Genomic DNA, 54,748 nt, shown 5'->3' with positions numbered 1-54,748 from the left:
GCGCGATCTCGCTCGCGGTCTACGAGGTCGTGACGCACTTCGACGAGCTAAAGAAGATCGTAACGGGCCTTCCCGCGTTCTTTAGCGGCTTGCCGGCGCGCTTGCGTAGCTGGCTCGGTATGGGCGGACCGACCGCGCCTGCCGCGCCTGCTCAAGCGCCCGCGCCTGCGGCGGGAACGACCGCGACGCCTGCGGGGGCAGTCGCCGCCGTACCTCTCGCGGCGGGTGCGCCCGGCGCTGCCGGCGCTCCTCCTGCTGGCGCGATGACGGCAAGCGTTGCGGAGTGGTCGAAGAAACTCGGCTTCGCGAACCTTGAGAAGCAGAACGGCTTGCCTGCCGGAACGCTTGCGGCGGTCGCGCAGGTCGAGTCGGGGGGCAACGCGGCAGCGGTCAGCCCGAAGGGCGCAATGGGGCTCTTTCAGTTCATGCCGGCGACCGCGCGTGAGTACGGTATCAACGCGATGGACCCGGCGCAGGCAGCGGGCGCGGCGGCGCGGAAGCTCGGCGGGCTGCTACAGCACTATCACGGCGACTTGCGGATGGCGCTCGCCGCGTACAACTGGGGCGAAGGCAACCTCGACCGCAAGGGAATGGGCGCGGCCTCCGCCGAGACGCGCGCGTACGGTCCGAAGGTTCTCGCGGCAATGGGCGGCGGCTCGCAGGTCGCGCCGCTTCCCTCGCTGAACGTCGCGCCTCCGCAGAACGTAGTCGTGCCCGCGCCGGTCGTCACCGTCTCGAATCAATTCCACTACACGAGCAACGGGCAGGCGAGCGTCAGGACCGAGACGCCCTCCGGTCTGAAGATCGAACGCTCGATGCCGTCGATGGCAGGCTAAAGACCATGATCGCCGCTCCTTCCTCCGCGCCGTACTTCGGCGAGCTTCAGCGCGCCTCGTGGCGAGGGATTCCGTTCGCCACAAAGAGCGGGACGCTCAAGGTAGGCCGGCGCGTTGCGGTCCACGAGTATCCGTTCCGCGATGACGTATGGGTCGAGGACCTGGGACGCGCTGGCCGGCGTATCTCGATCTCGGGCTTTCTCGTTCAGGACGCGGCGTACGGTGGCGGCGACGTAATCGCGCAACGCGCGGCAATGATCGCCGCGTGCGAGACGCAGGACAACGGCGACGGCGAACTCGTTCACCCATCGCTCGGGCGGCTGACCGTCTCTCTGCTCGACTTCGAGTGCGAGGAGAACGCCGAGCAGGGGCGCGTATTCGAGGTTCACTTCACGTTCATCACGGCGGGTAAGCAGCAGTTTCCGACGCTCGCGATTGCGACGCAGGCGCAGACCGGCCTCTCGGTCGTCGCCGCGTTCGCCGCCGTCGCGCAGGACTTCGCGAACCAGTTGTCGTCGCTCCTCACGACGCCGCAAGTCGTCGCCGAGCTTGAGCGGACCGCGCAGGCGTTCGTCAATAACGCGATATCGATCACGCAACGCGCGACGAACCTCGTCTCGATGGTTGCGTCGCTTCCCGGCGAGTTCGGGCGCTACGTGGGGCGGTTCACCGCGAACGTAAAGAACCCGCTCACGACGATGGCGCAACTCTCGGGACAGGTCGCGCAGGCGCATCAAGCGGTCGCGATCTCAGGCGGCGCGTTGACGAGTGCCGCAGCGGTCGCGAACTACTCGGGCATGAGTAGCGCGGCGCACTCGCTCGTCGGAGCCGTCCAGAGCGCGAACCCCGATCCGCATCAGGCGGTGCAATCGCTCCTCGACCTTCAACGGGCGACGAACGCCGAGCCCCGCGCGAGTACGCACCTTACCGAAGCGAACGAGGCGAGCGTCGCGCTTTACCGGCGTAGCGCCGTCATTGCGCTTGTAGGGAGTACCGCCGATTACGCGCTGACCTCCTACGACGACGCGCAAGCGTTGCGCTCGACCGTTTGCGCGGCGCTCGATACGGAGATCGTTAGCGCCGCCGATAGCGGGTGCGACGCGACGTATCAGGCGCTTCAGATATTGCAGACGGCGCTCGTTCAGGACCTGACGACGCGTAGCGATTCGCTCGCGACCTTGCAGGAGGTCCGCACCGCGCAATCGATGCCGCTCCTTGTGATGGCGTACCGGCTTTATCAGGACGTATCGAAGTACGACGCGCTCGTACAACAGGTGAACCCGATCAATCCGGCCTTTGCTCCCGCGACGTTTTACGCCGCGCTTCCTTCGGCCTGACCCGGACTCTCGAAGATGGACGACGTTTCGCTCACCGTAGGCGGCGCGACCGTCTCGGGGTGGACCTCCGTGCGCGTTACGCGCGGGATGGAGCGTATCCCCGCCGACTTCGATATCGCGATGACCGAGCGCTTTCCCGGTGCGACTGACGTACTCGTCAACGAGGGTGACCCGTGCGTGCTCTCTATCGGCGGCGATACCGTCATAACCGGCTACGTGGATCGGGTAGGCGACCAGTTCGACGCGCACAATCACGCGCTCTCGATCTCGGGTCGCGGCAAGTGCGAGGACCTGATCGACTGCGCGGCGCAGTACCAGGGGTATCAGTTCGAGAAAATGACCGCCGCGCAGATCGCGACGGCGCTCGCGAAGCCGTTCGGCATCAACGTCAAGGCCGCCGAGGGCGGGCTCGTCGTCCCGCAGTACATCTTCAATGTTGGCGATACCGCCTGGTGCGTCATCGATACCGTCTGTAAGTTCTCGCAATTGCTCTGCTACGAGGACGCGGACGGCGATCTCGTCATCGGGCCGATAGGGACGCTCGAAGCGGAGGGCGGATTCGCGCTCGGCGTCAACTGCGAGCGCGCCGGCTACCTGCGCGATATCTCTCAGCGCTTTAGCGAGTACCGGGTCTTTGGCGTAGGGTCTGCCGCGTTACAGGACGCGGGCGTACAGCCCTATATCGAGCAGACGTACCTCGACGATACGATGCCGCGCTTTCGCCCGAAGGCGTTCATCGCGGAGACGAACGACGCGGGCGCTCAGGTCTCGAAGCAGCACGCGCTATGGGAGTGCAACCGGCGAATCGGGCGCGGCAATATCGTCACCGTGACTACCTCGTCGTGGCGCGATAGCGCGGGACAACTCTACGCGCCGAATACGCTCGCCGCGCTCTCGTTGCCGCAACTCAAGCTCATAGACGGGCAGAAGTTTGTAATCGGCGAGGTGACCTACCGGCGCGCGATGAACGGTACGGCTTGCGACCTCGTTCTGATGCCTCCGCAAGCATTTATGCCCGAGCCGATTAATAACCTGCCGATGGCGCAAGACGCTGCCGCAGCCCTCGGAAAGCGCTAATCGTCGTGGATTCCCTTTTCTGGAGCATCGTGCGCTCGCTCTCGCGCGGACGGCTCACGCGCGTTGACGATAAAGGCTCGGTCCAGCTCGTACAGATGCAACTCTCGGAGAACGAGACGCGCGACGCGACGCCTCGCCTCGCCGAGTACGGGTTCCAGTCGAACCCGCCAGCAGGTAGCGACGCCGTTGCTGTGTTCCTCGCCGGCAAGCGTTCGAACGGCGTCGTGATTGCTTGCGGGCACCAGCAATACCGTATGCGCGGTCTCGCCTCGGGCGAGGTGGCGATCAGTGACAACAAGGGGCAATCCGTCTACTTGAGCGCGGCGGGCATCGTGGTCAACGGCGGCGGCTTGCCGATGAAGATCACCAACACGCCACAGGTGACCGTCGATACGCCGACCGCGCACTTTACGGGCGATATCAACGCGGACGGAAATATCACGAGCGGTAAGAGCATCACCGCGAAGAACGATATCTCCGATCAGGGCGGCTCGAAAAGCATGTCGGGGATGCGCGCGACGTACAACTCGCACACCCACGCCGTTACGAACGTTCAGGGCGGTAGCAGCACCGTTACGACGAACGTGCCGAACCAGTTGCAGCGCGACGCCGCGAACGATCCGGGGACCTAAAGAAAATGGCTGACGTTACGACCATCTGGGATATCCCGGACATGCGCGGTGATTGGGCGATGGCCGGCCCGTCCCTCCAATCCGGCGACGACCTTCAGACGGCGGTACTGATCTCGCTCTTTACTGACCGTCTCGCGTTGCCGTCTGACGCGACGCCTGACGGCGACCGGCGCGGCTGGTGGGGCGACGATCCGCTCTATCCCATCGGCTCGCGCCTCTGGCTCCTCGGACGCGTAAAGGGGCCGCTCGACGTACCGCAACGCGCTCAGGACTACGCGCAGGAAGCGCTGCAATGGATGATCGATGACGGGGTAGTCGCCTCCTTCGATATCTCGGCGCAGTGGATCAACCCGAGCCGCCTCGACCTCACCGTTATCGCGAATCGCGCGGACGGGACGAGCGTCGCCATGAAGTTCCCGCAGGTCTGGAAAGGGTAGCCGCTTCCTTATCGGCCTTAACGGCCTTATCGGCCATATCGGCCACTCGACAATCGGCGCAAACCTGCTATGCCATTCTCGCGACCAACGCTCACGCAGTTGCGCAACGCGAGCGCGCAGCAACTCAACGCGGAACTGCCGGGGGCAGACGCGCTGCTGCGCTTCTCAAACTTGCGCGTCATTGCCGACATCGATGCGGGCCTCGCCTGCATGCTGTACGGCTACCTCGACTGGATCGCCCTACAGGCGACGCCGTTCACCGCGACGGATGAATATCTCGAAGCGTGGGGCGCGCTCAAGGGCGTAACGAAAAAGCCCTGCGCGCAAGCCTCGGGCTCGATCACCTTCACCGGCACGAACGGGACGACGCTCCCCGCCGGCTGGACGATCACCCGTAGCGATAACGTCGCCTATACGACGACGAGCGCGGCGCAAGTCGCCAACGGCACCGTGACGGTCACGGCGAGCGCGAACCCCGATCCGCAAGGATTGACCGGCGCGAACGGGAACTGTCAGGCCGGGACGCAGTTCTCGCTTGCGAACGCGATCCCCGGTATCGACTCGACCGGAACGGCAGCAACGGCGTTCACTGGCGGCGCGGATATCGAGAGCGACGACGACTATCGCGAGCGCGTCCTCTACGAGTACCAGCACCCGCCGCAGGGCGGCTCCGCTTCCGATTACGTCGAGTGGGCGCTCGCCGTTCCCGGCGTTACTCGCGCGTGGTGTACGCCGAACGGTTACGGCGCGGGGACGGTCGTCGTGTACGTGATGCTCGACGAGGCCAACGCCGCAGAAGGCGGCTTCCCGCAAGGCACGAACGGCTGCGCGTCGAGCGAGACGCGTGGGACGCACGCGACCGGCGACCAGTTGACGGTAGCGAACGCGATCTATCCGCAGCAGCCGGTGACAGCACTCGTGTATGCCGTCGCGCCGACCGCGCAGGCGATCCCGATGAGCGTCAAGGGCGTAGCCGTCCAGTATCAGGCGGCGGTCACTGCTGCGCTACAGGCTCAACTCCTCGCGGACGGTCAGCCGGGCGGCGTTATTCCCGTCTCGCATCTATGGAGTGCGGTCTCGTCCGTTCCCGGCGTGAATGACTTCGTGATTCTTTCGCCGACTGCGGACGTGCAACTCGCGACCGGCGCTCTGCCGACGCTCGGCACGATTACGTGGAGCTAGAGCGATATGACCGCACCGCGTAACAGCGCCGCCGACTATTCGGACGTGCTGCGCAAGCTCCTGCCTCGGGGGCGCGTATGGACGCGCGAGGACGACGGGACACAGGCGGCGGTACTCGACGCCCTCGGCGTGACCGCAGAGGCGCTAGACAGCGCGGCGCTGACGCTCATTGCCGCCGCTTTTCCGGGGACCGTCACGGACTTTTTACCCGAGTGGGAAGCAACGCTCGGACTGCCCGACCCATGTACGGGCGCGGACCCCTCGACGCAGCAACGTCGCGCGCAGGTCGTCGCGCGCCTGACAAACGCGGGCGGCCAGAACTCCGCCTTTTATATCGAGTACGCCGCCGCGCTTGGCTACGAAGTCACGACGACCAATTACGCGCCGTTTCGCGCGGGACAAAGCCGCTGCGGACAGGCACTCGGAACGCAGGACTGGTTTTTTACGTGGTCAATCAACGCGCCGACGAACTCCGTTACTCACTTCGCGGCGGGAGAGTCGGCGGCGGGCGATCCGCTCGCGACGTGGGGTAACGCGGTGCTTGAGTGCGAGATGAACGCGCTCAAGCCGGCGCACACCATCTTGCAATTCCACTATTCATAGGGGACTGGCGTCATGTTCCAGATCGACAACTCGACCGCTGCCGGTACGCAGCCGCCCTCGACGCCGGCAGGCACGGCGGGGTTCTTTACCGATGGCAATCCGGCCTCAAATCAACCGGCGACTATTGTCCCCGCCGAGTGGCTGAACTCGATGATGATGGAACTCGTCAACGCGGTGACGGGCTCGGGGCAGACCTTGAATAAGGCCGCTTTTAACCAGCTCTGGACCGCGATGCAGACCATCGCGAAGAACCCCGGTGTCACGCCGCCACAATTCGACAACACCACGAAAACGGCCACCACGGCATTTGTGAAAACGGCGCTCGGGAGCTTTTCTGATGCGCCGATATTGAATGCGGCAACGGTACTGACAGCCGCCAATATCGGGAAACTTCACATTTGCGCGGCAGGTAGCGGAGCCGTAACGATGACGCTCCCGCCCTCGGCGGGTATCCCTACGGGGTCGTTTATCGGCTTCACGAACGGAAACGCGGGCGTGGTGACGCTCGCGCCGCAAGGGAGTGATTCGCTGTGGTTTTCGGGCGGTGCTTCTGGCAATCAGAAACTCGCTCAAGGTGACAGCGCGTTTCTCGTTTATCAGGGCGGCGGTGTTTGGCAAACTTACGGCGGCTCGACACAACTTGGGTCGTCGACGGGTGTTTTCGGCGCTTCCATCGCCAATAACGGCTTTCAGAGATTGCCAGGCGGCATGCTTCTGCAATGGGGCTTAACTGGAGCCTCAGTCGTCGGCGGCAGCAGCGTTTATTTCCCCGTGGCTTTCCCCCATGCACTATTGGCGGTGGTGCTTGGTGGGCCAACATCGGGGCCAGCCTTTGCCACGGTGGGGAATACCAGCCAGAACGCTTCAGGGTTTCCCTATGCGGTATGGAATAACACTAACGCGGCTGTCGCCGGGATCGGATCAAGCTATGTAGCAATGGGGTATTGAACATGGGCCAAAAATACGCACACCTCGACGCCGACCGTATCGTGATCGGCTTCTACGACTCGGACATTCACGGCGAGAACGTTCCCGCCGACGCCGTAGAGATCGCCGACGAAACATGGGCGACGCTGCTCGACGGACAAAGCGCCGGCAAGCGTATGAGCGTCGATGAAAACGGCGGGCCGGTGCTGCTCGATTACCCGCCGCCTACTGACGAGCAGATCGCCGTGATAAACGGCGCGGAGCGTTCGGCGCGCTTGAGCGTAGCGTCGAGCGTAGCCGGCGCGCTAGAGGATGCAGTCGAGTTCGGGACGGCAACCGAGGCGCAGGCGGCACTCCTCCAACCGTGGCGCAAGTACCGCGCTCAACTCCTCGCCGTAGACCTGACCGCGTATCCCGCGCAATGGCCCGACAAGCCCGCGATGCCGTGACTAAGTTCCTCGTCGCGCTCGCCGTCGCGCTCGTGCTGCTCGCCGCTTGTACGATCATCTATATCGAGGGCAGCAGCAACAGCGTGACCGATACGGGCGGCCATACGGGAACGCTCCCCGCACCCGCGCAGAAATAGCCGCGCCCCCGCGCAAGTCAGAGGGGCCGGCACCACCACGATTGACCGTAGGCAACCTCGCCGATGAACTCGATACCGGTCAGCACGAAGCCGTTCGGGCCCATCCAGCTAAGTTCAACGTCATGCAGGGGCGGCAACGGTTGCTCGTCTGCCGCGCCCGATTGCTGGAAGGCCGCGATCTTCGTCATCCGTCCGTATTGCACGGATTGACCTTGCGTAATGGTCAGATCGCCGGTAACGGGCTCGGCGCTTTCGATCTTTCGCTTATCGCGCTGCTTGCCGCGCTCGCGCATTGGTGTGGCGTGGACTTTCATCTCTTTCGTACTCGCTACGTGAAGGACGTAGCGTAGCAGCAAGCGCGGGACCTCCTCGAAAAGCCCGAGGTCAGAAAAAGAAAAAGCCCGCAGGAGGGGCGGGCTGAAAAGCGAAGGTTCTCGCGCATTCGCGAGGCGAAGGAGGGGGCCTCGCGGACAAGATCGATTCTAGGTGCGTAGAGCGCCTGTCACAAGCCGCACGTAGGGTAGCCCTGCCTACAGTGCGCGCGCCCCATACGGGCGATATTCGCCCGTTTCCCTGCTGCGTTCTCGCAGCGCCTTTGCTGTTGTTCTCCTCGTCGTTCCTTCTCGGAGGCAAATATGGTCACGGTCTCTCTCGTCCTGCTTGTCGTCGCGCTCGTCCTTTTCGCGCTCGCGGCGCTCTCGGTCCCGGTGCCTCGCGTCAACCTGATTGGTGCGGGCCTCGCGGCCTGGGTACTCGTCGAGCTAGTCGGGCACTTTGCGCGCTGACCTCGCCCGCTACAGACGAAAAAAAGCCCGCGCAAGGCGGGCTTGTTCGAATGGCGGGCATCGGAGCCAGTCTCTAGTCCTCCTGCGCAAAGCTAAGGTCTTCAGCGACCCAGAGACGCAACGCGTTCCCGCGCGCCGCGAATTCGACCATCGGCTTATTCGTTGCGATGTTCGTCCCGGTACGGCTGAAGTGGTAGTGGTCCCCGGCGTATTCGAGGCTCATCATCTCGCCGCTCGCGTCGCGCTCGACGCTGATGGGGCGCAAACCCTTTGCGCGGTCATTCGTATCTCTAACCAGAATTTGAAGCGTTTCCATATTCGAATCTCTGTTCCGTGCGGCGGGCCAGTCCCGCCGCCACGGGAAACCGAATATCTGGTGGACTCCTGATGGAGTGCCAGAACTTTTCAGGGAAGTTACAGTGATGGTCGGTGCGGGCGAGGTCGCGCTCGCGGCCCCCGAGCGTTCCTAGACTGCTACTGCGGCCCCGTACGTGTACGCCCGAAGCCGAGCGCCTCGGGCCGGCTATACCCCTCGTACTTGATTTTCAGCCACTCCCTCGACCGGCCTCGCCGGTACGGCGCGTCGAGCCGCTTCCCGACCATCCCCTCAAGGTCGAGCGCCCGTACCTGCTCGAATACCCATTCCCCCGCCGCGACGATTCCGCTCACGTAGACGAGCGAGCCCCTATCCTGAAAGCTCTCCCGCAGTACCACCTTGCGCTCGACGAGCGGCAACTGCCGCAGATCGGTCTCGTCTCTCGCGAGGGCGTCGAACACGTAGAGCCGCGCGGGGTGCTCGCGCATCGCCGCACGTACCCGCAACGCGACGGAGGTCCGTGCGCGCTTCTGCAAGCGCTCGAAGGACGGGCGACCGTTGTCCTCATCGACCGTTAGCTCGGCATCCCATACGAAGTCACCACGCACGGCGGCGACCGCCGCCGCGATCTCGGGAAAGGAGGGGTTTAGGAGATTGCCTTGTCGCGAGATCAACGCAACGGTGCCGGCGCGCTTGCGAACGAGGCAACGGTAGCCGTCATACTTGAGTTCGAACAGCCAGCCCTCGCGCGAGAACGGTCGGGCGTACCGCGTCGCGAGCATCAGGTCCGCCGCTTCTATCAGAGGAAAGGCGCTCACAGCGAGGTCGTCGTCTTTGCGTCGATATAGGCAAGTTTTACCCAGGCGAAAGCCTGCGCGCCGATAAGCTCCTCGGAGCAGCCGGTATAGGCGCAGAAGTGCTCGAAGTCGTCCAACGCGGTATGGCCGCGCTCGTTCTTCTCAAGCGGTACGGCGTCGAGCAGGTTCTCCAGAAGCTCGACGGGTTTCTGATAGCACATGGGGACCTCCGGGGACGAAGAACCTCTATGGAGCAAGGCGGATTCCCGCTATAGCCACTCCCACGCGTATCCGGCCCGTACAAGCCGCTCGCGGGCCTCGTCAGGGGCGAGGCCCTGCATCCATCTGATGATCGGTGCGGCGCGTGTGCAACGCCAGCCGGTATCGGTCCGCTTCCAGACCGCGCCAGCAACAAAGCGCGGCGCGACTACGCGAAGGAGTCGCGTCACTATTCCTTGACGACTTCGAAAAGCGTCCCGGCTGGGACCTTCAGTACGGTTACATTCCGGTCGGGCTTTCCTTGCTGCCGGCTAAAAACCTCGATGACAGTGCCGAGGTGGCCGACTGGCGTCACGGAGACAACCTCCTGACGCACCATCCCCGCGTGCAGGTATACGTCGCCCGCCTGCAAATCCTTCGCTTCCTTCCTTGCCATGATGGTTCCTCCTTCTTTTGGGTTGTCAATCGTCGGAGATTTTACGCTGCGCCCGCATCCTCTCGATCACGTCGCGCGCGGCGTCAATATGCCCGATCCGCTCTGACCAGTCCGCTATCTGCTGCGCGAGCGTCGCGCACTCGTGCCTGACGTACTCGACCGTCCGATAGACGCCGTGCTCGCGCAGAAACGAAGCGTCACGCCCCATACCTTCGAGCGCTTCGGCGAGGCCCGGCGTAAAGTCGCCCGCGTGCCCGCAATCGAAGCCGAACCACCAGCCCGTATGGTCGTAGAAGCGGTCGCTAAACGTCAGCCCGCCGTGAACGCCGATCAGCATATTGAGCGGCGCGAAGCCCTCGGGTATCTCGCCTTGATGGTCCTGTAGCAAGGTGAAAAAAATATCGACCGCGCCGTGCTCGTCTACGTTGCGGCCAAGGTTCGCGCGCCAGTCACCGACAACCGGCACGAGGTCTGTCCGCTCGACCTCGAATAGCGGGTGCGAGCGGCCCACGCCAACGTAGCCGCAGAGGTGCTTTAGCTCGGGCACGCGTCGTATTACGCACCGAAGGCCCGCCGCCTCAAAGCTCAGATAGTCGGGCTCGCTGCGCCACGGTGCGCGCGCGTTGACGTGCTCGCCGGTTATCGGGTCGAGAGGATCGACTCTCATGCGTCGCTCCGCTGCGCGCGTATCTCGCGCGCCATCTGTTCTAGCATCTCGGGCAAGGCGTGAATAACGTCAAGCTCGCCCGTCACGCTAAAGCCCGCTCCTCTGTCGCCGTCGATGACGAGCAACACGACGCCGCGCGCGCTCGTCTCGTCAAAGACTTTCTGACACTCGGGGTCGTACTTTCCCGCGCCGTTAAAGTTCGGCATACATGCTCCCCATCGATTAAGCGCGGCCCGTCAGCCGGCAGTGATCGACAAACGCCTGAATCAGGCTATTCAGCAGACGGCGGTCGCGAGGTCGAAGCTCGGGGAAGCTGTTCGCGTCGGGCAACGCTCCCGCAAGGCGTCGATACTCGTCGCTGTCCTCTCCGAACACGAGCAGGGCCGGGTGAGCACCCAACTCGGCGGCGATCTTTAGTAGATGGTCCGCGCGAAGCATCTGGGTTTCGCCCGATTCCAGTTTGCTGATAGCGGTGGCGGAAACGCCTATTGCGCGAGCGAGCGCGCTCTGCGACATACCGCATTGCGTTCGTAGCGCGGCGATCCTCTCGCCCATGCTTGGAGTACTTTTCGGCTTAGTCATTTCACGTTGTATCCCTTCTCGATCCAGCCGCCGTTCTTCGCGCCGACGATCATCGAATTGATCCAGATGTTTCCGCTCGCGAGCCGGCGCACGTGGCCTCGTCGTAGATGCGCGCGAGGTCCACTGCGCTCGCCGCTCGTGCCTTTGCGCTCGACCTCGATCCCCTCGCCAGTAGGGACCTCGATCATTAGCGTTTTGATCTCGTACAGTGGTAGCTTCCCGTTACGTTCCCGGCGCGAGTTGACCTGCTGCGGCGCGGCCTCCCGTAGCGTTCCGATTGACACATTGCGGCAGGTAAGCGCCTCGCAGAACGTGAGCAGCGCATATCCTGCCGGGCCCAGAACCTCGATTAGCGATTCGAAGAACGGCTCGCCGCGACTAGGGTCCTTTAGCCCGTACTCGACTGTCGCTGGTTGCACACAGAACGGCAGGTACTTTAGTGCCCAGCCTCCCACCTGCTGGCGTTGCGCTATTGACTCCCAGGTGCGCGGGATGAATAGCGCGTATGGATTCAACATCCACATCCGCTCGTCCTCGCCGAACAGGAAAAGCAGCGCTATACCCGCCTCGCCGTCTGGACGCTTGGCGAACCTCTCTGGATTCGTACGATACGGATAGCGCGCAGCAAGCTCATCGGTCGTAGTCTCATATGCGAGGAGCAGGTTCGACGGCACGGCACGGCTCTTTGCTTCCGGCGCGCTGTAATCTTGTGACCGGAATTCGAGGGTGATATAGGGATACGGTAGCCGCGCTTCGTGGCCCTCCAGTCCGCGCAGATCGTTCTCAAGGGTTACGCCGCCATCTGGAACCGCGAAGTGGGTCGCCCCTTCGATCATGTCGATAGTTGAGCGGATCGCCGGCAAGTCTGATTCCAGATCGTTGCCGGCCCCATGCCGCTCGACGAAGGCCCGGAGCGAGTTCGCCGCCTTCGCCGCGTAGTTTCGTGGGGTGATTGTTTTCAATTCGTTTCCTGCGCTCCGAGCGTTGCGTCGAGTTCGCGCAACCGTTCGATCATCTGCTCAACTTCGCCCGCCGATTCCGCGTCGAACTGTTCGATACGCCGCGCGTAATACTCGGGCGCGGGCGCAAAGTGGGCCGCCAGCCGACTAAGTGCGATGATCTGTCCCATCACGACCTGCTGCTCGGGCGAGCGCGTTAGCTCGTCCTCGGCTTCGGCGAGCGCCTTGTCGATCTCCTTGCAGACATCGGCGTACGCGGCGCGCGTCACTTCGAGTTGTCCGCGCTCGCGCGCCATCTCAACGATGCGCAGTAGCGTCCCGGCCTTCAGGCGCGCCTCACGTCGCTCACTCGTGCTTTCGGTCATACCGCGCTCCCTTGGTCGGTCCTACGCCAGTTGATCGGCGGGCATTGCACCGAGCCGCCAGCGAAGCCGGCGCAGAAGGCGAGCATCGTCGCGGCGCGCGTAAGAAGCTCGTACGGGATCGCTACGGCCTCGCCGGGAGACGACGCGCGATAGAGGTCCGTGAGTTGTTCCGCGAGGTCGTACGCCTTCAGGAACGTGGTCTGCATCGCGAGGTCGCGAGCCTCGCGGGCCGCGTTCGGGTCGAGCGTATCAGTCTGCATGTTCGTATCTCCTGACGAGGGGTTCGTGGTCTACGGGTTCGAATATCCGGTAAGCGTCGCAAATGATCGCGCCGCGCGTGGCCGGTACGATTGAGTAGCCGCGCCGAGCGAGCGCGTCGCGCACTATCGGATTGAGGACGAGTTCAACGAATACGCCGTCGCGCCCGAGGTAACGCGCGGCCTCCTCGACGACTTGCACCGACCGCGCGAACAGACCGCGTAGTCGATAGGCTGAAAGCACCTCGACGTTTGCGATATCGATGACGGTACGCGGTAGCCCGTCGATCCCTCGCGAGGTCAGGCGCAGGTAGAGCGAGCCGCAGCCGTCGAGATCGATCCACGCGCGCGAGCTTCGGGAGAGCGGACCTACGATGCTCTCGACGTTCATAGCATTGCACCTCGCAAGGCTGGCGGCGCGAAGTCGCTATCCGGCAGGATCACTACGTCGCCGCGTATCTCGTGCGTCGTACCGGCCAGGCAGCGCATCAGGTATAGCTCGGTCGCGAGCTTGTTCACCGGCTTGCCTTTGGGGTGCCCGAGGTCGTCTACGACCATGACGTGCGCGGCGTCGAGCAGGATCGTGTCGAATATCGAGGCGTCGATCAGTGCCTCGATCTCCGCGAGGGTATGCGCGCGCAGCAGCGCTTCCTTCGTACCGTCCGCGCGCAGTACGAGCCGGGTCGGGTAGTCGAGCTTCATATCTTGTTCTCCTCGTTGCCCTGTACTCCGGGTGGAACGGCGGTGACGCTAAGAACGCGGGCCGCTTCGGCAACAATCGCGGCGTGCGTACGGGCGATATGTGTCATGCACTGGTCGAGGCCGACGACGACCCATAGCGCTACGAATACGGTCCCCGCGACAACGCCGTATGGATCGCCGACGCCGAGAATCATCGCGGGCGGACCGAAGGCGCTGATACACGAGACCAACGCGTCAGCAAGGCGCGCCATCTGCCGGGCGTGCGTACAACGTTCGACGTAGCGCTCGATTGCGTCAGGCGGGCACCAGCGCGCGATAGCCGCCGCCGAACTCTCGATCCCGCGCATCGCCGCGCGTATCCGTACGCGCTGCTCGACGTGCCACAGAAAGGGCGTCGTCATTGCGTCGTGTCGGGCGCGTCGTGCATGCTCCCCTCGCTGACCGCGATGAACTCGCGCATCGCCGCGAGCATGTCTCGGCGGTCCGCGTTCGATATCCAGTTCATCGTGCCGTTCGGTCCGAAGTCGAAAACGAGCAACGCGTAGCCGCGCCCGTCGAACGTCTTAGCGAGGATCGATCCGACGCGCTGCATCGCGTCGATAAGTCCCGGCGAGATTTCAGGCCGTACATAGTGCTTCGTCATAGCTGCGTCCCTTTAGCGGATAGCGCAAACCCGGTTAGTTATTGATCAGAAAGTCGTCGCGGTCCTCATCCCTTATCCACGCCGGCGCTTTGCCGCGTCCGCTCCACGTCGCACCCGTCGCCGGGTCGCGGTACTTCGGCGGGACCGTTGCGCGCGGGAGCTTCGCGCGGAACGTACGCGAGCCCCTGTTCGCCGGAATATGCTGCGTTTTGACGAACCCGAGGTCGTACGCGCTCAGGCCGTAGAGGTCGATTAGCTCGCGGCACGCCGCGATAGCCTGATCTGATTCGGCGGCGCGCGCCGCTTCAATCTGCGCATTGAGGTCCGCGAGTTGCGCGGTCAGTTCACGTAGTTTCAAGTGCGTTTGCCTCGTGGTGATTGTCGTACGGGATGCCGTTGTGATAGCGGGTGCCTTGCGTACAGGCGCGCGCTCCCCAGCCGCCGCCTTCGCGGCAGTCGTTTTCGCCTTCATGGATAGCCCTCGGTTTAGCGTTTGCCGTTCGGAAAGAAATCGCGGATATCGCCCACGTTCGGCGGGGTGTACCGTTCTTCGACGACCGGCAGACCCGTAAGCGGATCGCGCTCGATACGAGACTCGCGTCTCGCCGTCATCATCGCGAGGACGGTCGTGTAATCAAACATATTGAGATACGGCACTTTCGGCGGCGCGCCGTCCTCGACGAGTTCGCAGAGCAGAGCGTCGCTGTCCATATTGAATTGCTGCCGGCAAGCGAGCGGACGCGAGGCGTAGATCGAGCACGCGCCGCCCTTGAGAAAAGGACACGGATTGTCGTAGCGGGCGAGGCTTTCGTCGCCGCGCTTCACGCCCTTGACCTTCGCAGGCTTGACGCCGATACGCTTACCGATCAACGCGGCTTCCTGCTCGGGGACAAGTACAGGGACGTGGCAGCAATGCGAGCAGCCGCGACGACACGCCGAGTGCGGCGCGGCAAGCGCGCCGATCTCATCGACCGCTTCCCACAGCGCGTAGATTTTCGCGTCGAGCTTGATATCGGCGTTCAGGATGCGGTTTAGCCGCTCCTGATGCCGCGCCTTGACCGGTAGCGCGCGCTCGTTCACGAGATCGATCACGCGGATGATTTTCCCGGCGTCGATCTCGCGCCAGCGCGCGGCCACGTTCGCTCGATGCTGTCCGTCGAGGGAAGGAGTAAGCGTAGTCATGGCCGCGCCCGGATCATTGCTTGTCGTCCTCGCGCTCGTCGCCGCGCGCGGGGTCATCAGACAATGGATAGGTGCTCATAAGGCATTCGACGCCCTCGACGAGAAGCGAGTCGAGCGTCACGCCGCGTTGGCGCGCGTATTCCAGGTAGCGCGCGTGACGCGTACGGGTAAGCGTCAGTGCGACTTTTTTAGCGCCGTGCTCGGGTGTCTTACGCATAGTGCGCTCCCATCGACCGGTACGGACGAGTCAGGATACGCCCGCGCGTAAACGGGAGCGACGACTCGCGACGCGTTGCGCGTCGCGCAAGGATCAGTGCTGCTTGAGCGGGTGCTCGTCGATAAACCAGTCCGCCGCGAGCGCGAATAGCGCCGAGCGATTGAGTCCGCCGCGCCGTCTGCGGTACGCGTCGATCCGGTCGAGCACTTCCTGGGGCACCGTGATGCTTATCTTGATACGCGGCCCTTCGTCCTCCTCGACCGAGGGCTGATTTGTTGTCCCGTTTTCCCGAGACTCGGCCGATTTCTTTGTGGTCATACATGCCTCGTTCCGTTAGCGACTCGGAACTATAGCAATGTCCGCTAGCACTGTGCATCAAAAAATACTCCATTGTCGGTATCGGGTATGCCTTACGGTATTCGCCCTGCATCATTAAGGTTAAAAAACGTCAACGCCCGGATAGCTCGCGCTGCATTCTCGCGAGACGTTCGCGCTGACCTTTCGCGATGCGGTTACGGTGGCTGCTGATAGGGGCAGTGTTCGTATCGGCCATCGCCTGCTGGAACGCGGCGGCGATAACCGACTGCGGCTGCGAGTTCGGCTCGGCGCGACGCTCGCGCGGTGCGCTCTCGGGTGCCGGTGCGGCGACGGATGGAGTAGACGTAGCGCCGTCTGTGGTATCGGGGAGCCGTTTCGGATCGCGCTGCGCGTCGAGGTCTGCGGGGCGTAGCAACTGCTCGGGCTTGCAGTGGAAGATCGGGCAGAGCTTCGCGATGGTCGAGGGGCGCAGGTACGCCTGCTCCTCCATCATCTTGAGATTGCCGGCCTGCCCGCCGTATTGCTCGGCGAGTTCCTTCAGCGACATGCCGCGATACAGACGCCACGAAAGAATCGGCGATTTACCGGCCTTCAGGGAAGTCAGGACGCCCTCGGGGTACTCGGTGCCGGCAGGCGAGAACGGCTCCGCAGGAGACGCGCGCTTTTGTCCTGCCGGGACGACCTTCCCCTCGACCTTCGCCTCGGGCTTTTTCGTCGCCTCGGTTTTCTTGCGGCGCGCTTTCGGGGCGAACGGCGTGTCGTCGGTGCCCGGTCGCGGTACGAGCTGGAGGAGCGGCACATCGTAGATTTGCGCGAACTTCTCAAGTACCGCCTGCGTCGGCACATGACGCCCGCCCTCGTGATAAAGGATCGTCGTCGTGTCGCGCCCGAACAGTTCCGCCGCGTCCTTAACCGTCAACTCGCGATGCTCGCGCCAAGCGCGCAGAAAGTACGTGCCCTTCGCGATCTTCGCCGCGACCTCGGCGGGCGGCTTCGCCATGAATTCGCGGTAGAACAGGTGGCCGGGCTTGCCTTTGGCGGGACGCTCGACGGCTGCGGGTGCCGGCTCCGTTGACTCGACTGCCTCGACGACAGGTTCGACGAGAGGTTCGGCAATCGGCGCGGCAACGGGAACGGCTGCGGGTGCGGGGATCGGCTCGGGCGGCATCTGCGCCATCAGCTTTTCCCAGTTCCGGTCGCGCGTGTTGCGGGGAATCGGGCGGGGCGGCGGAGCCGGCGTGCTAGGCGCGGGTGCCTCGGGTTCGTCACTTGCGGACGGTGTCGCGGGCAGCGAGCCCTTGTATTGACCGGGGCGTGTCGTCGCCTCGATCCTCGCCGTCTGCGCCTTGCGGGCCGCGATCCAGAACTCGGTAAGCGAGGTGAACATCGTGTAGGGAATCGTCGCCTTCAGTCGATTGCCTTCGTGGTCCGTCTCGTACCGCACGTCGTCGTAGTTCAGTCCGTATGGCATTGGGGGATTCTCTCGGTCGGTTGTATTCAAGCCAGCGACTTGCCGCTCGGGTCGAGTATTCCGGATAGTGTCTTTTATCCGTAAAACGGTACTTGTGAGAACCTGTACCGATCACGAGAAACGTACGGTAAGGATTACTGAGACCTAACGCAAGTCCTCGCAGTACGCGAACTGGCAAACGTTTTATTAAAAAAGTGCTGAACGCCTCATCACGTAAGCGTTCCCGCCAATTTATAGGTGTATACCCGAGCGCCAGCAAACGTTTGCTGATTCAGAAACAGTTGTAAGAGAGTGTGTCTAGAGGCATACGAAGGGCTTACGAAAATGACACTTTACGTCTGACGATTAAATGACGGTCGCGATCCAAAAGGGGCGTGAAGTACTCCGAATGGAGGATTGAGAGAGATCGCGCGGCAACAAAAAAGCCCGCACTCAGCGGGCTTGTTCTCGCTTGTGTACCGTTCGGTCCAAATTATAAGCGCGGGAAACTTTAGCCAGTCTTAATTCTGTGACGCGGCGCGGATTTCCTTGCTCGTACGTCGCATCTCGTCGGCGATCCGCTTCGCTTCGTCGGCGAGTCGTTTCATCTCATCGGCTTGCCGCTCTATCTCGTCGTGGACTTCCTGGAATCGAGCCAGAAGGGTTTCGTATTGTTCGTCGTCGGTCATATCGGCTTCGCGCGTTTTGCGGCGCGCTCGGTTAGCTTGCAGTAGCGGAATTGTCGCGGCGCACGCTCGGCGAACAGGGGCCAACGCTCGCGCGTAAAGGTACGGTGCGGCGGCCAGAACTGCCGCTCGATTGACTTGTACCGAGACAGTCGTACGCGCCGGCTATACGGGCGGCTGCGTAGCTTGCGCGGCTTGCGACCGATATAGCGGCGCGCTCGGATCGGGACGTACTTCGTCGAGGTCAAGGGACGCTCCTCCGGTTAGCGCAGCCACTTGAGGGCGCACAGTACGACGAGGACGAACGCGGCGACCTCGAAGCGTAGCTCGACGCGCAGGGCGCGTAGCTCGGCGAATAGCCCGGCTATTTCCTCGGTCATCAGCGAAGCTCCTTCAATAACGGGACGGTCAAGCCGACGACTAGCGCAACGGTCGCGACCGTCTGTACGACCAAGGCGAGATAGAAGCGGGAGAGGAGCGAACGCGACGCCGACGCGATATCGAGGCGCGAGCCCCGACAGTCCGCTCGGAGGTCCGCGCTCAACGCGTCGAACTCCCCGCGCAAGTCCGCGCGCAACTCCGCGAGTCGCCGCTCAAGTCCGCACGCAACGCGGCGAAGTCCGCGCGCATCTCGGCGCGTAGCTCGGCTATATCGGCGCTCGTAGCTACTTCCGGCATCTCCTCCTCCGCGACTTTTGTCCTAGACGGCTAGATAGTACGCTGCGCGCGACTCAAGGCGGGAGCGCCGCCGAAGTCGTACCGGATCAACGGGTTAACCCTTTCCTAGAACTCGGCGGGGCGGATCGGGCGGCGGTTTCGCCAACACGGTAAAATTCCGGCAAACCCTTATCTAGTAAGGGTTTGAGGGGTGGGTTGCAAAACTATACATCGAGCAAGCCCGAGCATTACCAGTACAGCTTCCAGCAACTCGCGCGCAATACGCATGCGCTGCTCGAGTCGCTCGGCATCAGCGACGTGACGGTGGCCGGCCATTCGACGGGCGGCATGCTCGCGGTTCGCTATGCGCTGATGTATCCGCGCGAAACGCAGCAACTGGTGCTGGTGAACCCGATCGGACTCGAGGACTGGAAGGCGAAGGGCGTGCCGTCGCTTTCGGTCGACCAGTGGTATCAGCGGGAACTGAAGACCAGCGCCGACGGTATCCGCCGTTACGAACAGGCGACCTACTACGCGGGGCAATGGCGCGCGGACTATGAGCCATGGGTGCAGATGCTCGCGGGCATGTATCGCGGGCCGGGCAAGCAGATCGTCGCGTGGAATTCCGCGCTGCTGTACGACATGATTTACACGCAGCCGATTTTTTATGAGCTAGGGCAGCTCAGCATGCCGACGCTGCTGTTGATTGGTCAGAAGGACACCACCGCGATCGGTAAGGATGCGGCGCCGCCCGAGGTGCGCGCAAAGCTCGGCCATTATCCGGAACTGGGTCGCGCGGCCGCGAAGGCGATTCCTCATGCGACGCTCGTGGAGTTTGCGACGCTTGGTCACGCGCCGCAGATGCAGGACCCGGATGCGTTTCATAAGGCGCTGCTGGACGGGTTGGCGGCGGTGCCGACGAACCGCTGAGGGCTCGGACGGATTTTGTCGCGTATCCGACGAACCTCCCAAAAAGGAAACAGCCCGATCAGCGTAAGCCGATCGGGCTGTTCCGGTCAGGCTGACCGCCCAGACCGAGGGACGTCAGCGCACGCCCATAGCGCTGCGGCTACGGGAGCCGCGGTATCACTTCCGCTTCGAAGTTCACGCGACGCTGATGGGCGCGCGGGCGCGCATCAATAGCCGCCGCTGTTGGTGGCGCCGCTGCTGCTGCTGCCCGACGAGCCCATGTCGCCGCCCGTGGATTGGCACGCGGCCAACGACAACGATGCGACGCCTAGCGCGATGATCACGGATACGGCGGATAACAGTTTTGATACTTTCATGTAGAACTCTCCTGCGCGGCCAACGCGACTGACTCGTCGCGCGGCCACGCGTTGAGCCGGCGAGTCGCGGATCGCTGGCGGCAAATGCCGCGACGCCGACGACGGTTACAAAAAGAACAGACAAACCTTGTGCAAAACGAACCAGCAACCGCCATGCGCGGCCGACGATTCCGTTTCGCGGTCCCACGGCTCCGCGCGCTTGCACGCGACGCCTAATCTACGAACGCCGACGGCGCGCCTTTATTCCAACGCAATAGTTATTTGTGACACGTATCGCGACGGGACGATGGAGTTCGATGCCGCACGGACTTTGCGCGAGCCCCCGCGACCGTTTGGCGACGCTAACACTGATAGGTGCAAGAAATACGGATGCAGACGCTATCCATGCAAACCTCACCGATCCTGGAATCCGCGTTGACCTGTCTGCACTGCGGGGGCGTGTCAGTCGTGACGATGCCCACCGACGCCTGCGACTACTTCTATGAATGCCCGCGGTGCAAAAGCTTGCTTTCTCCAAAGTCGGGCGACTGCTGTGTCTTCTGTTCGTATGGCACGGTCAAGTGCCCGTCCGTGCAAGAGGCAGGTGCGTGCTGCGCGAAATCTGTCACTCGAGCCGGACCTTCGAACAACGCTTAGCCTGAAAATTGGCTAAGCGTCGACCGAAGTGGCGGGACGCATGTCGAGCCTCGCGTTGGCGTCCCTTTTAGATGGCACCGCCGCCAGCACCGATGCAAGCACCATCAGACCTCCGCCAAACCATGCCGAGGCCGAAAGGTGCTCCCCGAGCCATACGTAGGCGAATAGCGCACCGAACGCGGGCTCGCTGCCCATCAGCAAAGCGACGCGCGTCGGGTTGCTGCGCTTGACGGCAAAGTTCTGTGCGAAAAATGCGAACAACGTACAGGCGAGCACGAGGTAAGCGATGCTCGCCCAGAAGTCACCGTGCCCACTGAGCGACGGCAGCGCCTGCCAATGTTGTGACGGCAACACGAACGCCACCAGCACACTGCCCAGTGCAACGACGCCTGCCTGGACCGCCGTTACCGACAGCGGCGCAAGTTTCGACTCGCGCATCACGCGCTTGGTCACACACACCATCAGCGCGCGCAGCAATGCCGCAAGAAGAATCAGCGCATCGCCTGCGGTCGGAATGATCGCGCCTCCGCTGACGAACGCGGCGCCCGTCAGCGACAAGCCCACGGCGATCCATTCGCCACGCGATGGCTTTCGTCGCAGCAACACCCATTCGACCAGCGGCGTCAGCGCGACACACAGACTGATAAGGAACGCCGCATTCGACGCGCGTGTGTGCGCGATCCCGAATGTCTCGGCCAAAAAGATGCTGAGCAGGATTGCGCTGGAACCGAACGCCCCCAGCAAGGCGGACGCTTTGACGTGTCGAAGCGAGCGCAACGCCGGCGACAACACGACGAACGTCAGCCCGAAGCGCAACGCCAGCAGACCGAGCACCGGATAGATCGCGAGCGCGCCTTTCACGACCCCATAACTCGTGCCCCACACCATCGCGACCGCAAGCAGCATCAGGTCGGATACCCATAAAGCACTCTGTTGCTTCGACATGACGGACCTTCTGTTTTCATTCGGACGGTCCAAATTGTCGGGTATTGCGCTGAAAACTATAATCCCCGGCGTCAGCACATCTTTTATGTCTGAATTGCACAAATGTCCGACCAGGTGCGAGGATCGCGATGAATCCGAACGAGCTTTTTGCGTTGCTACCCGACATGGCGATGTTTGCGAGGGTCGTCGACGCCGGCAACTTCTCCATTGCCGCGCGGCAGTTGGGCAGTACACCGTCGACTGTCAGTCGGCAAATCAAACGCCTTGAGGATGCGCTGGGCACGCGCCTGCTCGAGCGCTCGACCCGTAGCATCCGGTTGACTGATTCGGGCGCGCAGATTTACCGGTATTGCCGGGATATGGTCGGCGCGGCGTCGGGCGCTGTCGACGTCGCGGGACAAGGGGCGGGTGATCCGCGAGGCAAGGTCAGCATCAGTGCGCCGATTTCATTTGCGCGTTCCGTCATCCATCCGCTGGTTCCCGAATTTCTGCGCATGTGGCCCGACGTGGATGTCCATCTGGTGTTCGCCGACCACGACGTCGATCCGCTGCGTGACGATGTCGATCTGGTGATCCGGCTCACGCGTTCGCCTCCGCCGGGTCTTGCTGCGCGGCGACTCGGAGCGGTCAAATGGGTTCTCTGCGCGTCGCCTGCTTATCTGCAGGAGCGGGGGACGCCGGCCGAGCCGCGCGACCTTGCGCGGCATGCATGCATGTATCTGGGAGAGACGGTCGACGACAATCGATGGCATTTCCGCCGCGACGCCGAGACACAGACGGTCGAAGTGAAGGGGCGCTACATCGCCAACGACACGAGTGCGCGCTTGGATGCCGCGCTGCATGGCCTGGGCATTGCGAGCTTGCCCGATTTTGTCGCGGCGCAGGCGGTTTCCGCGGGTGACATCGTCCGGGTGCTGAGCGACTGGGAGTTCGAGGCGCGTCCCTATATGGGCCCGGTCTGGCTGCTGTATCCGCCGAATCGATTTTTACCGTCTCGAGCACGTGCGTTGATCGATTACCTGGTGAGCCGCCTTGACGACAGGTGACGAGCGCTTCTCAAGCACGCACGGGCCAAACCTGCGGCATCGGGGCGCGCAGGGCTGCGCGCCGCCTTGCTGTCAGCCGTGGTAGAAGCCGTCGGTAACTGAATTTTGCAGCACGCCGTCGACATAGACGCCGACAGGGTCGCCATCCGCGGTCGTGAGGATTGACCCGACGTGCTGGCCGGGTAGCTTCATCCGGCCACCTTGAATGGTGGTCATCTCCTGATGATCGAGCTCTGCACAGTTCTCGATGTCGTCGATGGTCAGTGTGTTCATGGGCGCTCCTTGAACAAGAGGGTTGTAGAAACATTCAAGCGGCCGGCTGCTTGCAGCACAGTACGCACATGTCATGCCATTTGCGCGTGGTCTGTGCAGAGCGCGTCTCAAGGGGAATCTCTATGATGCGAGTTTGGGCGCGACCATCACTTAGCCAGACGAAGTCGGAAAATCGCTGACATGGCCTCGCTTTCCTGCTCCCGGGCATCTGCGTCAGATCATCTAGTCTTTTTGCTGTTCGAAAGCGAGGCTGTACCCCAACGTTGCGATTATTAATTCATCCATTGAAAGGAAATCACCCATGGACCTGAACCTGACAGGCAAACTCGCACTGGTGAGCGGCAGTACAGCGGGCATCGGTCTCGCTATCGCCAGCACGTTGGCGCAGGAGGGCGCTCGTGTAATCGTGAACGGCCGCCTGCAGTCATCCGTGGATGACGTGGTCGCGCAGCTGAAAGCGCAGACGGGCGGCGACGTGCTGGGATTTGCCGGCGATCTCGGAACCGCCGCTTCAGCAGAAGAACTCGCGCGACGCTATCCGGGCGTGGAAATTCTTGTCAACAACCTGGGCATCTTCGAGCCCAAGCCATTTGAAGAGATCCCCGACGCGGACTGGCAGCGATTCTTCGATGTCAACGTGTTGAGCGGGGTACGCCTCGCTCGCCTGTATCTGCCTGCGATGAGGCAGGCCGACTGGGGGCGCATCATTTTCATTTCGAGCGAAAGCGCGGTGCAGATCCCAGCTGAAATGATCCACTACGGAATGACGAAAACCGCGCAGCTGGCGGTCGCGCGCGGACTCGCCGAAGCCGTCGCCGGCACCGGCATTACCGTCAATAGCGTGTTGCCGGGGCCCACGAAATCGCGGGGAGTCGGTGAATTCGTGGAGACCCTTGCCAAGGCCGACGGCAAATCGTTCGAAGCGTTCGAAAAAGAGTTCTTCGAGAAGGTCCGTCCCACCTCGCTGATCAAGCGATTTGGTTCGCCGCAGGAAGTCGCGTCGCTGGTGGCCTATATCGCCAGTCCGCTTTCGTCGGCCACCACGGGAGCTGCATTGCGCGCCGACGGGGGCGTTATAAAGAGCGCCTTCTAGGGCCATGCCGGCGCCGGGGCCGGCTTCTCATGCGACTGGTCCAACTCAGTGCAAAAGACGAGGGCGGCTCGCCATGAGCCGCCCTCTTTTCGTGCGTGGCCGTGTCGGACGATCGGTTCGCGAAGCGCTTATTCGACCGCCATCAATTCGTCGCGCACCTCGGCGCCGATCTCGAACGAGCGCAGCCGCGCTTCATGATCGTAAATCTGCGCGGTCAGCATCAACTCGTTCGCGCCGGTCTGCTCGATGATCGATTGCAGACCTTCGCGGATCGCGTCGCGATCGCCGAGCACCGTGCACGCGAGCGCACGCGCGACGTTGTTCAGCTCCATCTCCGATGCCTCGAGCCGCTCGACCGGTGGCTGCAATTGCCCCGGCGTGCCGCGCCGCAAATTGATGAACTGCTGTTGCAGCGACGTAAAGAGGCGCGCGGCTTCGTCGTTCGTGTCGGCGGCGAACAGATTGGCGCCGACCATCGCATACGGTTTCGCGAGCGTCGCGGACGGCCGGAACTGCGAGCGATACACCTGTAGCGCGCTCATCATGTAATCGGGCGCGAAGTGCGACGCGAACGCGAACGGCAGCCCGAGCGCCGCGGCCAGTTGCGCGCTGTACAGCGACGAGCCGAGCAGCCACAGCGGCACGTTCAGGCCCGCGCCCGGCACTGCGCGAATGCGCTGGCCCGCGACCGGTTCGGCGAAGTAGCGTAGCAATTCGACGACATCGTCGGGGAAAGTTTCGGCGCTCGCCTGCAGATCGCGGCGCAGCGCGCGGGCGGTGGTCTGATCGGTGCCGGGCGCGCGGCCGAGGCCGAGATCGATCCGGCCCGGATACAGCGACGCGAGCGTGCCGAACTGTTCGGCGATCACGAGCGGCGCATGGTTCGGCAGCATGATGCCGCCGGAGCCGACGCGAATCGTCTTCGTGCCGCCGGCCACGTAGCCGATCACGACCGAGGTCGCTGCGCTCGCGATGCCGGTCATGTTGTGATGCTCGGCGAGCCAGTAACGCTTGTAATTCAGTTTTTCCGCGTGCTGCGCGAGTGACAGTGTGTTCCTGAATGCGTCAGCGGGCGTGGCACCCGCGGTGACCGGCGAAAGATCGAGAACCGAGAAGGGGATCATTGTCTATTGATTGCGATGGGCGGCGCTTTCGCGCGATGGGGCATTGTGGCAAAGCGGCGGCTTTTCTGCTGGCGGCGCGGCGATGCCCCTGACGGCGGAAGGGTCGCCGGCGCTGAGGACCGACGAACCGCGACGACGGCCGTCGTGTGGCGCGGAAATTGCGCTCGCCTAGCGTGTTCGCGCGGCGGTGCTTCGCATTCGCAGCGCGGTCGAATAAGCAATCCCACGAGTGACCGTGCGCCGATCGGAATTCGAGTGTACGGTTTAAGTATTCGGTACGGTGACGCGACGCGTTGCCCGAAATCTGGAATGTAGCGAAGGAGTTCCCGATCCCATGAATGTCGTCAAAGAGTTTCGTACCCGGTCGTTCCAGGACGTGTGCCACGCATTGCTCGACCGCGAGGAGATCGCGCTCGTCGACGTGCGTGAGGAAGATCCGCACGCTCGCAGTCATCCGTTGTTCGCCGCCAATCTGCCGCTGTCGCGGCTCGAACTCGATGCGCCGTTGCGACTGCCGCGCCTCGCCGTGCCGATCGTCGTGTTCGATGCCGGCGAAGGGCTCGCGAGGCGCGCGGCCGAGCGCCTCGACGAGCTCGGCTATAGCAACGTCGCATTGCTCGAAGGCGGTCTGCAGGGCTGGCGCGAAGCGGGCGGCGAGTTGTTCAAGGATGTCAACGTGCCGAGCAAGGCGTTCGGCGAACTGGTCGAAAGCGTGCGTCATACGCCGTCGCTGTCCGCGCAGCAGGTGCAGGCGCTGCTCGATCGCGAGGCCGATGTCGTGGTGCTCGACGCGCGCCGCTTCGACGAGTTTCAGACCATGAACATCCCCGGCAGCATCAGCGTGCCGGGCGCGGAGCTGGTGCTGCGCGCGCGGCAGCTCGCGCCGGACCCGGCCACGCGCATCATCGTCAATTGCGCGGGACGCACGCGCAGCATCATCGGCGCGCAGTCGCTGATCAACGCGGGCGTGCCCAATCCGGTGGCCGCGCTGCGCAACGGCACGATGGGCTGGACGCTCGCCGGTCAGCCGCTCGCGCATGGCAGCACGCGGCGCGTCGAAGGCGCGGTCGACGACGTATCCCGACTCGCGGCGGCCGACGGCGCGCGCGCGCTTGCCGACCGCGCGCGCGTGCGCCGCACCTCGCGCGACGAAGCGCGCCGCTGGGCCGACGAGGCGGTGCGCACCGTGTATCGCTTCGACGTGCGCACGCCCGAGGAATACGAGGCGGGCCACGTGCCCGGCTTTCGCAGCGCGCCGGGCGGCCAGCTCGTGCAGGAAACCGACCTGTTCGTGACGGTGCGTGGCGCGCGCGTGATCCTCGCGGACAGCGACGGCGTGCGCGCGAACATGACCGCATCGTGGCTCGCGCAGATGAACGTCGAGGTGTTCGTGGTCGATGGCCTGACGGCGGGCGATTTCGCCGAGAAGGGCGTGGCGCCGCTCTCGCGTAACGCGGTCACGCCGCCCGACGTCGACGACATCGAGCCGGCCGAGCTCGCCGCGCTGCTGCAGTCGCCCGGAACCGTCGTGCTCGACTTCGCGAGCAGCACGAATTATCTGAAGCGGCACATACCGGGCGCGTGGTTCGTGATCCGCAGCCAGCTTGCCGACGCGCTGCGCACGCTGCCCGATGCGAAGCGCTATGTGGTGACGTGCGGCAGCGACGTGCTCGCGCGCTTCGTTGCACCGGAGCTCGCCGCGGCGACCGAGCGGCCGGTGCAGGTGCTGCGCGGCGGCACCCGCGCGTGGATCGACGCGGGCTTGCCGGTGGAGTCGGGCGGCGCGCGGATGGCGTCGCCGCGCATCGATCGTTATCAGCGGCCGTATGAGGGCACGGAGAACGCGCGCGAAGCGATGAGCGCGTATCTGGAGTGGGAGCATGGGCTCGTCGCGCAACTCGCGCGCGACGGCACACACGGCTTCCGGGTGATTTGAAGGGGCCGGCTGTCCGGAGGCCGGCTATCCGGGGGCCGGCCTTCCGGAGGCCGGCCATGTTGCGCCGCGAATCTTCTGCCGATTCGGTGTAAACGCGCTCTCGTCGAAAGCCTACGATGCGTTTAGATTATCCGCATCTGGAAGGCTTATCGAGGGACCAGGGCGGCCGTAAAAGGCAGCGGTTTGTCATTCGGCGATGGCGCAAGGTGAGTAGCCAAGGTTGCTCATCGCTTCGTCTGGAGCAGGCCGCTGCGCGTCGTCCGCGGTACTTCGCGCAGGGCGGCTGTCGAGCCGCCGTCACTTCCGGTTGATCGTATCGACCGACATGGCGACGCTGCACACAGCGTCGCCTTTTTGCTTCTGGCGTGCCCGTTTCAAGCGACCCCCAGCCGATCTTTTAGCGCTGCGCGCAACAGGTTACGTGCGTAGCCGCACTCGTCGCGCCTGCGTTGCTCGCGGTTTTCTCCGTGCGCGGTTATCCTTGTAGTACACACTACAGACCGGCCGTGCGCAGCGATTGCAGATGCCGCGCATCCGGACAGGAATCGAAGTGAGCCTCAAACCGCTGGGCATCACGCTGCTGATAGCGTGCGTTGCGCTGACCGGCTGCGACCAACAGCAGAGCGATCAAGCCGTGCAAAAACTCAAGGATTTTTTCAACGCGGTCAAACCGGACGCGTTGTTGCTCAAGAACATGACGCCGGGTGTCACGACCGAAGCGCAAATCCTCGCGCAGATGGGCAAGCCCGAAACCACCCGCACCTTCACCGACGGCTCGAAGCGCTTCGAGTATCCGCGCGGTCCGCAAGGTCTCAACACCTACATGGTCGACATCGATCGCGACGGCAAGCTGCAGGCGATCACGCAAGTGCTGACCGCGGACAACTTCGCGAAGATCCGCTCCGGCATGACCGAGGACGAGGTGCGTCGATTGCTTGGTAAGCCTGGAGAGGTCGCGGTGTTTCCACTGAAGCCGGAAACCGTGTGGAGCTGGAAATGGCGCGAGCGCGGCGTGACCGAGGAAGGCATTTTTAACGTTCACTTCGACCGCAACCAGAGGGTGTACACCACGTCACGCTCGGACGTGATTCGTGGGCGATAGGTGGGAAGAATGTCGAATAGAAGACGGCCGGATAAGCCGGCCGAAAGAGCGGGGTAGGCATGATACGTCGACGTCGATACAGCCGGATCGGGCTGGTGTTGGGGGGCGGCGCCGCGCGCGGCTGGGCGCATATCGGCGCGATTCGGGCGCTGCAAGACGCGGGCATCAAGCCCGACGTCGTGTGCGGCACGTCGATCGGCGCGCTGGTCGGCGCGGTCTATGCAAACGGCGATCTCGACTGGCTCGAGGAGTGGGTGTCGCGTCTCACGTGGCAGACCGTGGTGCGGCTGCTCGATCTGCGCATCTCGGGTGGTCTGCTCGGCGGGCGCAAGGTGATCCAGCTATTCGCCGACAAATTCGCCGGCCGCTCGATCGCGCAACTGAACATGCCGTTCGCGGCAGTCGCGACCGAGCTCGACACCGGCCGCGAAATCTGGCTGCAGGACGGCAGCACGGTCGACTCGGTGCGCGCGTCGATTGCGATTCCGGGCATCTTCACGCCGGTGTGGCACAACGGCGTGTGGCTCGTCGATGGCGGGCTGTGCAACCCGGTGCCGGTGTCGGTCGCGCGCGGCATGCGCGCGGACTGCGTGATCGCGATCGATCTGAACAACGACATCCTGAACGGCCGCGACTTCGGCGGCCCGGTCATCGAAACGCCAGCGCTCGATCCCACCGCGCCGCCGCCTGTCGCGCTGCGCCGCAACGGCAAGCCGTGGCCGCGCTGGCTCGCGCCAGCCGAAGCGAGCGCCACCGACGACGTGCGCGTGCCGCCGAAGCCGAGCGCGCACGTGCCGTCGATGCTGAGCTCGATCGCGCAAAGCATCGACATCATGCAGGTGCGCATCACGCGCAGCCGGCTTGCGGGCGAACCGGCCGATATCCTGATTCAGCCGCGTCTCGGCGGCATGGGCATCTTCGATTTTCATCGCGCGGAGCCGGCCATCGCGGAAGGGCGCGCGGCGGTCGAGCACATGCTGCCGGCGATTCGCGCGCGGCTCGCGCTCGATTGAGCGCCGGTTGTTCGTCGCCGCGGCCTATCGAAAAAGCGACCCGAAATTTGCGAAATCGCGGCGCGGCGAAGCGCGCGCGGCGCACCTGACAAAACGATAACCCTCGTGATACCAAGCGCTACGAGCGTTCAGCGCGCGCCGGCAGCGTCATGCTGCGTCGCAGCAATCCAGTCGCCCGGTATTTGAGAAATTGATTTTCGCTTGCGAGACTCCGCGCCATGCCGGAGCAGCGAGCCGCCCACGAAGCTGCCGCCATCCGCGCCAATTCAACGAACCTGGATGGAGACACGCGTGTTCCTATACGGCTTTGGTCCCGTGCTGCTCGCCGGCACGCTGCAGACGATCGAGCTGTCCGTTCTGTCGCTGGCGGCCGCCGTGTTGCTCGGCCTCGCGGGCGCGGCGGCGAAACTCTCGTTCAACCGGCCCCTCAGGGCCATCGCGACCGGCTACACGACGCTGATCCGCTCGGTGCCCGACCTCGTGCTGATGCTGCTGTTGTTCTACAGCATCCAGATGGCGGTCAACGATCTGACCGACGCGCTCGATTTGCCGCAGTTCGACATCGATCCGTTCGTGGCCGGCGTGCTGACGCTCGGCTTCATCTACGGCGCGTATTTCACCGAAACCTTCCGCGGCGCTTTTCTCGCGGTGCCGCGCGGCCAGCTCGAAGCGGGCAGCGCGTACGGCATGAGCGGCGTGCGCGTGTTCACTCGCATCCTGTTTCCGCAGATGATGCGCTTCGCCTTGCCCGGCATCGGCAACAACTGGCAGGTGCTCGTGAAGGCGACCGCGCTGGTGTCGATCATCGGTCTCGCCGACGTCGTCAAAGCCGCGCAGGACGCCGGCAAGAGCACCTTCAACATGTTCTTCTTCATCCTCGTCGCCGCGCTGATCTATCTGGCGATCACCACCGTCTCGAACGTCGCGCTGATCTGGCTGAACCGCCGCTATTCGATCGGCGTGCGGCACGCGGAGCTTTGAACGTCATGATCGACATCATCAATCAATTCTGGAAGGCGTATCTGTTCTGGGATGGGCAGCGTCTGTCGGGTCTGGCGGTCACGCTGTGGCTGCTGGTCGCGTCGATTGCGATCGGCTTCGTGTGCGCGGTGCCGCTCGCGGTCGCGCGCGTGTCGAAGAAGCGCTGGCTGTCGACGCCGGTACGTCTGTACACCTACGTGTTTCGCGGCACGCCGCTCTACGTGCAGCTGCTGTTGATCTACACCGGCGTGTACAGCCTCGCGTTCGTGCGCTCGCACAGCCTGCTCGACGCGTTCTTTCGCAGCGGCTTTCACTGCGCGATCCTCGCGTTCGCATTGAACACCTGCGCGTACACGACCGAGATTTTCGCCGGCGCGATCCGCTCGACCTCGCACGGCGAAGTCGAGGCGGCGCGCGCCTATGGCATGAGCTGGTTCACGATGTACCGGCGCATTGTGATACCGTCCGCGCTGCGTCGCGCGTTGCCGTTGTACAGTAACGAAGTGATCCTGATGCTGCACGCAACCACGGTCGCGTTCACGGCCACGGTGCCCGACATCCTGAAGGTCGCGCGCGATGTGAACTCGGCGACCTACCAGTCGTTCAACGCGTTCGGGCTCGCGGCGTTAATTTACCTCGTGGTGTCGTTTGCGCTGGTTGCGTTGTTCCGGCGCGCCGAGCGCCGCTGGCTCGCGCATCTCGCGGTGCGCACGCATTGAGCGCGCGTTGACATTGCAGCGGACGCCGCGCGCTTGAGCACCGCGGCGTCCGCATCAGACCGATCCGTATCTTCACTGGGAGAGCATCTTGCTCCATACCACTCAAACCGAAGCTTGCAAGCTCGCCGTACAGGACATCCACAAGCGCTACGGCGACAACGAAGTGCTCAAGGGCGTGTCGCTGAACGCAAACAAGGGCGACGTGATCAGCATCATCGGCGCGAGCGGCTCGGGCAAGAGCACCTTCCTGCGTTGCATCAATTTTCTCGAGCGGCCGAACGCCGGGCAGATCATCGTCGATGGCGAGGCGGTGAAGACGAAGACCGATCGCGCCGGCAATCTCGAAGTCGCCGATCACAAACAGTTGCAGCGCATCCGCACGAAGCTTGCGATGGTGTTCCAGCACTTCAATCTGTGGTCGCACATGAACGTGCTCGAGAACATCATCGAGGCGCCGATTCATGTACTCGGTCTGAAGCGCAAGGAAGCCGAGGACCGTGCGCGCGAATATCTGGAGAAGGTCGGTCTCGCGCCGCGTCTGGAGAAGCAGTATCCGTCGCATCTGTCGGGCGGCCAGCAGCAGCGGGTGGCGATTGCGCGGGCGCTCGCGATGCATCCCGACGTGATGCTGTTCGACGAACCGACTTCCGCGCTCGACCCCGAACTCGTCGGCGAAGTGCTGAAGGTGATGCAGAAGCTCGCCGAGGAAGGTCGCACGATGATCGTCGTCACGCACGAAATGGGCTTTGCGCGCAATGTGTCGAACCATGTGATGTTCCTGCACCAGGGCCGCACCGAGGAAGAGGGCAATCCGGCCGAGGTGCTGAGCGCGCCGCGCAGCGAGCGCCTGAAGCAGTTCCTGTCCGGCAGCCTGAAGTAACGCGCGGCCCGCTTTTCACGGACACCCGATGGCCCGCACGTCCAGCCCGGCTCGCACGACCCAGGTCGCGATCGTCGCATTGCCGCCCGTGTCGATGTCGGGCGTCGGGCCGATCGTCGACGCGCTCAATCTCGCCAATGAAATCGACGGCCGCGCGCTGTATCGCGTGCAGGTCTGTTCGTGGGACGGCCGCGCGGTGCCGCTGTCGGGCGGCGCGCAATGGCCGGCCGACGCCGCGTTCGGCGACGCGATCGCGTGCGACTGGCTGATCATCGTCAGCGAGCGGTTCCAGCAGTTCGCCGACTATCGGTTGTTTCTCGCGAGCCTCGCGCGCGTCGGCCAACGCACGCCGCTTGTCACCGGCATCCACCACGGCGTGTGGTGGCTCGCGATGGCGGGGCAGTTGTCCGGCTATCGCGTCAGCGTGAACTGGGAAACCTATCAGCAGTTCTCCGAACAGTTCGAACGCTCGATCGTCACGCAGCAGATCTTCGAAATCGACCGCGATCGCGCGACCTGCGCGGGCGGTCAGGCGACCGTCGACTTCATGCTCGCGATGATCGGCCGCGAGCACGGGCCCGAACTCGCGGAGCGCATCGCCGATACGCTCGGCGTCGGTGTGCTGCGCGCCGGCGAGGAGCGTCAGCGCATTCCGTTCGTGACTGCGCCGGGCGAGCGTCATCCGCGCCTGAACGACGCGCTGCTGCTGATGGAAGCCAATATCGAGGACCCGCTGACCACCGATGAAATCGCCGGCCTCGTCGGCGTCTCGCGGCGGCAGCTCGAACGCCTGTTTCGCCAGTATCTCGGCTCGATGCCCTCCAAATACTATCTGGGGCTGCGGCTGTCGAAGGCGCGCACGCAGTTGCAGCGCACCAGCAAATCGGTCGTGCAGATCAGCCTCGCGTGCGGGTTTTCGTCGGCGGCGCATTTTTCGAATGCGTATCGGGAGCACTTCGGCGTCACGCCGCGCGAGGATCGCCGCAACTGGATCGAGCGGCAGACCGGTGCGCACGGCGGCGCGAGCGAGCCCCGGCCGGCCGCGCTGATCGAGCGGCCCGAGCTCGATTGATGCACAGCGGCGCGCGCAGTCGGGCATAGCTCGTGCGCAAGCTGGAAGCCGTCTGAAAGCGGAGCAGGGGCATGTCCGGCGCGGGCGGCGCGGCCGCACCGCCGAAGTCCGACACGAGCGACACGAACCCGACACGAACCGCTCACACAGTAAGAACGAAACACCTGCACGAACAGTACCCGCAGTACCCGCCGTGGCGCGACGACGCGTGGAACCTCATAGAAAGCGTCGCGTATGCGCAAGACGCGCCGCGCACGGTTTCCTACACTAGCTGTATTACCTGTCACCCGTAAAAGGATTAGCCATGAACGACCTGACTGTGACACGCCAGACCTTCGACGAAGTCATGGTGCCGGTGTTTGCCCCCGCCGCCTTCGTACCGGATCGCGGTCTCGGCTCGCGCGTGTGGGACACGCAAGGCCGCGACTATATCGACTTCGCCGGCGGCATCGCCGTCACCGCGCTCGGTCATGCGCATCCGGAGCTGCTGAAGGTACTGCATGAGCAGGGCAGCAAGCTGTGGCACATCGGCAATGGCTACACGAATGAGCCGGTGCTGCGTCTCGCGAAGCGCCTCGAAAGCCTCACGTTCGCCGACCGCGCGTTCTTCGCGAACTCGGGGGCCGAAGCGAACGAGGCCGCGCTGAAGCTCGCGCGCCGCGTCGCGTTCGACCGTCACGGCGCGCAGAAAGACGAAATCATTTCGTTTACGCAGTCGTTCCACGGCCGCACGCTGTTCACCGTCAGCGTCGGCGGCCAACCGAAGTATTCGGAAGGCTTCGGCCCCGTGCCCGCCGGCATCAAGCATCTGCCGTACAACGACATCGCAGCGGCGAAGAAGGCGATCGGCGCGCAGACCTGCGCGGTGATCGTCGAGCCGATCCAGGGCGAGGGCGGCGTGATCCCGGCCGATCCGGCGTTCCTCAAAGCACTGCGCGAAGCGTGCGATCAGCACAACGCCGTGCTGATTTTCGACGAAGTGCAAACCGGCGTGGGCCGCAGCGGCTACTTCTACGCGTACCAGGACACCGGTGTGACACCCGACATCCTGACCACCGCGAAGGCGCTCGGCAACGGCTTTCCGATCGGCGCGATGCTGACCACCAGAGAGCTCGCCGCGCACTTCAAGGTCGGCGTGCACGGCACGACCTACGGCGGCAATCCGCTCGGCTCGGCGATCGCGGAAAAAGTGGTCGAGCTCGTCAGCGACCCGAAGCTGCTCGAAGGCGTGCGCTCGCGCAGCGAAGTGCTGAAAGGCCATCTCGCGAAGTTGAATGAGCGGTTAGGGCTTTTCAGCGAAGTGCGCGGCAAGGGTCTGCTGATTGGCGCCGAACTGAACGACGCGTATCGGGGCCGCGCGAAGGACTTCGTCACCGCGGCCGGCCAGCACGGCGTGATCATGCTGATGGCGGGCCCGGACGTGCTGCGCTTCGTGCCGTCGCTGATCATGCCGCTCGACGACATGGCCGAAGGCTTCGCGCGTCTCGACAAGGCGTTCGGCGAACTCGTCGGCGCGAATGCGCAGGCGGCGTCGCGTTGATGTTCAGACCGTGCAATCCTCCACGCCTGCCCACGCCGATGCGGCGATTCATGCGTCACATTCAACAGGAACGATGATGTACTTCGTACGTCCCGCCCGCCTTGCCGATCTCGATGCGCTCGAGCATATGGCGCGCACCGCGCAACCGGTGCTGCATTCCCTGCCGCACGACCGGCGCGCGCTCGAAGCGCGCGTCGCGTTGTCCGAAGACTCATTTCGCGCGGAAGTCGATTTTCCGGGCGAAGAGTTCTATCTGTTCGTGCTCGAAGATTCGGACACCGGCAAGCTGATGGGCACCGCGAGCATCGTCGCGGCCGCCGGTTACGCGGACCCGTTCTACGTGTTTCGCAACGACGCGCTGATTCATGCGTCACGTGAGTTGCACGTGAATCGCAAGATTCACGCACTGACGATGTCGCACGAGCTGACCGGCAAGAGCCGGCTCGCGGGCTACTACATCGACCCGTCGCTGCGCGGCGACGCAGGCGCGCAACTGATGTCGCGCGCGCGGATGATGTATATCGCCGCGAATCGCAAGCGCTTCACGCCCGAAGTGTTCTCGCTGCTGCTCGGCGTCACCGACGAAAACGGCATGTCGCCGTTCTGGGAAGCGGTGGGCCGCAAGTTCTTCGGCCGCAATTTCGCGGACATCGAAGTCGAATCGGGCGGCCGCAGCCGCACCTTCATCGCCGAAGTGATGCCGACCTATCCGGTGTATGTGCCGCTGCTGCCCGAAGCGGCGCAGCGCGTGCTCGGCGAGCCGGATGCGAACGCGCTGCTCGCGTACGAGATTCATCTCGAGGAAGGCTTCGAGACCGATCGCTACGTCGATATCTTCGACGCGGGTCCGGTGCTGACCGCGCAGATGGATCGCAGCGTCAGCGTGAAGCACAACGAAACGCGCGTCGTGCGCGAGGCACCGGCGCCGCACGGTGCAACCTACCTGATCGCGCACAACGGCGCCGACGGCGAGTTCCGTTGCGTGCTCGGCGAGCTCGCGCCCGGCAAGGAGTCGGGCGCCGTGTTGTCGCAGGCGGCGCTCGCCGCGCTCGGGGTGCGCGAAGGCGATACGGTGCGGTGCGTGCCGCTGCATCAGCCGCAGGATGAACAATCGGGAGACGCGCAATGATCGTCGTTCGCGTAGTGCAACGAGGCGATGTGGATGCGCTGATGCGGCTCGCGCAGGAAACCGGGCCGGGCCTGACCACGTTCAAGCCGGATCGCGATGCGCTCGCAGCGCGTGTCGAACGCGCGCGCCGCACGATGGAAGATCGGGCCGAGCCGCACGAGGCCGGCTATTTCTTCGTGATGGAAGACACCACGACTGGCGACGTGGCCGGTGTCTGCGGGATCGAAGCAGAGGTGGGGCTGCAGCAGCCGTTCTACAACTATCGCGTGAGCACGGTCGTGCACGCGAGCCAGGATCTCGGCATCTGGACCCGCATGCACGCGCTGAACATCTCGCACGACCTCACCGGTTATGCGGAAGTGTGCTCGCTGTTCCTGAGCCCGCGTTATCGCACGAGCGGCGTCGGTGGCTTACTGTCGCGTTCGCGCTTCATGTTTCTCGCGCAGTTCCGCGAGCGCTTTCCGCAGCGTCTTTGCGCGGAGCTGCGCGGCCATTTCGACGAGCAGGGCACGTCGCCGTTCTGGCGCGCGGTCGGCTCGCACTTTTACCAGATCGATTTCAACGCCGCCGACTATCTGAGCTCGCACGGCCGCAAGGCGTTTCTCGCCGAGCTGATGCCGCGCTATCCGGTGTACGTCGAGCTGTTGCCGGAAGAAGCACAGCGCTGCGTCGGCCTCACGCATAGCGACACGATCCCCGCGCGCCGCATGCTCGAAGCCGAAGGGCTGCGCTACGAGAACCACGTCGATATTTTCGATGCGGGTCCGGTGCTCGAATGCCATATCGCCGATTTGCGCACCGTGCGCGAGAGCGTGCTGGTCGCGGCCGAGATCGGCGACGCAGCGGAGCCGGCCGCGCAAGACGGACTGAAGTCGATGGTATCGAATACGTCGCTCGGCGATTTTCGCGTCGGGGTCGTGGCGGGCGTGGCGCGCAACGGCGTGTTCCGCCTCAGCGCGGCCGAAGCCGACGCGCTTCGGGTAAAGGCAGGCGATCCGCTGCGGGTGCTGCCGGTGAAACACAAACAAGGATGATCATGAGCGAGCTTTTCATCGCCGGTGAGTGGGTCGCCGGCACAGGACCCGTGTTCGCGTCGCACAATCCCGGCACGGGCGCGGTGGTGTGGCAAGGCAATAGCGCATCGGCGGACGACGTCGATCGCGCGGTACGCAGCGCGCGCCGCGCATTCGCCGCATGGTCGGCACTGACGCTCGACGAGCGCTGCGCAGTGGTGCGCCGCTTCGCCGCGCTCGTGACCGAGCGCAAGGAAGCACTCGCCGAAGCGATCGGCCGCGAGACCGGCAAACCGCTGTGGGAAGCGCGCACCGAAGCGGCGTCGATGGCCGCGAAGATCGAGATCTCGATCCAGTCGTACAACGAGCGCACCGGCGAAAAGCGCTCGGCGATGGCCGATGGCACCGCGGTGCTGCGGCATCGTCCGCATGGCGTGGTCGCGGTGTTCGGCCCGTATAACTTTCCGGGCCATCTGCCGAACGGGCATATCGTGCCCGCGCTGATCGCCGGTAACGCGGTCGTGTTCAAGCCGTCCGAACTGGCGCCCGGCGTCGCGGCGCTCACCGCGCAGATCTGGTGCGATGCGGGGCTGCCCGCCGGCGTGCTGAATCTGGTGCAGGGTGAGAAGGACACCGGCGTCGCGCTCGCGAATCACCGTCAGATCGACGGACTGTTCTTTACCGGTAGTTCGGATACAGGAACATTGCTGCACAAACAGTTCGGCGGCCGGCCGGAGATCGTGCTCGCGCTCGAAATGGGCGGCAACAACCCGCTCGTGATCGGCCCGGTCGCGGACCTCGACGCCGCCGTGCATCACACGATCCAATCGGCGTTTCTGTCGGCGGGGCAGCGTTGCACGTGCGCGCGCCGCATCTTCGTGCCCGACGATGCGTTCGGCGAGCGTTTTCTCGCGCGCCTGACGGAGGTGACCGCGCGCATCGGCGTCGGCGAATACAACGCCGAGCCGCAGCCGTTCATGGGCGCGGTGGTGTCGGCGCGCGCGGCCTCGCGTTTGATCAGCGCGCAGGAACGTCTGCTCGCGAGCGGCGCGAAGGCGCTGTTGAAGATGGAGCAGCGCGATCCGCAACTCGGCTTCGTCACGCCCGCGATTCTCGACGTGACCGGCGTGAAGGACCTGCCCGACGAGGAGCACTTCGGCCCGCTCGCGCAGATCATCCGCTACCGCAACTTCGACGATGCGCTCGAACAGGCGAACGACACGGAGTTCGGTCTGTCCGCGGGCCTGCTCGCCGACGACGAAGCGCTGTGGACGCATTTCCAGCGCACGATTCGCGCGGGCATCGTCAACTGGAACCGGCCGACCAATGGCGCTTCGTCGGGCGCGCCGTTCGGCGGGCCGGGCCGCTCGGGCAATCATCGGCCGAGCGCGTACTATGCGGCCGATTACTGCGCGTACCCGATGGCCTCTGTCGAAAGCGCGCAACTGAACATGCCCGCGAGCGTCTCGCCGGGCCTTCAATTCTAAGGATCGACGATGCTGCAAGCCACTGAAGCCAATTTCGACGGCCTGGTCGGCCCGACTCACAACTACGCGGGCTTGTCGTTCGGCAACGTCGCGTCGCAGAGCAACGAGAAGTCGGTCGCGAATCCGAAGGCCGCGGCGCGCCAGGGTCTGCGCAAGATGAAGCAGCTCGCGGACCTCGGCTTTCATCAGGGCGTGCTGCCGCCGCAAGAGCGTCCGTCGATGCGGCTGTTGCGCGAGCTCGGTTTTTCCGGCGACGACGCTTCGGTGATCGCGCGCGTCGCGAAGAACGCGCCCGAGCTGCTCGCGGCGGCGAGTTCGGCCTCGGCGATGTGGACCGCGAACGCCGCGACGGTGAGCCCGTCCGCGGATACGCACGACGGCCGCGTGCATTTCACGCCGGCCAATCTGTGCAGCAAGCTGCATCGCGCGATCGAGCATGAATCGACGCGCCGCACGTTGCGGGCGATGTTCAGCGACACCGACCGCTTCGTCGTGCACGAGGCGCTGCCCGGCACGCCCGCGCTCGGCGACGAAGGCGCGGCGAATCACACGCGCTTTTGCGAGCAGTACAAGGCGCGCGGCGTCGAATTCTTCGTGTACGGCCGCAGCGAGTATCGTCGTGGGCCGGAGCCGAAGCGCTATCCGGCGCGCCAGACGTTCGAGGCGAGCCGCGCGGTTGCGCATCGTCATGGCTTGCAGGAAGCGGCGACCGTGTATGCACAGCAGAACCCCGAAGTGATCGACGCGGGCGTGTTTCATAACGACGTGATCGCGGTCGGCAATCGCAACACACTGTTCTGCCATCAGCTCGCGTTCGTCGATCAGCAAGCGGTGTACGACGAGCTGCGCTCGAAGCTCGCGAACCTTCACGCGGGCTTCAACGTGATCGAAGTGCCCGACGCGCAGGTCAGCGTCGCCGATGCGGTGACGTCGTATCTGTTCAACAGCCAGCTGCTGACTCGGCCCGATGGCAAGCAGGTGCTGGTCGTGCCGCAGGAGTGCCGCGAAAATCCGCGCGTCGCCGCGTATCTGGATGAGCTGACTTCGCACAGCGGTCCGATCGACGAAGTGCTCGTGTTCGATCTGCGCGAGAGCATGAAGAACGGGGGCGGTCCGGCTTGTCTGCGTCTGCGCGTCGTACTCGACGACACCGAGCGCGCGGCGGTTGCGCCGGGCGTATGGATCGACGACACGCTGTTCGGCCGTCTCGATGCGTGGATCGAAAAGCACTATCGCGATCGTCTCGCACCGGCCGATCTCAGCGATCCGCAACTGCTGGTCGAATCGCGCACCGCGCTCGATGAGCTGACGCAAATCCTCGCTCTGGGCTCGCTGTATGACTTCCAGCGCTGATTACGCGATGTCGGCCCCGAGCGCGATGCTCGACGATTTTCTCGCGTGGACGCTCGCGGGTTCGCGGCCTGCCGCGCATCGAGCGCAAGGCACGTGCGGGAACGGTGTGCGCTGGACGTGGCAGGGCGACGGCGTGCTCGTCATCGAGCCCGCACAGCGGCATGCAGGCGTGCGCAGCGTGCTCGTCTCGGCCGGCGTGCATGGCGACGAGACCGCGCCGATCGAACTGCTGTCGCGCATCGTCGCCGATATCGCACAGGGCCGCGCGGCGCTCGCGTGCCGGCTGCTCGTGATTCTCGGCAACATCGATGCGATGCGCGACGGCGGCCGCTATCGCGACGACGATCTGAACCGGCTGTTCAGCGGCCGTCATCTGCAACTGCCGCACAGTCATGAAGCGCCGCGCGCGGCCGCGCTCGAACAGGCCGCAACGCGCTTTTTCGCGGACGCGCCAGGCGTGCGCTGGCATATCGACATGCATACAGCGATCCGCGCGTCGGTATTCGAGCGCTTCGCGCTGTTGCCGCATACCGGCAAGCCCTTTTCGCGGGCGATGTTCGAATGGCTCGGCGACGCGCGTATCAGCGCGGTGCTGCTGCACACGACGAAGGGCAACACCTATTCGCACTTCACCGCGCAAGCGTGCGGCGCCGATGCGTGCACGCTCGAACTCGGCAAGGTGCGGCCGTTCGGCCACAACGACCTGACGCGCTTCGAGGGCGCGGATCTCGCGGTGCGCGCGCTGCTGGCCGGCACCCGAATGAACGCACACGGCGACGCGCAAGCCACGCTGCCGCGCGTGTTCACCGTCGTCGATCAGCTGACCAAGCAAAGCGACGCATTCGAGCTGCTGCTCGCGCCCGACGTGCCGAACTTCACGCCGCTCGCCAAGGGCACCCTGCTCGCGCGCGACGGTGACTATCAATACACGGTGCAGCGCGACGAAGAGCGCATCGTGTTTCCGAACCCGGCGGTCAAGGCCGGCCTGCGCGCCGGACTGCTGGTCGTCGATACCACCGCCGAGACGCTGCCCAGGCTTGTCTAGACAGGCTCCGTGTACAATCGCGGGCTTCGCGGCTGACGCACCTACCGGTTACGCCGGCCGCGCGAGTCCGGAGCGCGGCAGGCGTCATACGCCTGTGCGCGCGAAATCGGCTCCGTTTCAGTCAACACCGTAAAGGAACACCCGTAATGAAGAAGAATTGGCCCAACCTGGCCGCGCTCGCGCTGTTCGCGACGGCGGCGTTGACCGCAGGCAGCGTGTCGGCTGCTGAGATCAAGGAAGTGCGCTTCGGCGTCGAGGCGTCGTACGCGCCGTTCGAATCGAAGTCGCCCGCGGGCGAGCTGCAAGGCTTCGACATCGACGTCGGCAATGCCGTGTGCGCGAAGCTGAAGGCCAGATGCGTGTGGGTCGAGAATTCGTTCGACGGTCTGATTCCGGCGCTCGAAGCGCGCAAGTTCAGCGCGATCAACTCGGACATGACGATCACCGACCAGCGTCGCCAGGCGATCGACTTCACCGATCCGATCTACACGATCCCGAATCAGATGATCGCGAAGAAGGGCAGCGCTCTGCAGCCGACGCCCGCATCGCTGAAGGGCAAGCACGTCGGCGTGCTGCAGGGCACGATCCAGGAGACCTATGCGAAGGCGCGCTGGGCGCCGGCCGGTGTCGACATCGTGCCGTATCAGACTCAGGACCAGATCTACGCGGACCTCGCGTCGGGCCGTCTCGACGCGTCGTTCCAGGACGCCGAAGCGGCATCGAAGGGCTTTCTGAAGAAGCCGCAAGGCGCGGGCTTCGAGTTCGCCGGTCCGGCCGTGAGCGACGACAAGCTGCTCGGCGCGGGTGTAGGCTACGGCGTGCGCAAGAACGACAAGGCGCTCAAGGATGCGCTGAACGGCGCGTTGAAGGAGCTGAAGGCCGATGGCACGATCGACCGCCTCGCCGCCAAATACTTCGACGTGAAAGTCGTGCTGAAGTAACGCTGCATCTAATTGTGCAAAACGGCCGCTGATGCGGCCGTTTTGCTTTTTGCACGCGTGTCGCAAACGTTCAACAAATATTTCGAGATATTGCCCTGTAAGCCTGTTCGTGCCCAATGACGCTGCGATAAAATTGCGACGCACGCTGCCGCGCGTCGACGAGCTTCCAACGTCACGGAAACGCGCCTATGTGCAGCGAAAAACAGAACATAGCGGCCAGGCGCCAGCGGCGCCGAGCGGGGGACTGGAATGACCACCATCGCAATCGAGACTCTGAGCCACGGCGGCACGACCGACGACGCGTCGCTCATCGCCAGCTACGCGCGGCAGCCCATTCTGAATCGGGACGGCATGCTGTGCGGGTACGAGATCAAGGTGCGAGCGCCCGAGCTGCCGCTCGCCGACGCAGACCTCAGCGCCCCGCGAACCAATACCGATCCTCATGCCGACGCGGACGCGTTGCCGGGCCGCGCGCCTACGCCGGTGCAACGCGTCGCGCGCGCGATCGTGCGCGGGCTCGTGCAAAGCGACGTGCGCGGCGCGCTGACCGGCCATCCGGCCTACGTCGACGTGAGCCGCGAGCTGCTGCTCGACGACGCGATCCTGAGACTGCCCGCCGAGCGCTTCATGCTCGAGCTGCCTTCATCGCTCGAAGTCGATGACGAGCTGATCGCGCGTATCGTGTATCTGCATGGCCGTCGCTACCGCTTCGCGCTCGACGACGTCACGCAGCCCGACGAGACTTTCGCGAAGCTGCTGCCGTACGCCGAAGTCGTCAAGATCGACGTCCCGCGCACGCCGCGCGCGCTGCTGTCGAAGCTCGCGAGCGTGCTGAAGTCGGCGGGCAAGCTGCTGCTCGCATCGGGTCTCGATGCGCAGGCCGACTTCGAAACGGTGCATGAACTCGGCTTCGACCGCTTCCAGGGCTATTACTTCGCGCGGGCGCAAAGCGCGTCGACGCGCAGCGTCAGCGCGCCGCGCCACGCGCTGCTCAATCTGCTGCAACTGCTCGCGGGCGACCCGACGGTCGCGCAGCTCGAAGCCGAGCTGAAGCTCAATCCGGTGCTCGTCATGCATCTGATGAAGCTCGCGAATTCGAGCGGCCTCGCGGTCGGTCACAAGGTGACGACGCTGCGCGACGCGATCAACGCGACGGGCACCGATCGCATCGCGCGCTGGACGCAGCTGCTGCTCTATGCCGACGGCCGCAAGGTCGCGCTCGAAGACGATCCGCTGCTGCAACTCGCGGCCACGCGCGCGCGCTTCATGGAGCTCGCGATCGAGCGCATGCCCGAGGCGGGCCGCGACGAAGCCGACGCGGCCTTCCTGACCGGCGTGTTTTCGTTCGTCGATGCGGTGTTCGGCGGCTCGCTCGAGAAAACGCTGAATATCCTCACGCTGTCGCGGCCGATCCAGGCCGCGATCCTGCATCGCGAGGGCAGGCTGGGTCTGTTGCTGAGCGCGGTCGAGGCGCTCGAAGGCGGCGCATGGGAGCGCGTCGCCGCGCTATCCGAACGTCTTGCGCCGTTGACGCTGGAAGAGGTCGCGCAGATGGGTCTCGCGGCCGGCGCGTGGGCCGGTGTCGCGGATCGCAGCGCGGAAGGGCTGGAGCGGATCGAGGATTGAGTGGGGTAAAAGCCCCACGGATGCCCGCATAAAATCGTTTTCGGGCAAACACGGAAAGAATCAAAGTGAAGCGGAGTGATCAGCGATCACGCCAGGTCTTCACATCGTCTCCATTTCCCGCATCTGCCCCCGGCCGAAAAAACGTCCTAACTCCTTTGCCAGTTCGTTGAGCACGCCCATCTCCTTCTGTGAGATGCGGCGCGCCTCCTGCGTATGCGACCAGTCGCCGTAGAGCAGCGCGACGGTCTGATCGGTTTCGTCGATGATCGGCAGCAGCACGAACGCGCGCGCGTCGTCGAACGAACGCCGGAACCACTCGGGCAGCCGCGCGACCATCTTCGGATCGCGCGCATTCTCGATGAAAATGCCCACCGAGTTCGCGATCGCGAGATGAAACACGTCGGGCTCGAACGCGGTGTTGAACGCGAGCTTCGGCAGCGCCACGTCGATCTTCGGCCCGAAGCCGAGACGCGCCCTGAACGTGCCGTTGCTATGTTTGACGTAGACCACGGTGCGCGCGAAGCCGAGCGCCGCGAGCACAGTCTCGGCGGCCATCGCGAGCGCCGGCGCGAGCGGGCTGCCCTCGGGCAGGCCGCGCAAGTCCTTCACGCCGACCTCGATGCGCGCCTCGGGCGTGAGCGCCTCGCGCGCGATCGCATCGGCATTGGCGCGCAGCTCGACGATTTCGCGCATCACGCTGTCGCCGCCATCCTCGCGCGCGAGCGCGACGCTCATCTGCAGCAGCACCTCGGGGTCGGTGTTCAGCGCGCTGCCGTACTCGTGCGCAAGCTCGCCGATGCGTGCCTCGCGCTCGCCCTCGGGCATGTTCTGCTGCGTGAGCACGTCGGCGACCGCGGTCGAGTAGTTGGTGATTGCGCGCAGCCACTGCACCTGGCGCGGTTGCGTCACGTCCTCCGGATCGAACTCGCCCATGCCGGAGCGGATCGTGTCGGGAAGGCGCCAGCGCACCGCCGCTTCGGCGCCGATTTCATCGAAGGTGACGCCGAGCACGAGCACGCACGCATCGGCTTCGAGTGCGCCGCCGTCGATATGGCGGCGAATCTGGTCCCACTCGGCGTCGAGATAGAACACGACCAGCAGCTTGCCGATTTGCCGCATCAGCGTGCAGACCACCGCTTCCTCGCCGGCGCGCAGGTCGCCGCGCTCGGTCAGCTTGCGCGCGACGCAGCCCGACAGCAGCGTGCGGTTCAATTCGAGTTTCGCGTCAATGCGGCGCGGCACGCTTTGATGAAAGTGATCGACGATCTTCAGACCGACTACTAGGTGGCCGACCGCATCCATGCCGAGCACCATCAGCGCGCGCGATACGGTCGTGATATTGCCGCCGAACGCCATGTACATCGCCGAGTTCGCGAGCCGCAGCACCTTTTGCGTGAGCGCGAAGTCCGACAGCACCACTTGCACGAGGCCGGTGAAGTCGAGGTCGTCGTTGGTCACTGCCGCCATGGTGGTGCGCAGCGATTGCGACAGCATAGGGAAATCGCCGCGCTCGCTCATTCGCGTCCAGAGCCGGTCGAGCACTGCCGCCTTTACCATGTGTGTCCCGCAAAAGCCATACGTGTTCCAGTGAATGCCGTGCCGGTCGTGAGCCGGCTTGTTCCGCTGCCTGGGCGTCGTGTCTGCATCGCCCGTTACGCGCCGTGCAGCTGAAGCTCGCGCGTTTCGAAGCGCTGCGCGAGCTCTTCGGACGGCAGCGCCTTGCAGACGAGCCAGCCCTGAATGTGATCGCAGCCCATCTCGGTGAGCAGAGTGCGCTGCGCTTCCGTTTCGACGCCCTCGGCAACCAGTTCGAGGTCGAGCGTCTGCGCAAGGCCGACGACAGCGCTAACGATTGCCTGATCGTTTCGCGAGGTTAGCAGATTCTCGACGAAACTCCGGTCGATCTTCAGCTTCGCGAGCGGAAAGCGCTGCAGGTACGCGAGGCTCGAATAGCCGGTACCGAAGTCGTCGACGGCGAAGCGGATGCCCATCGCGGTCAGGTCTTCGAGCAAGCCCTTCGCGTGCGCCGGGTCGTGCATCAGCAGACTTTCGGTGATCTCGAACACGAGCCGGCGCGGATCGATGCCGGTCAGCTCGATCGCCTCGCGCACCGAGTCCTTGAAGCGCGGATCGCGAAACTGCTGCGGCGACACGTTGACGGCCACGTACTGCAGCGGGATGCCCTTCGCGTCCCACTGGATCAGCTGCATGCACGCGACCTTCATCACCCAGTTGCCGAGGAAGTTGATGAGCCCGATCGACTCCGCGAGCGGAATGAACATCGACGGCGGCACGAGGCCGTGCACCGGATGCGTCCAGCGGATCAACGCCTCGACACCGACCACGCCCCGCGTGCGGCTGCTCGTGATCGGCTGGAAGTGTAGCGAAAACTCGCCGTTGCGTACGCCGTCGTAGAGGTCGGCCTCGAGCTTCAGACGCTCGGCGTCGGCCGGGTTGTCGTCCGGCACGTAGAACGCGAGCGTGTTGCCGCCCGCGGCCTTCGCCTGCAGCAGCCCGTGGTCGGCCCAGCGCAGCAGGTGCGTGTCGTGGCCGCCGGTGTCGTTGGCGTGGCGCACGTCCGGGTACAGGGCGATGCCGATGCTGGCCGACAGGTGGACCTGCTGACCGTTGAACACATACGGCTGCTGGATCGCGGTCAACAGGCGCCGCGCCAGCGCTTCGGCGGCGGCGGCCGCGTCGGTGCGGCTCGCGGCCGGCTTCACGAGGATCGCGAACTCGTCGCTGGCGATCCGCGCGATCGTTTCGTTCGGGCTCGTCATGTTCAACAGGCGCCGTGACGTATCGCGCAGCATCTCGTCGCCGGCGTCGTAGCCGAGCGCGCGGTTCACCCGCTGATAGTCGTCGAGATCGAGCAGCAGCAGCGCGACCGGCGTGCCGTGCGCGTCGGCCTTCTGTTGTGCGTCGAGCAGCGCATGCACCAGACCCGACTGGTTCGGCAGACTGGTCAGCCGGTCCAGATGCAGCGCCTGGGTCAGCCGCTCTTCGGTCGCGCGCCACGACGACACGTCGAAGCCGGCGATCGCGTAGCCGTCGACGCCGTCATGGTTGCTGCGCACGACCCGCAACTCGACCGTGATCGGATAGGTCAGCGACTTGACGAGCCCGAGCGTCGCTTTCTCGACGCTGCCCGAGGCTGCCGCCTGCTTGAGCAGCGCATCGAGGCGCGGCACGTCGGCGGGGGCGACCAGATCGGGCAGCGTCGCGGTTTTCAGGTATTCGCGGTGATAGCCGATGAAGCGCAGGCTCGCGTCGGACACGTAGATGAAGCGCAACGCATCGTCGACGTGCGCAAGCAGGTCGACCGCGCCGACCACCTGTTCCAGTGGGGGCGGGCGGTTCGCGCTGCTCGGCCGGTCGTCGTCCTCGCGCCGGCCGAACGCCCGCAGCCGGTCGATGACCGTGCGCAAGGAGCCCCGGCGGGGCGCGGTGATCGTGTTCGCTTCCATGTTCGTCGCTGGCAACCTGGGTTCGTCCGCGGGCTGGGCTGCTTGTCCGCCGGTCCGGGCGGCCGGGAAATAGCAGGCCGCCCCATCAGAACGAGATAACGACGCAAGCGGGGAAATCTTTAGCTGCGCGCGGAGAAAAGATCCGGTAATGAGGCGCCCGGTGCCGTCACTGGGACGATTCAGTTAAAGTGACGCCGCTTCGCGGCCGTTAATACGGCGAATCTCCCTTAATTTGGCGACGCTGATGGCGTCGCGCTGCGTAGACTTTCCGAACCTTGCACCGATGATCCATCTTCGAACGCTCCGTCATCAGGTCCGCCAGCGCCCCACGGCCCGTCCCGCGGGACGTCGAGGTGCGTGATGTCTCCGCCGGCGCGTCGGCCGGCTATTCTGAGCGCGGGTACCCGGACGCGGTCCCGCAGTATGTCTACGTCGGCCGCCAGCCGATTCTGGATCGCGATGGGGCGCTTCACGCGTACGAGCTACTGTTCCGCGCCGGCACCTACAACTACGCCGAAATCAGCGACGACGCGCAGGCCACCGCGCAGGTGGTTGCGCGCACGATCGGCGGAATCGGCGTGCCGGCCGTGCTCGGCCAGCATCGCGGCTTCGTCAATATCGACCGCGCGCTGCTCTTTAGCGACATCGTCCATCTGATGCCGCCCGAGCGCTTCGTGCTCGAAATCCTCGAAACCGTGCGTTACGACGCCTCGCTCGCGCGTCGGCTCGACGAGCTGCACTGCGCCGGTTTCCAGGTCGCGCTCGACGACGTGCACGACCTGACCGACGAGCTGAAGGCGATGCTGCCGTACGCCGACATCGTCAAGATCGACTTCCTGCAAACGCCGCGCCGCAAGGTCGCCGAGCTCGCGTCGGCCTTGCGCGGCTACGGCAAGACGCTGCTCGCCGAGAAGGTCGAAACGCGCGAGGACTTCGCGCTCGCGCACGAGCTCGGCTTTGATCTGTTTCAGGGCTACTTCTTCGCGCGGCCGCAGGTGCTGGCCGCGCCGCGCAACCGCTCGCTGCGCCCGGGGCTGCTGCGGCTGCTCGCGCTGCTCTCGCGCGACGCCGGCATCGTCGAGCTCGAGGCGGAGCTGAAGGTCAATCCGGGCGTAGTCGTGCAACTGCTGCGGCTCGTCAATTCGAGCGCGTTCGGCCTCGGGCGCAACATCGCGTCGCTGCGCGAGGCGATCATCGCGACCGGCACGCGGCAGATCGCGCGCTGGGCGCAACTGCTGCTGTACGCGGATACCGGCGACCTGCCGTGGCGCGCCGATCCGCTCGTGCAACTGGCCGCGACGCGCTCGCGCTTCATGGAGCTCGCCGCGAACTGGCTGCGTCCGGCCGACGGCGAATTCGCCGATGCCGCGTTCATGACCGGGATTTTTTCGCTGGTGCACATCGTGCTCGACAGCACCCCGGACGCGGTGCTCGAAAAGCTCGGCCTCGCGCCGCAGATCCGCGAGGCGATCGTCGCGCGCAAGGGCGAGCTGGGCGCGCTGCTGCTGATTGCCGAGGTCGCGGGCGAGGGCGGCGACGCCGCGCCGGTCGCGACGGCGGCGGGCTTCCACGCGCTGACGCCCGACGTGCTATCGCAGCTGAACCTGTCGGCGGCGGCGTGGTTCGGCGCGCACGTGGCGGAGCCGGACGCGTGATGCGCCGGGCCCGCGCGCCGCATTCTTTCGATTGGCTTGTGGTCCTGGCGGCGACCGACGCCGCGTGCGCATCCGTGGTCCAATAGACCGTTCAGCGGCGGCCTGTGACGCCGGCCGAAGCTGTGTTCGATGGACGGGATCAACTGCGTGCGCTCACGCATGGAGGAGCAGATGAAGACAAAACACATACCGGCGGTATTGGCCGCCGTCATGGTGTTCGGATTCGCAATGCATTCGCCGCTCGTCTCGGCAACCCTGAAACCCGGCGATACGGCACCGCCGTTCACTGCCGAGGCCTCGCTCGGCGGCAAGACCTACACGTATTCGCTCGCCGATCAGCTGAAGAAGGGGCCGGTCGTGCTGTACTTCTATCCGGCCGCGTTCACGAAGGGCTGCACGATCGAGGCGCACGAGTTCGCCGATGCGGTCGACGAGTACAAAAAGTACGGCGCGACGGTGATCGGCGTATCGCACGACAACATCGATACGCTGACGAAGTTCTCGATCAGCGAATGCCGCAGCAAATTCCCGGTCGCGGCCGACGCCGACGCGAAGGTGATCGACGCATACGACGCGGCCATGCCGATGAAGGCCGGCATGGCGAATCGCGTGTCGTACGTGATCTCGCCCGACGGCAAGATCATCTACGAATACACGAGCCTGCAGCCCGACAAGCATGTCGAGAACACGCTGAACGCGCTCAAGGAATGGGCGGCCGCGCACAAGGGTCAGTGAAGGGGCCGCGCCGGCATCGCGCATTGCTCGTGTCAGGCCCGTGCCAGGCAAAACCATTTACCGGATGAGCTTGCGATGCCGATTCTCGTTGCGTTGATCGCGCTGGTTGCGCTGGGGTACGGCGCGGTACGCGCCTTCGCTGCGTTGCAGGCCAGTTTCGGGCTAGCGGTGGCGGAAGGCGTGGCGGTCCTGGTTGCGTTGCTGATTGCCGGTGCGCTCGCTTACTGGCGGCAGCGGCGCCGCGAAGTCGCGCCGAACGTGCGCGACGGCGACTGGACGCACGAGCTGAAGGGCAGTTGGGGGTCGGTGCGGCTCGCGGCGGCCAAGCGGCTCTGCGAGATTCGCGTCGGCGACGAGCAGGGCGCGTATATCTTCGCGGATCTGCTCGGCGCCGAAGCACAGGGCCGCGACGCGCAGGCGCGGCTCGCCGTGAAGGTCAAGGACGCACGGCGCGGCGAGTGGCTCGTGCCGATGTCGAACGAGCGGGCGGCGCGCCGATGGCAGCGGATCTTTTCGCTGGCCATCGAGCAGAAGCTGTGAGCGCCGCCTTCACGACATCATGACGAGGTCGGCGCCGCGCCACCCGTGCGGCGCGCCTTTCTCGCCTCCCAGCGCACGCGGATGCGATCCATGTACAGATACACGACCGGCGTCGTATAGAGCGTCAGCATCTGGCTGACGATCAGCCCGCCGACGATCGAAATGCCGAGCGGCGCGCGCATCTCCGCGCCTTCGCCGCTGCCGAACGCGAGCGGCAACGCGCCTAGCATCGCGGCGAAGGTGGTCATCATGATCGGCCGGAAGCGCAGCAGACAGGCCTGGTAGATCGCGTCGCGCGACGACAACCCTTTGCGCGACGCGTCGATCGCGAAGTCCACCATCATGATCGCGTTCTTCTTGACGATGCCGATCAGCAGGATCACGCCGATCAGCGCGATGATGCTGAACTCGGTCTTGAACAGCAGCAGCGCGAGCAGCGCGCCGACGCCCGCGGACGGCAGCGTCGACAGGATCGTCAGCGGGTGGATGTAGCTCTCGTACAGGATGCCGAGCACGATATACACCGCCGCGAGCGCGGCGAGGATCAGAATCGGCTGATCGGACATCGACTGCTGGAACGCCTGCGCGGTGCCCTGGAAGCTGCCGTGGATCGTGGCGGGCATACCGATTTCGGCCATTGTGTCGTAGATCACCTGCGTGGCGGTGGATAGCGACACGCCCGGCGGCAGGTTGAACGAGATCGTCGAGGCGACGAACTGGCTCTGGTGATTGACCGACAGCGGCGTGGTGCCCGGCCCGAAGCTCGCGATCGCCGACAGCGGCACCATCGTTTCCTTCGCGGTCGACACCGGCGAGCCCGACGACGCGCTCGACTTGCCGCTCGCCGCGATCGAGTTGATCGCCTGGTTGCGCGCGGAGTCGGCCGCGATGCTGGCCGCGCTCGTCGCGGTGGTGGCTGCGGTGCCGCCGGTTGCCGCGCTCGTCGTTGCGCCCGTGCTGGTCGCCCTGGACGTCACGGTGCCGGCCGGCGCGTTGGTGGTCTGCGCGCCGCTCGCGCTGCCGCCCGAGGTGCTGACGTAAATCTGGCTCAGCATTTCCGGGCTCTGCCAGTAGCGCGGCGCGACTTCCATCACCACGTGATACTGGTTCAGCGGGTTGTAGATCGTCGACACCTGGCGCTGGCCGAACGCGTCGTACAGCGTGTTGTCGATCTGCGCGGGCTTGATGCCGAGGCGCGCGGCGGTGGCGCGGTCGATCGTCACCATCGCTTCGAGACCGCCTTGCTGCTGGTCGGAGTTCACGTCCGCGAGCTCCTTGCGCGCCTGCAGCGCCTCGGTGAGCTTCGGCCCCCACTTGTACAGATCGGGTGTCGAATCGGCGAGCAGCGTGAACTGATACTGCGCGTTCGATTGCCGGCCGCCGACGCGGATGTCTTGCACCGCCTGCAGGAAGGTGCGCGCGCCGGCCACGTCGCCGAGCGGTGCGCGCAACTGCTGGATCACCTGGTCGGCGGACAGCTTGCGTTCGCTCTTCGGCTTCAGCGACAGGAACATGAAGCCCGAGTTGGTCTGCCGGCCGCCGGTGAAGCCGACCACGCTGTCGACCGCCGGGTTCTTGCTGACGATGTCCATCATCTGCGAGAACTTGCCCTTCATCGCCTGGAACGACGTGCTCTGGTCGGCCTGGATGCCGCCGATCAGACGCCCGGTGTCCTGCTGCGGGAAGAAGCCCTTCGGCACGATGATGTAGAGCACGACGTTCAGCCCGATGGTCAGCAGCAGCACGAGCAGGATCAGCCTCGGATGCAGCAGCGCCCAGCCGAGCGTGCGCTCGTAGCCGCGCTGCATCGACGTGAAGCCGCGTTCGAGCCAGCGGCCGAAGCGGCTTTCCTGTTTTTTCTCGTGCGGCTCGCGCAGCAGGCGCGAGCACATCATCGGCGTCAGTGTCAGCGAGACGATCAGCGACACCGCGATCGCGAGCGACAGCGTCAGCGCGAACTCGCGGAACAGCCGCCCGACGATGCCGCCCATCAGCAGGATCGGCAGGAACACGGCGACGAGCGAGATGCTGATCGACATCACCGTGAAGCCGACCTCGCGCGCGCCGAGGAACGCGGCCTTCATGCGCGGCACGCCGTCTTCGATGTGGCGCGAGATGTTTTCGAGCACGACGATCGCGTCGTCGACGACGAAGCCGGTCGCGATGGTCAGCGCCATCAGCGACAGATTGTCGAGCGAGAAGCCCATCAGGTACATCGCGCCGAACGTGCCGATGATCGAGATCGGCACGGCCACGCTCGGAATCAGCGTCGCGCGCCAGTTGCGCAGGAACAGGAACACGACCATCACAACGAGCGCGACCGCGATCACGAGCGTGCGCTGGGTGTCCTTCAGCGACGCGCGGATCGTCGTCGAGCGGTCCGAGGTCGGGGAGATTTCGACGTCGGCGGGCAGCGACGCGTGCAGCTGGGGCAGCATCGCCTTCACGCGGTCGACGGTCTCGATGATGTTGGCGCCCGGCTGCCGGTACAGGATCACGAGCACCGCCTGCTTGCCGTTGAAGAGGCCGAGGTTGCGCAGGTCCTCGACCGAATCGACGACCTCGCCCATGTCGGAGAGTTTGACCGGCGCGCCGTTGCGATAGGCGATGACGAGATCCTTGTACTGCGACGCCTTGGTGGCCTGGTCGTTGGTGTACAGCTGCACGCGGTTCTCGCCGAACTCGATCGCCCCTTTCGGGCTGTTCGCGTTGGCCGACGCGAGCGCCGCGCGCACGTCCTCGAGGCCGATGCCGTAATGCGACAGCGCATGCGGCATCAGCTCGACGCGCACCGCCGGATTCGCCGAGCCGCTCACGTCCACTTCGCCGACCCCCTGCACCTGCGACAGCGACTGCTGCAGCACCGTGGCGGCCGAGTCGTAGAGCTGGCCGGGCGTGCGCGTATTCGACGTCAGCGCGAGAATCAGGATCGGCGCGTCGGCCGGGTTGACCTTGTGGTAGGTCGGATTGCTGCGCAGGCTCGCGGGCAGGTCGGCGCGCGCCGCGTTGATCGCGGCCTGCACGTCGCGCGCGGCGCCGTCGATGTCGCGGTTCAGGCCGAACTGCATCGTGATGCGCGTCGAGCCGACCGAGCTTTGCGACGTCATCTCGGTGACGTCGGCGATCGAGCCGAGGTGCCGCTCGAGCGGACTCGCGACGCTGGTCGCGACGGTCTCCGGGCTCGCGCCCGGCAGCGTCGCCTGCACCGAGATGGTCGGGAAGTCGACCTGCGGCAACGGCGCCACCGGCAGCCTGGTGAACGCGAAGACGCCCGACAGCGCGATGCCGATCGCCAGCAGCGTGGTGGCGACCGGGCGGGAAATAAACGGACGCGACAGGTTCATCGCCTAGTTCCCTGCATCGGTGGCGGGCGGTGTGGCGCTACCGGACGAACTGCCGCGGTTAAAGCGCGCGCGCAGCCTGCGGCCGAGCGAATCGAACGCGAGGTAGATCACCGGCGTCGTGAACAGCGTCAGCAGCTGGCTCACGATCAGGCCGCCGGCGATCGCGATACCGAGCGGCCGGCGCAGCTCCGAGCCCGCGCCGGTGCCGAGCATCAGCGGCAGAGCGCCGAGCAGCGCGGCGAGCGTGGTCATCAGAATCGGCCGGAAACGCAGCAGACACGCCTGGTAGATCGCCTCGCGCGGCGGCTTGCCTTCCTCGCGCTCGGCGTAGAGCGCGAAGTCGATCATCATGATCGCGTTCTTCTTCACGATACCGATCAAAAGCACGATGCCGATGATGCCGATGATGTCGAGATCGTGGCCGGTGACCAGCAGCGCGAGCAGCGCGCCGACCCCGGCCGACGGAAGAGTGGACAGAATCGTGATTGGATGGATGAAGCTCTCGTACAGCACGCCGAGCACGATGTACATCGTGACGATCGCCGCGAGGATCAGGAACAGCGTGTTCGCGAGCGACGCCTGGAACGCGAGCGCCGCGCCCTGGAAGCGCGTCTGGAACGACGCGGGCAGGCCGATGTCCTTTTCGGCCTGTTCGATCGCCTTCACGGCCGCGCCGAGCGACGAACCCGGTGCGAGGTTGAACGACACCGTGGTGGCCGGGAACTGGCTCAGGTGCGTGACCAGCAGCGGCGCGGGCCGCTCGATGAACTTCGCGATCGACGACAGCGGCACCTGGCCGCCCGCCGACGTCGAAGAGGGCAGGTAGATCGAATTCAGCGACGTGGTGTAGTGCTGCATCGTCGGCTGCGCTTCGAGAATCACGCGGTACTGGTTCGACTGCGTGAAGATCGTCGAAATGATGCGCTGGCCGAACGCGTCGTACAGCGCGCTGTCGATCGTGGCCGGCGTGATGCCGAAGCGCGCGGCGGTCGCGCGGTCGATCTCGATGAATACCGAGCGGCCGTTGTCCTGCAGATCGGTCGCGACGTCCGCGAGTTCGGGCGACTGCTTCAGGCGCTCGACCAGCTTCGGCACCCACGTCGTGAATTCGCCGATGTTCGGATCGGTCAGCATGAATTGATACTGCGTCGGGCTCACCGTCGAGTCGATCGTCAGGTCCTGCACCGGCTGCATGAACAGCGACGCGCCCGGAATATGCGCGACGTCCTTCTGCAACTGCCGGATCACTTCGCTCGCGGTGTTGCTGCGGTCGTCGCGCGGCTTCAGGTTGATCAGCATGCGGCCGCTGTTGAGCGTGATGTTGCTGCCGTCGACGCCGATGAACGAGGTCAGGCTTTCGACGTCCGGGTTCTTCAGGATCTGGTCGGCGAGCGCCTGCTGGCGCTCGGCCATCGACGCGAACGACACCGACTGCGGCATCTGCGTGATCGCCTGGATCACGCCGGTGTCCTGCACCGGGAAGAAGCCCTTCGGCACGAACACGTACAGCAGGCCGGTCAGCACCAGCGTGAGGACAGCTACGACCAGCGTGGAGCGCTGACGGTTCAGCACCCACGTGAGGGCAACCGCGTAGCGCGCGATCACCCAGTCGATGAAGCGGTGCGCCTTTGCCTCGAAACGGTGACTGTCGTGCGGCGGCGTGTGGCGCAGCAGCTTCGCGCACATCATCGGCACCAGCGTCAGCGACACGACCGCCGAAATGACGATCGTCACCGCGAGCGTGATCGCGAATTCATGAAACAGGCGGCCGACCACGTCGCCCATGAAGAGCAGCGGAATCAGCACCGCGATCAGCGAGACCGTCAGCGAAATGATCGTGAAGCCGATCTGCTTCGAGCCCTTCAGCGCGGCTTCGAGCGCACTGTCGCCTTCCTCGACGTAGCGCGCGATG

61 protein-coding genes and 1 pseudogene (2 of these 62 only partly in view) are annotated in these 54,748 nt (G+C 64.7%); 33 read left to right on the top strand and 29 right to left on the bottom strand.

Features of this window, described 5'->3' with window-relative positions; all coding sequences use genetic code 11:
• The 10 genes from ACLFKU_RS10480 to ACLFKU_RS10435 form a co-directional block, all read left to right on the top strand.
• Positions 1–836 carry the final stretch of a transglycosylase SLT domain-containing protein gene (locus ACLFKU_RS10480; RefSeq protein ID WP_410849030.1) on the top strand. It extends 1,180 nt beyond the left edge of the window, so 836 of the gene's 2,016 nt are visible here — the last part of the coding sequence; the start codon falls outside the window, past its left edge; its stop codon occupies positions 834–836.
• 5 nt (positions 837–841) lie between these two features.
• Positions 842–2,173, top strand: a complete 1,332-nt coding sequence (locus tag ACLFKU_RS10475; protein WP_410849029.1) for a DNA circularization protein — start codon at positions 842–844, stop codon at positions 2,171–2,173.
• Between the two features lie 15 nt (positions 2,174–2,188).
• Complete coding sequence (locus tag ACLFKU_RS10470; protein WP_410849028.1) at positions 2,189–3,250, top strand: phage baseplate assembly protein; 1,062 nt, start codon at positions 2,189–2,191, stop codon at positions 3,248–3,250.
• Between the two features lie 5 nt (positions 3,251–3,255).
• Positions 3,256–3,882: a phage baseplate assembly protein V gene (locus tag ACLFKU_RS10465; protein ID WP_410849027.1), complete on the top strand. Its 627-nt coding sequence runs from the start codon at positions 3,256–3,258 to the stop codon at positions 3,880–3,882.
• A gap of 5 nt (positions 3,883–3,887) precedes the next feature.
• A complete protein-coding gene (locus tag ACLFKU_RS10460; protein ID WP_410849026.1) occupies positions 3,888–4,319 on the top strand; it encodes a phage GP46 family protein in 432 nt (143 codons plus the stop codon).
• 69 nt (positions 4,320–4,388) lie between these two features.
• The gene (locus ACLFKU_RS10455; RefSeq protein ID WP_410849025.1) at positions 4,389–5,501 is read left to right on the top strand and encodes a baseplate J/gp47 family protein; all 1,113 of its coding nucleotides are present in this window, start codon (positions 4,389–4,391) and stop codon (positions 5,499–5,501) included.
• Between the two features lie 6 nt (positions 5,502–5,507).
• Positions 5,508–6,104, top strand: a complete 597-nt coding sequence (locus ACLFKU_RS10450) for a YmfQ family protein (protein ID WP_410849024.1) — start codon at positions 5,508–5,510, stop codon at positions 6,102–6,104.
• A gap of 12 nt (positions 6,105–6,116) precedes the next feature.
• On the top strand, positions 6,117–7,052 hold the full coding sequence (locus tag ACLFKU_RS10445; protein ID WP_410849023.1) for a hypothetical protein: 936 nt from the start codon (positions 6,117–6,119) through the stop codon (positions 7,050–7,052).
• A gap of 2 nt (positions 7,053–7,054) precedes the next feature.
• Positions 7,055–7,480 (top strand): tail fiber assembly protein, encoded by a 426-nt coding sequence (locus ACLFKU_RS10440; protein ID WP_410849022.1) that lies wholly within the window; start codon positions 7,055–7,057, stop codon positions 7,478–7,480.
• Positions 7,477–7,617 (top strand): hypothetical protein, encoded by a 141-nt coding sequence (locus ACLFKU_RS10435; RefSeq protein ID WP_410849021.1) that lies wholly within the window; start codon positions 7,477–7,479, stop codon positions 7,615–7,617. The genes ACLFKU_RS10440 and ACLFKU_RS10435 overlap by 4 nt, the downstream gene beginning before the upstream one ends.
• A gap of 17 nt (positions 7,618–7,634) precedes the next feature.
• Here ACLFKU_RS10435 and ACLFKU_RS10430 read toward each other — a convergent pair whose 3' ends face one another.
• Positions 7,635–7,931, bottom strand: a complete 297-nt coding sequence (locus ACLFKU_RS10430) for a hypothetical protein (protein WP_410849020.1) — start codon at positions 7,929–7,931, stop codon at positions 7,635–7,637.
• 321 nt (positions 7,932–8,252) lie between these two features.
• Here ACLFKU_RS10430 and ACLFKU_RS10425 point away from each other — a divergent pair, with 321 nt between their 5' ends.
• Positions 8,253–8,402, top strand: a complete 150-nt coding sequence (locus ACLFKU_RS10425) for a hypothetical protein (protein ID WP_410849019.1) — start codon at positions 8,253–8,255, stop codon at positions 8,400–8,402.
• Between the two features lie 73 nt (positions 8,403–8,475).
• Here the strand turns inward: ACLFKU_RS10425 and ACLFKU_RS10420 are convergent, their stop codons facing one another.
• The 20 genes from ACLFKU_RS10420 to ACLFKU_RS10325 form a co-directional block, all read right to left on the bottom strand.
• The gene (locus ACLFKU_RS10420; RefSeq protein WP_410849018.1) at positions 8,476–8,718 is read right to left on the bottom strand and encodes a hypothetical protein; all 243 of its coding nucleotides are present in this window, start codon (positions 8,716–8,718) and stop codon (positions 8,476–8,478) included.
• Between the two features lie 158 nt (positions 8,719–8,876).
• On the bottom strand, positions 8,877–9,536 hold the full coding sequence (locus tag ACLFKU_RS10415; RefSeq protein ID WP_410849017.1) for a DNA ligase: 660 nt from the start codon (positions 9,534–9,536) through the stop codon (positions 8,877–8,879).
• Positions 9,533–9,736, bottom strand: a complete 204-nt coding sequence (locus ACLFKU_RS10410) for a hypothetical protein (protein WP_410849016.1) — start codon at positions 9,734–9,736, stop codon at positions 9,533–9,535. Before ACLFKU_RS10410 ends, ACLFKU_RS10415 begins: the two co-directional genes overlap by 4 nt.
• Positions 9,737–9,963: 227 nt before the next feature.
• Positions 9,964–10,170: a hypothetical protein gene (locus tag ACLFKU_RS10405; RefSeq protein ID WP_410849015.1), complete on the bottom strand. Its 207-nt coding sequence runs from the start codon at positions 10,168–10,170 to the stop codon at positions 9,964–9,966.
• Positions 10,171–10,195: 25 nt separating this feature from the next.
• Complete coding sequence (locus tag ACLFKU_RS10400) at positions 10,196–10,837, bottom strand: hypothetical protein (protein ID WP_410849014.1); 642 nt, start codon at positions 10,835–10,837, stop codon at positions 10,196–10,198.
• The gene (locus tag ACLFKU_RS10395; protein WP_410849013.1) at positions 10,834–11,043 is read right to left on the bottom strand and encodes a hypothetical protein; all 210 of its coding nucleotides are present in this window, start codon (positions 11,041–11,043) and stop codon (positions 10,834–10,836) included. Before ACLFKU_RS10395 ends, ACLFKU_RS10400 begins: the two co-directional genes overlap by 4 nt.
• A gap of 16 nt (positions 11,044–11,059) precedes the next feature.
• A complete protein-coding gene (locus tag ACLFKU_RS10390) occupies positions 11,060–11,419 on the bottom strand; it encodes a helix-turn-helix domain-containing protein (RefSeq protein WP_410849012.1) in 360 nt (119 codons plus the stop codon).
• Positions 11,416–12,381, bottom strand: a complete 966-nt coding sequence (locus ACLFKU_RS10385) for a hypothetical protein (protein WP_410849011.1) — start codon at positions 12,379–12,381, stop codon at positions 11,416–11,418. The genes ACLFKU_RS10390 and ACLFKU_RS10385 overlap by 4 nt, the downstream gene beginning before the upstream one ends.
• Positions 12,378–12,743, bottom strand: a complete 366-nt coding sequence (locus ACLFKU_RS10380; protein ID WP_410849010.1) for a hypothetical protein — start codon at positions 12,741–12,743, stop codon at positions 12,378–12,380. The genes ACLFKU_RS10385 and ACLFKU_RS10380 overlap by 4 nt, the downstream gene beginning before the upstream one ends.
• A complete protein-coding gene (locus tag ACLFKU_RS10375; protein WP_410849009.1) occupies positions 12,740–13,003 on the bottom strand; it encodes a hypothetical protein in 264 nt (87 codons plus the stop codon). The genes ACLFKU_RS10380 and ACLFKU_RS10375 overlap by 4 nt, the downstream gene beginning before the upstream one ends.
• Positions 12,993–13,391 (bottom strand): hypothetical protein, encoded by a 399-nt coding sequence (locus ACLFKU_RS10370; RefSeq protein WP_410849008.1) that lies wholly within the window; start codon positions 13,389–13,391, stop codon positions 12,993–12,995. The genes ACLFKU_RS10375 and ACLFKU_RS10370 overlap by 11 nt, the downstream gene beginning before the upstream one ends.
• Positions 13,388–13,702: a hypothetical protein gene (locus ACLFKU_RS10365; RefSeq protein ID WP_410849007.1), complete on the bottom strand. Its 315-nt coding sequence runs from the start codon at positions 13,700–13,702 to the stop codon at positions 13,388–13,390. The genes ACLFKU_RS10370 and ACLFKU_RS10365 overlap by 4 nt, the downstream gene beginning before the upstream one ends.
• Entirely contained in the window at positions 13,699–14,103 is a 405-nt protein-coding gene (locus tag ACLFKU_RS10360) for a hypothetical protein (protein ID WP_410849006.1), read from the bottom strand. Before ACLFKU_RS10360 ends, ACLFKU_RS10365 begins: the two co-directional genes overlap by 4 nt.
• Complete coding sequence (locus tag ACLFKU_RS10355) at positions 14,100–14,345, bottom strand: hypothetical protein (protein WP_410849005.1); 246 nt, start codon at positions 14,343–14,345, stop codon at positions 14,100–14,102. Before ACLFKU_RS10355 ends, ACLFKU_RS10360 begins: the two co-directional genes overlap by 4 nt.
• Before the next feature lie 34 nt (positions 14,346–14,379).
• A complete protein-coding gene (locus tag ACLFKU_RS10350; RefSeq protein ID WP_410849004.1) occupies positions 14,380–14,703 on the bottom strand; it encodes an H-NS family nucleoid-associated regulatory protein in 324 nt (107 codons plus the stop codon).
• Between the two features lie 128 nt (positions 14,704–14,831).
• A complete protein-coding gene (locus tag ACLFKU_RS10345; RefSeq protein WP_410849003.1) occupies positions 14,832–15,527 on the bottom strand; it encodes a YkgJ family cysteine cluster protein in 696 nt (231 codons plus the stop codon).
• 13 nt (positions 15,528–15,540) lie between these two features.
• Positions 15,541–15,744 carry a hypothetical protein gene (locus tag ACLFKU_RS10340; RefSeq protein WP_410849002.1) on the bottom strand — a complete coding sequence of 68 codons (204 nt, stop codon included), beginning with the start codon at positions 15,742–15,744 and terminating at the stop codon, positions 15,541–15,543.
• A gap of 93 nt (positions 15,745–15,837) precedes the next feature.
• Complete coding sequence (locus ACLFKU_RS10335) at positions 15,838–16,062, bottom strand: ribbon-helix-helix protein, CopG family (RefSeq protein ID WP_410849001.1); 225 nt, start codon at positions 16,060–16,062, stop codon at positions 15,838–15,840.
• A gap of 130 nt (positions 16,063–16,192) precedes the next feature.
• Positions 16,193–17,533: a helix-turn-helix transcriptional regulator gene (locus ACLFKU_RS10330; RefSeq protein WP_410849000.1), complete on the bottom strand. Its 1,341-nt coding sequence runs from the start codon at positions 17,531–17,533 to the stop codon at positions 16,193–16,195.
• A gap of 500 nt (positions 17,534–18,033) precedes the next feature.
• The gene (locus tag ACLFKU_RS10325) at positions 18,034–18,201 is read right to left on the bottom strand and encodes a hypothetical protein (protein WP_410848999.1); all 168 of its coding nucleotides are present in this window, start codon (positions 18,199–18,201) and stop codon (positions 18,034–18,036) included.
• 885 nt (positions 18,202–19,086) lie between these two features.
• Between ACLFKU_RS10325 and ACLFKU_RS10320 the strand changes: the two are divergent.
• Positions 19,087–19,785: pseudogene (locus ACLFKU_RS10320) on the top strand (alpha/beta fold hydrolase); the annotation flags it as partial.
• Positions 19,786–19,991: 206 nt separating this feature from the next.
• On the opposite strand, the gene ACLFKU_RS10315 reads toward ACLFKU_RS10320, so the two are convergent.
• Positions 19,992–20,141 carry a hypothetical protein gene (locus ACLFKU_RS10315; protein ID WP_368585557.1) on the bottom strand — a complete coding sequence of 50 codons (150 nt, stop codon included), beginning with the start codon at positions 20,139–20,141 and terminating at the stop codon, positions 19,992–19,994.
• 384 nt (positions 20,142–20,525) lie between these two features.
• Here ACLFKU_RS10315 and ACLFKU_RS10310 point away from each other — a divergent pair, with 384 nt between their 5' ends.
• The gene (locus ACLFKU_RS10310) at positions 20,526–20,777 is read left to right on the top strand and encodes a GDCCVxC domain-containing (seleno)protein (RefSeq protein WP_410849081.1); all 252 of its coding nucleotides are present in this window, start codon (positions 20,526–20,528) and stop codon (positions 20,775–20,777) included.
• Positions 20,778–20,789: 12 nt separating this feature from the next.
• Here the strand turns inward: ACLFKU_RS10310 and ACLFKU_RS10305 are convergent, their stop codons facing one another.
• Entirely contained in the window at positions 20,790–21,722 is a 933-nt protein-coding gene (locus ACLFKU_RS10305) for a DMT family transporter (RefSeq protein ID WP_410848998.1), read from the bottom strand.
• A 128-nt stretch (positions 21,723–21,850) separates the two neighbouring features.
• Here ACLFKU_RS10305 and ACLFKU_RS10300 point away from each other — a divergent pair, with 128 nt between their 5' ends.
• Positions 21,851–22,768 carry a LysR family transcriptional regulator gene (locus ACLFKU_RS10300; RefSeq protein ID WP_410848997.1) on the top strand — a complete coding sequence of 306 codons (918 nt, stop codon included), beginning with the start codon at positions 21,851–21,853 and terminating at the stop codon, positions 22,766–22,768.
• Between the two features lie 72 nt (positions 22,769–22,840).
• Here ACLFKU_RS10300 and ACLFKU_RS10295 read toward each other — a convergent pair whose 3' ends face one another.
• Positions 22,841–23,041, bottom strand: a complete 201-nt coding sequence (locus ACLFKU_RS10295) for a hypothetical protein (RefSeq protein ID WP_368585560.1) — start codon at positions 23,039–23,041, stop codon at positions 22,841–22,843.
• Between the two features lie 301 nt (positions 23,042–23,342).
• On the opposite strand from ACLFKU_RS10295, the gene ACLFKU_RS10290 reads away from it, so the two are divergent.
• Positions 23,343–24,134, top strand: a complete 792-nt coding sequence (locus tag ACLFKU_RS10290) for an SDR family NAD(P)-dependent oxidoreductase (RefSeq protein ID WP_410848996.1) — start codon at positions 23,343–23,345, stop codon at positions 24,132–24,134.
• A 128-nt stretch (positions 24,135–24,262) separates the two neighbouring features.
• Here ACLFKU_RS10290 and ACLFKU_RS10285 read toward each other — a convergent pair whose 3' ends face one another.
• Positions 24,263–25,258 carry an LLM class flavin-dependent oxidoreductase gene (locus ACLFKU_RS10285; RefSeq protein WP_410848995.1) on the bottom strand — a complete coding sequence of 332 codons (996 nt, stop codon included), beginning with the start codon at positions 25,256–25,258 and terminating at the stop codon, positions 24,263–24,265.
• A gap of 334 nt (positions 25,259–25,592) precedes the next feature.
• Here ACLFKU_RS10285 and ACLFKU_RS10280 point away from each other — a divergent pair, with 334 nt between their 5' ends.
• The 15 genes from ACLFKU_RS10280 (at position 25,593) to ACLFKU_RS10210 (ending at position 43,095) form a co-directional block, all read left to right on the top strand.
• The gene (locus tag ACLFKU_RS10280; protein WP_368585563.1) at positions 25,593–27,194 is read left to right on the top strand and encodes a rhodanese-related sulfurtransferase; all 1,602 of its coding nucleotides are present in this window, start codon (positions 25,593–25,595) and stop codon (positions 27,192–27,194) included.
• A gap of 550 nt (positions 27,195–27,744) precedes the next feature.
• A complete protein-coding gene (gene bamE / locus ACLFKU_RS10275) occupies positions 27,745–28,296 on the top strand; it encodes an outer membrane protein assembly factor BamE (protein WP_368585564.1) in 552 nt (183 codons plus the stop codon).
• A gap of 59 nt (positions 28,297–28,355) precedes the next feature.
• Positions 28,356–29,309 (top strand): patatin-like phospholipase family protein, encoded by a 954-nt coding sequence (locus tag ACLFKU_RS10270; RefSeq protein WP_368585565.1) that lies wholly within the window; start codon positions 28,356–28,358, stop codon positions 29,307–29,309.
• Positions 29,310–29,600: 291 nt separating this feature from the next.
• Positions 29,601–30,290 carry an ABC transporter permease gene (locus ACLFKU_RS10265; protein ID WP_176110610.1) on the top strand — a complete coding sequence of 230 codons (690 nt, stop codon included), beginning with the start codon at positions 29,601–29,603 and terminating at the stop codon, positions 30,288–30,290.
• A gap of 5 nt (positions 30,291–30,295) precedes the next feature.
• Positions 30,296–31,009: an ABC transporter permease gene (locus ACLFKU_RS10260; RefSeq protein WP_368585566.1), complete on the top strand. Its 714-nt coding sequence runs from the start codon at positions 30,296–30,298 to the stop codon at positions 31,007–31,009.
• An 88-nt stretch (positions 31,010–31,097) separates the two neighbouring features.
• On the top strand, positions 31,098–31,889 hold the full coding sequence (locus ACLFKU_RS10255; RefSeq protein ID WP_176120081.1) for an ABC transporter ATP-binding protein: 792 nt from the start codon (positions 31,098–31,100) through the stop codon (positions 31,887–31,889).
• A 28-nt stretch (positions 31,890–31,917) separates the two neighbouring features.
• The gene (locus ACLFKU_RS10250) at positions 31,918–32,961 is read left to right on the top strand and encodes a GlxA family transcriptional regulator (protein WP_410848994.1); all 1,044 of its coding nucleotides are present in this window, start codon (positions 31,918–31,920) and stop codon (positions 32,959–32,961) included.
• Between the two features lie 304 nt (positions 32,962–33,265).
• On the top strand, positions 33,266–34,501 hold the full coding sequence (locus ACLFKU_RS10245) for an aspartate aminotransferase family protein (protein WP_410848993.1): 1,236 nt from the start codon (positions 33,266–33,268) through the stop codon (positions 34,499–34,501).
• Positions 34,502–34,577: 76 nt separating this feature from the next.
• Positions 34,578–35,630 carry an arginine/ornithine succinyltransferase subunit alpha gene (gene aruF, locus ACLFKU_RS10240; protein ID WP_410848992.1) on the top strand — a complete coding sequence of 351 codons (1,053 nt, stop codon included), beginning with the start codon at positions 34,578–34,580 and terminating at the stop codon, positions 35,628–35,630.
• A complete protein-coding gene (gene astA, locus ACLFKU_RS10235; protein ID WP_410848991.1) occupies positions 35,627–36,664 on the top strand; it encodes an arginine N-succinyltransferase in 1,038 nt (345 codons plus the stop codon). The genes aruF and astA overlap by 4 nt, the downstream gene beginning before the upstream one ends.
• Positions 36,665–36,666: 2 nt before the next feature.
• Entirely contained in the window at positions 36,667–38,130 is a 1,464-nt protein-coding gene (gene astD / locus ACLFKU_RS10230; protein ID WP_410848990.1) for a succinylglutamate-semialdehyde dehydrogenase, read from the top strand.
• A 12-nt stretch (positions 38,131–38,142) separates the two neighbouring features.
• The gene (gene astB, locus ACLFKU_RS10225; protein WP_410849080.1) at positions 38,143–39,483 is read left to right on the top strand and encodes an N-succinylarginine dihydrolase; all 1,341 of its coding nucleotides are present in this window, start codon (positions 38,143–38,145) and stop codon (positions 39,481–39,483) included.
• Entirely contained in the window at positions 39,467–40,528 is a 1,062-nt protein-coding gene (astE, locus tag ACLFKU_RS10220; RefSeq protein ID WP_410848989.1) for a succinylglutamate desuccinylase, read from the top strand. Before astB ends, astE begins: the two co-directional genes overlap by 17 nt.
• 146 nt (positions 40,529–40,674) lie before the next feature.
• Positions 40,675–41,469: an ABC transporter substrate-binding protein gene (locus ACLFKU_RS10215; protein ID WP_410848988.1), complete on the top strand. Its 795-nt coding sequence runs from the start codon at positions 40,675–40,677 to the stop codon at positions 41,467–41,469.
• Positions 41,470–41,718: 249 nt separating this feature from the next.
• Positions 41,719–43,095 (top strand): EAL and HDOD domain-containing protein, encoded by a 1,377-nt coding sequence (locus ACLFKU_RS10210; protein ID WP_410848987.1) that lies wholly within the window; start codon positions 41,719–41,721, stop codon positions 43,093–43,095.
• Positions 43,096–43,194: 99 nt separating this feature from the next.
• Here ACLFKU_RS10210 and ACLFKU_RS10205 read toward each other — a convergent pair whose 3' ends face one another.
• Together ACLFKU_RS10205 and ACLFKU_RS10200 are read right to left on the bottom strand one after the other, a co-directional pair.
• Positions 43,195–44,652: an HDOD domain-containing protein gene (locus ACLFKU_RS10205; protein ID WP_368585573.1), complete on the bottom strand. Its 1,458-nt coding sequence runs from the start codon at positions 44,650–44,652 to the stop codon at positions 43,195–43,197.
• Positions 44,653–44,747: 95 nt separating this feature from the next.
• Positions 44,748–46,562, bottom strand: a complete 1,815-nt coding sequence (locus ACLFKU_RS10200; protein WP_410849079.1) for a putative bifunctional diguanylate cyclase/phosphodiesterase — start codon at positions 46,560–46,562, stop codon at positions 44,748–44,750.
• Positions 46,563–46,915: 353 nt separating this feature from the next.
• Between ACLFKU_RS10200 and ACLFKU_RS10195 the strand changes: the two genes are divergently transcribed.
• The 3 genes from ACLFKU_RS10195 (at position 46,916) to ACLFKU_RS10185 (ending at position 49,492) form a co-directional block, all read left to right on the top strand.
• Complete coding sequence (locus ACLFKU_RS10195) at positions 46,916–48,217, top strand: EAL and HDOD domain-containing protein (protein ID WP_368585575.1); 1,302 nt, start codon at positions 46,916–46,918, stop codon at positions 48,215–48,217.
• 171 nt (positions 48,218–48,388) lie between these two features.
• Positions 48,389–48,952, top strand: coding sequence for a peroxiredoxin (locus ACLFKU_RS10190; protein ID WP_410848986.1), 564 nt, complete (start codon positions 48,389–48,391; stop codon positions 48,950–48,952).
• A gap of 75 nt (positions 48,953–49,027) precedes the next feature.
• Positions 49,028–49,492: a hypothetical protein gene (locus ACLFKU_RS10185; RefSeq protein ID WP_410848985.1), complete on the top strand. Its 465-nt coding sequence runs from the start codon at positions 49,028–49,030 to the stop codon at positions 49,490–49,492.
• Positions 49,493–49,509: 17 nt separating this feature from the next.
• On the opposite strand, the gene ACLFKU_RS10180 is transcribed toward ACLFKU_RS10185, so the two are convergent.
• Together ACLFKU_RS10180 and ACLFKU_RS10175 are read right to left on the bottom strand one after the other, a co-directional pair.
• Positions 49,510–52,836: an efflux RND transporter permease subunit gene (locus ACLFKU_RS10180; protein WP_410848984.1), complete on the bottom strand. Its 3,327-nt coding sequence runs from the start codon at positions 52,834–52,836 to the stop codon at positions 49,510–49,512.
• Positions 52,837–52,839: 3 nt separating this feature from the next.
• Positions 52,840–54,748, bottom strand: the 3' portion of a protein-coding gene (locus tag ACLFKU_RS10175; RefSeq protein ID WP_410848983.1) for an MdtB/MuxB family multidrug efflux RND transporter permease subunit. 1,226 nt of this gene lie beyond the right edge of the window; only the last 1,909 of its 3,135 coding nucleotides appear in the window; its start codon lies off the right edge, out of view; its stop codon occupies positions 52,840–52,842.

Source organism: Paraburkholderia sp. EG304, assembly GCF_046543485.1.
GTDB classification, from domain to species: Bacteria; Pseudomonadota; Gammaproteobacteria; order Burkholderiales; family Burkholderiaceae; genus Paraburkholderia; species Paraburkholderia youngii.
Note: the sequence above shows the minus strand (reverse complement) of the source record. Positions and strands in the feature narration are given on the sequence as shown.

What these genes read in the sequence shown, in the direction of transcription:
- ACLFKU_RS10325 (WP_410848999.1), bottom strand. Translation starts at nt 18,201, where the DNA reads ATGACCGACGACGAACAATACGAAACCCTTCTGGCTCGATTCCAGGAA.
- ACLFKU_RS10470 (WP_410849028.1), top strand. Translation starts at nt 2,189, where the DNA reads ATGGACGACGTTTCGCTCACCGTAGGCGGCGCGACCGTCTCGGGGTGG.
- astA (WP_410848991.1), top strand. Translation starts at nt 35,627, where the DNA reads ATGATCGTCGTTCGCGTAGTGCAACGAGGCGATGTGGATGCGCTGATG.
- ACLFKU_RS10405 (WP_410849015.1), bottom strand. Translation starts at nt 10,170, where the DNA reads ATGGCAAGGAAGGAAGCGAAGGATTTGCAGGCGGGCGACGTATACCTG.
- ACLFKU_RS10215 (WP_410848988.1), top strand. Translation starts at nt 40,675, where the DNA reads ATGAAGAAGAATTGGCCCAACCTGGCCGCGCTCGCGCTGTTCGCGACG.
- ACLFKU_RS10370 (WP_410849008.1), bottom strand. Translation starts at nt 13,391, where the DNA reads ATGAACGTCGAGAGCATCGTAGGTCCGCTCTCCCGAAGCTCGCGCGCG.
- ACLFKU_RS10205 (WP_368585573.1), bottom strand. Translation starts at nt 44,652, where the DNA reads ATGGTAAAGGCGGCAGTGCTCGACCGGCTCTGGACGCGAATGAGCGAG.
- ACLFKU_RS10290 (WP_410848996.1), top strand. Translation starts at nt 23,343, where the DNA reads ATGGACCTGAACCTGACAGGCAAACTCGCACTGGTGAGCGGCAGTACA.
- ACLFKU_RS10365 (WP_410849007.1), bottom strand. Translation starts at nt 13,702, where the DNA reads ATGAAGCTCGACTACCCGACCCGGCTCGTACTGCGCGCGGACGGTACG.
- ACLFKU_RS10410 (WP_410849016.1), bottom strand. Translation starts at nt 9,736, where the DNA reads ATGTGCTATCAGAAACCCGTCGAGCTTCTGGAGAACCTGCTCGACGCC.
- ACLFKU_RS10185 (WP_410848985.1), top strand. Translation starts at nt 49,028, where the DNA reads ATGCCGATTCTCGTTGCGTTGATCGCGCTGGTTGCGCTGGGGTACGGC.
- ACLFKU_RS10460 (WP_410849026.1), top strand. Translation starts at nt 3,888, where the DNA reads ATGGCTGACGTTACGACCATCTGGGATATCCCGGACATGCGCGGTGAT.
- ACLFKU_RS10245 (WP_410848993.1), top strand. Translation starts at nt 33,266, where the DNA reads ATGAACGACCTGACTGTGACACGCCAGACCTTCGACGAAGTCATGGTG.
- ACLFKU_RS10280 (WP_368585563.1), top strand. Translation starts at nt 25,593, where the DNA reads ATGAATGTCGTCAAAGAGTTTCGTACCCGGTCGTTCCAGGACGTGTGC.
- ACLFKU_RS10310 (WP_410849081.1), top strand. Translation starts at nt 20,526, where the DNA reads ATGCAAACCTCACCGATCCTGGAATCCGCGTTGACCTGTCTGCACTGC.
- ACLFKU_RS10445 (WP_410849023.1), top strand. Translation starts at nt 6,117, where the DNA reads ATGTTCCAGATCGACAACTCGACCGCTGCCGGTACGCAGCCGCCCTCG.
- ACLFKU_RS10455 (WP_410849025.1), top strand. Translation starts at nt 4,389, where the DNA reads ATGCCATTCTCGCGACCAACGCTCACGCAGTTGCGCAACGCGAGCGCG.
- ACLFKU_RS10430 (WP_410849020.1), bottom strand. Translation starts at nt 7,931, where the DNA reads ATGAAAGTCCACGCCACACCAATGCGCGAGCGCGGCAAGCAGCGCGAT.
- ACLFKU_RS10425 (WP_410849019.1), top strand. Translation starts at nt 8,253, where the DNA reads ATGGTCACGGTCTCTCTCGTCCTGCTTGTCGTCGCGCTCGTCCTTTTC.
- ACLFKU_RS10210 (WP_410848987.1), top strand. Translation starts at nt 41,719, where the DNA reads ATGACCACCATCGCAATCGAGACTCTGAGCCACGGCGGCACGACCGAC.
- ACLFKU_RS10450 (WP_410849024.1), top strand. Translation starts at nt 5,508, where the DNA reads ATGACCGCACCGCGTAACAGCGCCGCCGACTATTCGGACGTGCTGCGC.
- ACLFKU_RS10305 (WP_410848998.1), bottom strand. Translation starts at nt 21,722, where the DNA reads ATGTCGAAGCAACAGAGTGCTTTATGGGTATCCGACCTGATGCTGCTT.
- ACLFKU_RS10400 (WP_410849014.1), bottom strand. Translation starts at nt 10,837, where the DNA reads ATGAGAGTCGATCCTCTCGACCCGATAACCGGCGAGCACGTCAACGCG.
- ACLFKU_RS10475 (WP_410849029.1), top strand. Translation starts at nt 842, where the DNA reads ATGATCGCCGCTCCTTCCTCCGCGCCGTACTTCGGCGAGCTTCAGCGC.
- ACLFKU_RS10420 (WP_410849018.1), bottom strand. Translation starts at nt 8,718, where the DNA reads ATGGAAACGCTTCAAATTCTGGTTAGAGATACGAATGACCGCGCAAAG.
- ACLFKU_RS10285 (WP_410848995.1), bottom strand. Translation starts at nt 25,258, where the DNA reads ATGATCCCCTTCTCGGTTCTCGATCTTTCGCCGGTCACCGCGGGTGCC.
- ACLFKU_RS10295 (WP_368585560.1), bottom strand. Translation starts at nt 23,041, where the DNA reads ATGAACACACTGACCATCGACGACATCGAGAACTGTGCAGAGCTCGAT.
- ACLFKU_RS10345 (WP_410849003.1), bottom strand. Translation starts at nt 15,527, where the DNA reads ATGACTACGCTTACTCCTTCCCTCGACGGACAGCATCGAGCGAACGTG.
- ACLFKU_RS10260 (WP_368585566.1), top strand. Translation starts at nt 30,296, where the DNA reads ATGATCGACATCATCAATCAATTCTGGAAGGCGTATCTGTTCTGGGAT.
- ACLFKU_RS10250 (WP_410848994.1), top strand. Translation starts at nt 31,918, where the DNA reads ATGGCCCGCACGTCCAGCCCGGCTCGCACGACCCAGGTCGCGATCGTC.
- ACLFKU_RS10330 (WP_410849000.1), bottom strand. Translation starts at nt 17,533, where the DNA reads ATGCCATACGGACTGAACTACGACGACGTGCGGTACGAGACGGACCAC.
- ACLFKU_RS10380 (WP_410849010.1), bottom strand. Translation starts at nt 12,743, where the DNA reads ATGACCGAAAGCACGAGTGAGCGACGTGAGGCGCGCCTGAAGGCCGGG.
- astE (WP_410848989.1), top strand. Translation starts at nt 39,467, where the DNA reads ATGACTTCCAGCGCTGATTACGCGATGTCGGCCCCGAGCGCGATGCTC.
- ACLFKU_RS10360 (WP_410849006.1), bottom strand. Translation starts at nt 14,103, where the DNA reads ATGACGACGCCCTTTCTGTGGCACGTCGAGCAGCGCGTACGGATACGC.
- ACLFKU_RS10440 (WP_410849022.1), top strand. Translation starts at nt 7,055, where the DNA reads ATGGGCCAAAAATACGCACACCTCGACGCCGACCGTATCGTGATCGGC.
- ACLFKU_RS10395 (WP_410849013.1), bottom strand. Translation starts at nt 11,043, where the DNA reads ATGCCGAACTTTAACGGCGCGGGAAAGTACGACCCCGAGTGTCAGAAA.
- ACLFKU_RS10200 (WP_410849079.1), bottom strand. Translation starts at nt 46,562, where the DNA reads ATGGAAGCGAACACGATCACCGCGCCCCGCCGGGGCTCCTTGCGCACG.
- astD (WP_410848990.1), top strand. Translation starts at nt 36,667, where the DNA reads ATGAGCGAGCTTTTCATCGCCGGTGAGTGGGTCGCCGGCACAGGACCC.
- ACLFKU_RS10270 (WP_368585565.1), top strand. Translation starts at nt 28,356, where the DNA reads ATGATACGTCGACGTCGATACAGCCGGATCGGGCTGGTGTTGGGGGGC.
- ACLFKU_RS10335 (WP_410849001.1), bottom strand. Translation starts at nt 16,062, where the DNA reads ATGACCACAAAGAAATCGGCCGAGTCTCGGGAAAACGGGACAACAAAT.
- aruF (WP_410848992.1), top strand. Translation starts at nt 34,578, where the DNA reads ATGTACTTCGTACGTCCCGCCCGCCTTGCCGATCTCGATGCGCTCGAG.
- ACLFKU_RS10390 (WP_410849012.1), bottom strand. Translation starts at nt 11,419, where the DNA reads ATGACTAAGCCGAAAAGTACTCCAAGCATGGGCGAGAGGATCGCCGCG.
- ACLFKU_RS10375 (WP_410849009.1), bottom strand. Translation starts at nt 13,003, where the DNA reads ATGCAGACTGATACGCTCGACCCGAACGCGGCCCGCGAGGCTCGCGAC.
- ACLFKU_RS10340 (WP_410849002.1), bottom strand. Translation starts at nt 15,744, where the DNA reads ATGCGTAAGACACCCGAGCACGGCGCTAAAAAAGTCGCACTGACGCTT.
- ACLFKU_RS10190 (WP_410848986.1), top strand. Translation starts at nt 48,389, where the DNA reads ATGAAGACAAAACACATACCGGCGGTATTGGCCGCCGTCATGGTGTTC.
- ACLFKU_RS10180 (WP_410848984.1), bottom strand. Translation starts at nt 52,836, where the DNA reads ATGAACCTGTCGCGTCCGTTTATTTCCCGCCCGGTCGCCACCACGCTG.
- ACLFKU_RS10300 (WP_410848997.1), top strand. Translation starts at nt 21,851, where the DNA reads ATGAATCCGAACGAGCTTTTTGCGTTGCTACCCGACATGGCGATGTTT.
- ACLFKU_RS10315 (WP_368585557.1), bottom strand. Translation starts at nt 20,141, where the DNA reads ATGAAAGTATCAAAACTGTTATCCGCCGTATCCGTGATCATCGCGCTA.
- ACLFKU_RS10355 (WP_410849005.1), bottom strand. Translation starts at nt 14,345, where the DNA reads ATGACGAAGCACTATGTACGGCCTGAAATCTCGCCGGGACTTATCGAC.